The organism is Enterobacter cloacae complex sp. R_G8, assembly GCF_024599795.1.
Taxonomy (GTDB): domain Bacteria; phylum Pseudomonadota; class Gammaproteobacteria; order Enterobacterales; family Enterobacteriaceae; genus Enterobacter; species Enterobacter dissolvens.
The window spans coordinates 4,418,327-4,474,013 of sequence record NZ_CP102246.1 but is presented as its reverse complement, the minus strand read 5'-3'; the positions used below and the strand labels follow the sequence as shown (position 1 = coordinate 4,474,013).

Here is a 55,687-nt window from a genome sequence, read left to right as displayed (position 1 = left end):
TTTATAGGGATGAATCAGGCGGGTTTTGCCTTTATAAACGATCTGACAAACATTACAGTTTTTAATCGATTTTTCGATGTTCGATAAATGGCGACGAATATCACGTTCCACCGTGTGTTCCGCCTCGTTGGCCAGAATAAGAATATGATTATCGTCAACGCGGGTTTCGAGTTTCTCCCAAAATTCCGCATTTCTTTCAGGGAAAAAGCTATCAGCATTCAGGAAGTTAGCAAGGGTATGGTGTAATCCTTGTCCGCCGGGAGATTGTGCGGAATGGATCAGACGATATAACCCGTTTCCGGTGTGTTCAACAATCGGGGAGAGGGCATTTAAATCCCGGTAGACGGTACGCTCGGTAATATTAAATTTCTCCATTAGCGCACTGCGGTTTATCACACCGTTTAAATGTAGCTCAAGGAGAATATCGACCAGACGTTCAGCCGAGCGGCTCCGCGTCGTTTTAGCCATAAGGTCTTCCTGTATATTAGGGTATGCGCTGAATGATGCGGATAGCACTGACACAAAATGTCAGTATTCAGGCACAGAAAATTTCTCTTATGGTTATATAACGGCGTGATTTAGCGGAAACCTTAGGAATTTTTGCAGAAAGCCGCGCTGGCCGAAGCATAGCCAGCGCGAGGAGGGATCAGACAGCCGCTTCCGGCTCCATCATGACCGGGTGGAAACGGCGTTTGAAATAGATCAGGCCGTGCCCCTCTTCACTGAGAATGATGTTTTTAATTTCAACAAGATAAACCAGATGCGTGCCGATGGTTTGCACCTGGCTTATCTCGCCTTCCAGACTTGCCAGTGCCCCTTTCAGTACCGGTTGCGCCAGCGGACCTTTCTGCCAGCAGGAGAGGGAAAAGCGCTCCTCCATGGCCATACCGGTCATCCCGGCGAAGTGGCGGGCCATGATCTCCTGCTCGTGGTTGAGCACGTTCACGCACAGTCTGCCGTTGCCCTGGAACACCGGGTTCATGGCACTGTTGGCGTTGATACAGACCATGACCGACGGCGGGGAATCGGTAACCGAGCAGACGGCGGTGGCGGTGATCCCACAGCGTCCGGCATCGCCCTCGGTGGTGATGACATTCACCGCGGCCGACAGGCTGGCCATGGCGTCGCGAAAACGCAGGCGTTGTTCATCTGAATGCATTGAAAACCTCCCGCTGCGTTATTTCAGCAGCTTGTCCAGCATGTTGATATCGCTGTTGTTGTGCAGGTGTGGCACCGTCCAGCCGTGTTGGTCGTACTCGGACATACAGCGGTCGACCATCGCCATCATTTTGTCCATGTTGCCGGAGCTCTGCGCCTGACGCAGACACTGCAGGCGAATTTCATCCTGGCTGCCGGAGTAGTTGATCTCATACAGCTCGTGACGGCCGCCAAACTCGCTGCCGATGGCATCCCACATCAGCTTCAAAATCTTGATGCGTTCAACGTGATCCATCCCGTTGGAGCCGCGCACATATTTCGCCAGATACTGGTCGATCTGCGGATTATTCAGATCCCGCGCGCTGGACGGCAGATAGATCAGCCCGCTGGTGACGTTACGTTCAATGATGTTCTTAATCTTCGCGTAGGCCATTGGCGCCATTACGCGGTAGGTTTGCAGCGCCGCGTGATCCGGCAGGTACGCGCCATTCACCCACGGCGTGGCTTCGGAGCACATGGAGTCGCTCAGCGCCCAGAACATATTACGCCAGGCCACCACTTCCCCGAGATCCGCCTGCACACCGCGGAACTCCAGGGTGCCGGTGCACTCCAGCGATTTTTTCAGCAGGGCGGTGATGAAGTCGAGCTTCACCGCCAGACGCACGCAGGCCTGCAGCGGGTACATGCGGGCAAAACCGCCTTCCATGGTCCAGCGACGGCAGCGGTCGAAATCGCGGTAGATCAGCACGTTTTCCCATGGGATCAGCACATTATCCATCACCAGGATCGCGTCGTTCTCGTCAAAACGGCTGGAGAGTGGGTAGTCGTACGGCGAGCCGGTGGCACCAGCCACCATCTCGTAGGAGGCGCGGGAGATCAGCTTCACCCCTTCGGCATCCATCGGCGCGACGAACATCAGCGCGAAGTCCGGGTTTTCGCCCATCACCTGCGCGGAGCCGAAGCCGATCATGTTGTAGTGGGTCAGCGCCGAGTTGGTTGCCACCACTTTCGCGCCGCTGACGATGATCCCGGCGTCGGTCTCTTTTTCCAGCTTGATATAGACGTCTTTCACCTCGTCAGCCGGTTTGTGGCGGTCGATGGGCGGGTTGACGATAGCGTGGTTAAAGTACAGACCGGTCTCCTGAATGCGGGTGTACCAGTTACGGGCATTCTGCTCGAACTGGCCGTAGAAGGCCGGGTTTGCGCCAAGCGCGCAGCCGAACGCGGCTTTGTAGTCCGGCGTGCGGCCCATCCAGCCGTAGCTCAGGCGAGACCACCCGGCGATGGCGTCGCGCTGCTGACGCAGGTCGTCGGCGCTTTTCGCCACGCGGAAGAACTTGTGGGTGTAACCGCCGCTGCCGGTGTCGGTGCCCCAGCACAGCGTGTCCTGCATGTCCGGTTTGTGCAGCGCGTCGTACATCTGCGCGATGGAGGCCGCCGCATTGCGAAACGCCGGATGGGTGGTGACGTCTTTAACGCGCTCGCCGTAGATATAAATCTCGCGGCCATCCTGCAGGCTTTTTAAATACTCTTCACCGGTTAACGGACGTTTGGCATCAGCGCGGAAATCTTCAGGCTTCATAGGGACCTCGTATCGGAATTGGTTTGTTAAATTTATGTTTTGTTTTTGTTGTTTAATTGAAGCGTTAGAGGGGCGGAACGTGAAGGGACGATTGGGACAACGGCAGGTACTTTTCGCGAGAGATCGCAGAGTGTGATTTCCCTCACCCTAACCCTCTCCCAACGGGAGAGGGGACGGTTACTCCCTCTCCCGTTGGGAGAGGGCAGGGGTGAGGGGAACAGGGGAAACCGGTACTTTTTGCGCCCGATAGGCGCTGGGCGAGCAGCCCGTCAGGCGGTTGAAAAAGCGGGCGAAATAGGCCGGATCTTTAAAGCCCAGCTGCCACGCAATCTCGCTGACCGTACTGTCGGAGAAGAGCAACAGCCGTCTGGCTTCGCGCAGCTGGCGGTCGAAGATCAGCCGCTTCGGCGGGCGGTTGGCGAAGCGGCGGCAGATATCGGTCAGGCGGGATTCGGTCAGGTGTAGCTCGCAGGCGTAGTCCGGCACCGTCCAGTGCTGGTGATAGTGGGTGTCAATCAACTGGGTAAAGCGCTGGAACAGTTTTAGTTCGCCGCGCATGCCGCTGGCGGCGTGGTCGTCGAGCCTGGCGTTACGCAGCAGCAGGGTAAAGACCGCCTGCGCGAGCAGAGCCAGAGTATGCTCGCGCCCGGGAAGTTGCGCTGTGGATTCCCGGGCAATCAGCTGCCAGTAGTGCCTGAGCGCCGCCAGCTCGTCGGGCTTATCGGCAAGCGACAGGCAGATCCCCGGCAGACCAAACGCTTCCCGCGTGCCGGGGTAGAGCACCTCCAGCAGCGGCCAGATCAGATCCTCGCGCACCGTCAGAACGTGACCATCGCTGTCGGATTCGGTGATAAACGCGTGCGGCACCGAGGGCGGCGTGATGACAAACAGCGGTGCCTGCACCGAATAGCGATGATCGTCGAGCTGCAGCTCTATCTGTCCGGTATCAAGAAAGTGCATCTGAAAATACTGGTCGTGACGATGCGCCTGCATGTCGCGGCCAAAAAAGGCCGCCATGCGGGCGAACGACTGATAGTGCACATCGTCGGTGCCCAGACTTTCGTCATACTCTTTGCTGATGTCGATATTGGCGACGGGGCTCTGGCACATAGCGGTTCCTCAGTGGATCTTCTGTGCCGCCATACCCGGATCGCGCCCGAGGCTCTCCTGCCGGGTCATCGGGATCCGCGTCAGCACCAGCGCACCTACCACCAGCAGCCCGGCGACGAACCACAGCCCGGAGCTGAAGCTGCCAGTGGCATCACGCAGAATGCCGATCAGCAGCGGGCTGACGGCGGATCCGACGTTGCCGATAGCGTTGATCACCGCCAGCGCCACCGCACGGGACCGCAGGCTAATAACCTGATCCGGCGTGGTCCAGAATATCGCCATGGCGGTAAACGATCCGGTTGAGGCCATGATGATGCCAAGCAGCTGGATCAGGCTGTGATCGGTGGCCGAGGCCAGCATCCATCCCGCCGCCGCGAAGAGATACGGCAGGATGGTGTGCTTTTTTCGCTCTTTCAGCCTGTCAGAGCGACGGCTCCACCAGATCATGCCGAGGATGGTGCAAAACTGCGGGATTGCCGCCAGCAGGCCGATCACAATGTTGCTGCTGCCGGTGTTGAAGCTTTGCAGGATCTGCGGCGTCCAGATGTTGATCGCACTCAGCGTGTTCGTCAGGCAGAAATAGGCCAGCGTATAGAGCAGTACCGCCGGGGTTAAGACTTCACGTAGCGTTGAACGCGGCGTGGCGGCATGCGCCACCGCCAGCTCTTGCTCACGGGCGATCATGGTTTTCAGCGTTTGCTTTTCTTCATCATCCAGCCAGCTGGCCTGATCCGGGGTGTCGTTAAGATAGAACCAGGTCACCACGCCGAGCACCACCGACGGCAGCCCTTCCAGCAGGAACAACCACTGCCAGCCTTTCAGGTTCCACAGCCCGTCCATCGCCAGGATGTAGCCGGAAAGAATAGAGCCGAGCATCATGGTTACCGGCATGGCAATCATAAACAGCGCGTTGGCGCGGGCGCGGTGATAGGCCGGGAACCACCAGGTGAGATAGACCAAAATCCCCGGCAGGAAGCCGGCTTCGGCAATGCCCACCAGCATGCGCAGCACATAGAGCGTTTCCGGGCTGGTGGCGAACATGGTGCAGGTGGAGGCGATCCCCCACACCACCATGATCCCGGCGATCCAGCGCCGGGCGCCGATCTTCGCCAGCATGATGTTGCTTGGGATCCCGCACAGCACGTAGGTGACGTAAAACAGCGTCGCGGCCAGGCCAAACATGGTGGAGGTGAGGCCCAGATCTTTGCCCATCGTCAGCCCGGCAAAGCCAATGTTAATGCGATCGAGAAACGAGAAGACAAACAGGATAAAGAGAAACACGATCAAACGACGGAACAGCTTATTTATAACGCGATGTTCAACAGCTTTATTATCTTGCAGGGTAGAGGTCGTCATGGTGCGCTCCAGATCTTACGTTTAGTAGACGGATTTATTGTTATTAACTGACGTAACCGGGTGATCGATAAAACGTGCCGCCAGTGCTTCGGCGCTGCGGGCGAGCAGGGTCGTGTCGACGCCGACGGCGACAAACAACGCGCCGAGTTCGAGATAACGTTTTGCCAGCGGCTCGTTGGCCATCAGGATGCCGGGTGCTTTGCCTGCGCTCAGGATCTGCGCGATCGCCTGTTCAATGGCCGCCTGCACGTCCGGGTGCTGCGGATTACCGGCAAAGCCCATGTCGGCGCTCAGATCCGCCGGGCCGATAAACACCCCGTCGACGCCGTCCACATCCAGGATCTGCGGCAGGTTTTTCAGCGCCTCCCGGGTTTCGATTTGCACCAGCACGCACATGGCGTCGTTGGCCTGGTGCAGATAATCCGGGATGCGGTTCCAGCGCGAGGCCCGCGCCAGGGCGCTGCCCACGCCGCGGATCCCGGCAGGCGGATAGCGCGTGGAACGGACCGCCAGACGGGCTTCTTCGGCGTTTTGTACCATCGGTACCAGCAGGGTTTGCGCGCCCACGTCGAGCAGCTGTTTGATCTGCACCGGATCGTTCCACGACGGGCGGACGACCGGCTGGCTGGCATACGGGGCGATGGCCTGCAGCTGGGTTAAGACGGTCTGCACGGTGTTCGGCGCGTGTTCGGCGTCGATCAGCAGCCAGTCAAAGCCTGCCCCCGCCAGCAGTTCGGCGCTGTAGCTGCTGGTCAGCCCCAGCCATAAACCAATCTGCGGCTTCCCGGTTTTCAGCGCCGTTTTGAATGCGTTTTGCATGGTTCTCTCCTAGACAAAGCGGCAGCTGATGGAGCCCATGCTGCCGTAGTCCACGTGGAAGGTATCGCCTTTACTGGCCGCGACCGGGCGGGTAAACGAACCGCCGAGAATAATCTGGCCCGGCTCAAGCTGAACGTCGTAGGGCGCCAGCTTGTTGGCCAGCCACGCCACGCCGTTCGCCGGGTGGTTGAGCACGCCAGCGGCCACACCTGTCTCTTCAATCACGCCGTTGCGATAGAGCAGGGCAGAGATCCAGCGCAGGTCCAGCGCGTCGGGCTTAATCGGACGGCCACCGAGGATCACGCCCGCGTTGGCGGCGTTATCGGAGATGGTGTCGAACACCTTGCGCGGGCGCTGGGTCTCCGGGTCGATGTTATGGCAGCGGGCGTCGATCAACTCCAGCGCGGGGATCACGTAATCCGTGGCGTTGTAGACGTCAAAGATCGTGCAATTCGGGCCGCGCAGCGGTTTTGCCAGCACGAACGCCAGCTCCACTTCAATGCGCGGGACGATAAAGCGATCGACGGGGATGTCGCTGCCGTCATGGAAGAACATATCGTCCAGCAGCGCACCGTAGTCCGGCTCGCTGATCTGCGAGCTGGCCTGCATCGCTTTTGAGGTGAGGCCGATCTTGTGGCCTTTCAGCACGCGGCCTTCGGCGATTTTCAGATTCACCCATTCGCGCTGTACGGCGTAGGCGTCTTCAATCGTGATCGCCGGGTACTCCAGCGAGATCGCGCGGATCTGCTCCCGGGACTGCTCCGCCTGATGCAGACGATGAGCGATCAGGGTATGGGTGTGTTTGTCGAGCATGGCGATATCCTGTTTTATGTTTTTATCTCCCTCTCCCAGTGGGAGAGGGGACAGACCGTGCCGGTACTACGTAAACAACGCGTGTACGTTGTTTTGTTTGTAATTGAGCGTCGGGTGCAGCTCGTCGAGCTCAAACGACAGCGCCAGATAGCGGGCGGCCATGAGGTCGGCAAAATGCGCTTTGATCAGCGCAAACAGCATCTCCCCCACGGCCTCGCGGCTCTCCAGGCTTCGTCCGGCGCCAATCTTCAGCGTCATATGTACAAAGGCGTAATCCTGCTTGCCGTCGGCCATCTGCCAGGTATCCAGCCAGTGGGCGCGGCTGCGGATGCCGCCGAGGGGGAAAATGCCCGTGGCGGCCAGCGCCTCGTTCACTTTGGCGAACAGCCCCGGCAGGTCGGCCTGCTCGCGGATGTTGTCGGTACATTCAGCAATAAAATGCGGCATGGTGGCTCCTTATGCGGGTAGCGGGAAAACGGCGTTCACCTGGCCGGTGCCGGAGCTGGCGAACAGCTCGGTGAGAAACTCCACCTTGCCGTCGTATTTGTCCCAGCCGAGCATCCCCAGCAGCATCACCGTGTCGTGCATGTTGCCCTCGCCGTAGCAGTAGTCGGCGTACTCCGGCAGCATGCTGCAGAATTCTTTGAACTGGCCTTCGCGCCACAACTTCACCACCCGCTCGTCCATCTGGCGGTCGAATTCGCGGGTGTAGCTGTTCATCCCTTCTTCCGCGCGCTGGTCGTCGATAAAGCGGTGCGACAGCGAGCCGCTGGCCAGCACCGCCACGGTGCCGTCATACTTTTCGATGGCGCTGACGATGGCCTCGCCCAGCCGGCGGCTGTCGGCGAAGTCATGAACCGTGCAGAACGCCGAGATGGAGACCACTTTGAAGTGCTTATCCGCGTTCATATAGCGCATCGGCACCAGCGTGCCGTACTCCAGCTTCAGGCTCGGGATGTTGTGCGCTTTGGCGCGCACGCCGAGCTTCACCGCTTCGTCGGCGATCAGTTGCCCGAGTTCCGGGTTGCCGTCGTAGTCGTAGGTCATGTCGCGGATAAAGTGCGGCAGCTCGTTGCTGGTGTAGACGCCCGAAAAATGGTCCGCACAGTTGATGTGATACGCGCTGTTCACCAGCCAGTGGGTGTCGAAAACGATGATGGTGTCGACGCCCAGCTCACGGCAGCGCTTGCTAATCTCTTTATGTCCGTCGATGGCACCCTGACGGCAGCCGTGGTTTTTGCCCGGCAGCTCAGAGAGATACATCGACGGCACGTGGGTGATTTTTGCCGCTAACGCCAGTTTACCCATGATCAGATCCCCCATTTTGGAATCGGGTGGTCGCCCATCGAGATGCAGACGTTCTTCATCTCCGCAAACACCTCGAAGCTGTACTCGCCGCCTTCGCGCCCGGTACCGGAGGCCTTCACGCCGCCAAACGGCTGGCGCAGGTCGCGCACGTTCTGGGTATTCACGAACACCATGCCTGCTTCGATATTGCGCGCCAGACGCAGCACTTTGCTGACGTCCTGGGTCCAGATGTACGACGCCAGGCCGTACTCCACATCGTTGGCCAGACGCAGGCCCTCCGCTTCGTCCTTAAACGGCAGCAGGCAGGCTACCGGGCCGAAGATCTCCTCCTGCGCCACGCGCATGCGGTTGTCGACATCCGCCAGCACGGTCGGGCGCAGGAAGTTACCGCCTTTCAGGTGGGCGGGCAGATCGGTCGGTTTGTCCGGGCCGCCTGCCAGCAGGGTTGCGCCCTCCTCAATGCCCAGGCGGATATAGCCGGAGACTTTCTCCCAGTGCTGTTGGCTAATCAGCGCGCCAATCTGGGTGTTCGGATCGGTCGGGTCGCCCACGCGCAGACGGTTGGCGCGCTCGGCGAAGCGTTTGACGAATTCCGGGTAGATACTCTGCTGGATGAAAATGCGCGAGCCCGCGGTGCAGCGCTCGCCGTTGATGGAGAAGATGGTGAACAGGGCGGCGTCCAGCGCACGCTCGATGTCGGCATCGTCAAAAATCAGCACCGGGGATTTGCCGCCCAGCTCCATGGAGTACTTCTTGAGTCCGGCGTTTTTCATGATATTGCGCCCGGTGGCGGTGCCGCCGGTGAAGGAGACGGCCCGCACGTCGTGATGGCGCACCAGCGCGTCGCCCGCCGTGGCGCCGTAGCCCTGCACCACGTTCAGCACGCCCGCCGGAATACCCGCCTCCAGCGCCAGTTCGCCCAGACGGTCGGCGGTCAGCGGCGAGAGTTCAGACATCTTCAGCACGGCGGTATTCCCCAGCGCCAGGCACGGCGCGACCTTCCAGGTGGCGGTCATAAACGGCACGTTCCACGGCGACACCAGCGCGCAGACGCCCACCGGCTGCACAAGGGTGTAGTTCAGCATCTTGTCGTCAACCGGGTAGGTTTTGCCGTTCATCTGCTGGCACACTTCGGCGAAGAATTCGAAGTTGTGCGAGGCGCGCGGGATAAGCACGTTTTTGGTCTGGTGGATGGGCAGGCCGGTGTCGGCGGTCTCCATGGCGGCAATGTCCGGCACGTTCTGGTCAATCAGATCCCCCAGGCGACGCATCAGGCGCGCACGCTCTTTCATCGGCAGGTTGGCCCACTTTGGAAATGCCTCTTTTGCTGCCGCCACGGCCTGATGGATTTCCGCTTCCCCGCCGGAGGCGACTTCTGCCAGCACCTCGCCGGAAGCCGGGTTGGTGGTGTGGAAGTAGTCGCTTCCCGCCACATTCTTGCCGTTGATCCAGTGGTTAATCTTTTTCATTTTGCCGTCTCCTCACTCACAATCCGGTTTACCAGGCGACCCACGCCTTCCACTTCCACCACCACTTCATCCCCCGGCACCACGTCGGATAACCCTTTCGGCGTGCCGGTGGCGATCATGTCGCCCGGCTGCAGGGTCATGAAATCGCTCAGGTATGCAATCAGGTACGGGATGCTGAAGATCAGATCCGCCGTGGTCCCTTCCTGACGTAATTCACCGTTGACGAAGGTGCGCAGGGTTAAGTTGTGCGGATCAGGAATGGCCGCTTTCGGCACGATGTTGGGGCTGATGGGGGTTAACCCGTCGCGGCTTTTGACCCGCAGATTCGGGCGGTAGTAGTTTTCGAGATAGTCACGAATGGCGTAGTCGTTGCAGACCGTGTAGCCCGCAACAAAATCCATCGCCTCGGCTTCACTGACCTTATGCGCGGTTTTGCCGATGACCACCACCAGCTCCGCCTCGTAGTGCATGTACTCAACGTTGTTCGGGCGCTCCGAGGTCTGGTTGTCGCCATTAAAGGTGTTAGGTGCTTTGATAAACACCAGCGGCTCGGTCGGAGGCGTGAATGCCAGCTCGCTGGCGTGATCGGCGTAGTTCAGGCCGAGGGCGAACAGCGTGGGGTGAGGATGTGCACCGTGTGCGATGGCTACGTCGCGCTCATCCACCACCGGGTTTTCCAGTGCCGGGAACCCTTTCGCCAGGATGCGTACCCGATCGCCCGGGCGGATCTCGACGCGGCTTTGCGGCGTACCGAGCAATATCGCATCCCCCGGATTCAGGGTAGCGAACTCGCTCAGGGCACTCAGCAGTTCGGCGGCGCTGCGCTGCAGCCCGGCGGTGTTCCAGTGGTCCGCTTCGCGACCGTTAATTTCAGTGATGATGGTCAGGTTGTCCACGTTGTCGACGGCGACCAGCTCCCCCAGCGGACAAAACCCGTCCCGGCATTTGGCTTTTATCGCCGGGCGATAAAAGCTCTCTTCCGGCAGGCTTACCTCGTTGGCCAGCGCGTACCCGGCGATGTAGGCCGCTGCCTCTTCCACACGGACTTTGCTGGCCGTTTTGCCCACCACCAGCGCGACCGTTGCGCCACTCAGCACTGTTTCGCCCTGCGGGAACGGGATCGGTTCACCTGCACGGATCACCGTGTTGTGCGGCTTGATAAACCACACCGCGGTTTTCGGCGGGGTGTTGTAGGGGGCTTTTTCAAACGCCTCCGCCCAGGCATCGCGCTGGCTTTGGTGGTTCAGCGCCACGGCAAAAACAGTACCTTTCATTGACATACTCCTCAGACCGGAAAGCCGGTTTTTGATTTCGTTAATATGTTAATGATCTGGTTTTATGCTTTTGCTGTTTATTTCGCAATCAGAAGTGAAGAATTTGTGATATGAATAACAATAAATTTACACTTTATTTTGAAATGATATATTTATCATTGTGTTAAAAAAATGGTGTTGTTTCTGTTAGACTTTTCGAAGCTAAAATGGCTGTTGATAAAAACATCAATTTACAATTGTTTATTTGTTAACAATGAGCGGGAGTGGCTATGCATGATTCATTAACTATCGCCCTGTTGCAGGCGCGGGAAGCGGCGATGTCCTACTTCCGCCCGATTGTGAAGCGGCATAACCTGACCGAGCAGCAATGGCGCATTGTGCGTGTGCTGGCTGAACATCCCTCGATGGATTTCCACGATCTGGCGTTTCGGACCTGCATATTGCGCCCGAGCCTGACGGGCATTCTGACGCGCATGGAGCGCGACGGTCTGGTGTTGCGCCTGAAGCCGGTCAATGACCAGCGCAAGCTGTACGTGTCGCTGACCAAAGAGGGCAACGCGCTGTATGCGCATGCCCAGGCGCAGGTGGAAGAGGCGTATCAGCAAATTGAGGCAGAGTACACGCCGGAGAAGATGAAACAGCTCACGGCGCTGCTTGAGGAGTTTATTGAGCTGGGAAATCGCCATATCGCAGCGCGTGACGAAGAGTAAAAACCACAAATTAAAGGATGATTTTCGTAAAGTTTTCCCTTTCCAGGCCGAAAATTCTGTATCTGTCTGAAGGAAGAGAAAACATGTTAAATCGTATCAAGATTGTCACCAGCTTAATGCTGGTTTTAGCGATATTTGGCCTTTTACAACTGACCTCCGGTGGCCTTTTCTTCAATGCCCTGAAGCATGACAAAGAGAATTTCACCGTCCTGCAAACCATTCGCCAGCAACAATCCACGCTGAACGCCAGCTGGGTGGCGTTGCTGCAAACCCGTAACACCCTGAACCGTGCGGGCATCCGCTACATGATGGATCAGAACAATATCGGCAGCGGCGCGACCGTGAACGATCTGATGCAAATTGCCTCTGTGTCTCTGAAACAGGCGGAAAAAAACTGGGCTGCCTACGAGACCCTGCCGCGCGATCCACGTCAGAGTGACGCTGAAGCGATGGAAATTAAGCGTAACTACGACATTTATCACGGTGCGCTGGCGGAGCTGATTCAGCTGCTGGGCGCTGGCAAAATCAACGCTTTCTTTGATCAACCGACCCAGAGCTATCAGGATGGTTTTGAGAAGCAGTACGTGAACTACCTGCTGCAGAACGACAAGCTGTATCAGATGGCGGTAGAAAACAGTAACAGCTCTTACAGCCAGGCGATCTGGGTGCTGATTAGCGTGCTGATTGTGGTGCTGGTGGTTATCGTGGCCGTGTGGCTGGGTATCAAGCAGGCGTTAATCTCTCCGCTGACCCGTCTGATCGACAATATCCGCCATATCGCCAGCGGCGATCTGGTAAAGCGCATTGAAGTGGAAGGCGCTAACGAGATGGGGGAGCTGGCCGACTCGCTGCGCCATATGCAGGGCGAGCTGGTGCGTACCGTCGGTGACGTGCGTAACGGCGCAAACGCCATCTACAGCGGCGCGAGCGAAATCGCGATGGGCAATAACGACCTGTCTTCCCGTACCGAACAGCAGGCCGCTTCCCTGGAAGAGACTGCAGCCAGCATGGAGCAGCTGACGGCGACCGTGAAGCAGAACGCCGAGAATGCCCGTCAGGCGAGCAACCTGGCGCTGAGCGCGTCTGAAACCGCACAGAAGGGCGGGAAAGTGGTGGATAACGTGGTGCAAACCATGCGTGACATCGCCGGCAGTTCGCAGAAAATCGCCGATATTATCAGCGTGATTGACGGCATTGCCTTCCAGACCAATATTCTGGCACTGAACGCCGCGGTTGAAGCGGCACGTGCCGGTGAGCAGGGGCGCGGATTTGCCGTCGTGGCAGGCGAAGTGCGTAACCTGGCGCAGCGCAGCGCCCAGGCGGCCCGTGAGATCAAGAGCCTGATTGAAGACTCGGTGGGTCGCGTGGAAGTGGGCTCAACGCTGGTGGAAAGCGCCGGTGAAACGATGGGTGAAATCGTTAATGCGGTGACCCGCGTGACTGACATCATGGGTGAAATCGCCTCTGCGTCTGACGAGCAGAGCCGCGGTATCGATCAGGTCGGCCTGGCGGTGGCGGAGATGGATCGCGTGACCCAGCAGAACGCCTCGCTGGTGGAAGAGTCTGCTGCTGCCGCTGCGGCGCTGGAAGAGCAGGCGAGCCGTCTGACGCAGGCCGTCGCGGTATTCCGCATTCAGCAGGAGCAGATGAAAGCACGTGAGTTCGCTTCCGCAAAAACCATGTCCGCGCCGGTGATGACGCGTAAAACCGCGACTGCCGATGCCGGTGATAACTGGGAAACCTTCTGACGCCGTGTGTGGTGCCGGGTGGCGGCTTCGCCTTACCCGGCTTACGGAATGACGGTGCATGGTTTTTGTAGACCCGGTGATACTACAGAGGCAGGCGCATGGCGCAGCGCGATTTATACGCTAAACCGTGCGTTGCCTCTTCTTCCCTTTTCTGACGCAGCTCATGCGTGAGGTCTGTGACGTATTCAAACCCCAGCCGCGCATAGAAGGGCGCATTCCACGGCACGTCCCGGAATGTCGTCAACGTCAGCGATGTCAGCCCCCTTTTGCGGGCATGGTCAGCCACACAGGCGATGAGCCGCCGACCGATCCCTTTTCCCTGCCAGTCCAGATGAACCGAGAGCTCTACAATAAACAGCGACGAAGCGTGCGTCTCTGCGAGGATAAAACCGACCGGCTGGTCGTTGGCCAGCGCCAGCCAGCTCAAGCCACGACCGGCGTAGTCGAGATGCTGCTCAGCGGAAATGACATCGCCCTCTGCAAGCCAGGCGAGTTCCGGGTAATCCCGAAAACGCTGGCCCGCCGCGCGTTCAAGTGCGGGCAGAGTGGCGATGTCGTCGCAGGTGGTGGGGCGAATGTAAATGTTCATGGCGGGAAGTATAGCCTGACCTCCCGACATTATTCCGAGCAGACCAGCACCGGCGAGTAAAAGTTGCTAATTACCAGCGCATCATGCGGCGTGCGCTCTATCGTCAGGAGCCTTTTTTTCCCCAGCGTCAGGCCGGCCACGTATTTTTCAAACACGCCGGGCGGCATCGCGTCGTGGCTAAAACGCTCCACTTTTTGAATGATGATTTCATAGAGTTCCCCCTCCACGTGCCGCCATTTAAACATCTCCTGCCGGGACACTTCCCAATTTTGCGGGGCGTTCTCGACGTTGCCGTTTAGGGTGATGTACCCGGTTTTGTCGGGGTGGAACCGCATGATGATCTCCCCATCAAACGTGAAATCGTGATTGTCGCGTCTGTCGGAGAAGGTCAGGTTACCGTCGCAGGCCACCGACAGCGGAGGCGTGTAGAAATACCACGCCAGCGCGGCGCCGGTTAGCATCAGGTTAAAGATCAGAATGAGCCAAATTTTGATATGTCGCATATCACCACTCGTAATAGTAAAGCGTACGGCAGGTGCTCGCTTTATCCTGCGTGAGGGAACACTGGGAAAGCACCAGCCTCCCTTCGTGGCCGTAAAAAAGCGTTCTCTGGATGTGCATATAGAAAATGGAATTTTTCAGACACGGCAGATGGCCGTCCTGCTGCAGGGTTTGCGCCAGGGCAATCGCCTTCTCGTGAAACACATCCGCCAGCGGCGTAAAGGTGTAGACCGGACAGGTGCCGATATGGGTCAGCAGATGGATCTCCCTCTGCGGGTTTGCTGGCTTGATCGCCGTTATCCAGAGGCACAGCGTCACGATCGCCAGGGTAAGCGCGCCGCAGAACAGCCATTCCGGCCGAACGCGCCATGCCGGTTTCGCCGTTTTGGCGGCCGGGGGCGCTTCCTCCTGGGCCGTTACCGTGACGTCGGCGCTGAGCATAAAGCCCGTCTTAGGGACTGTGACGATAAACAGCGCGTCGGGAAGCAGGCTTGCCAGCATTTTGCGCAAAATACTGATGTACTGGTTTAACGAGTTGTTCGATCCCTGGAGCCCACGTCGATCCCAGACCTCATGGAGAAAGGTGTCCCGTTCAACCACGTTCCCATGATGCTGGACCAGCAACTTCAGGATGGTATTGGCCGTGCAGGTGAGGATCTGCGCATCCTCATCCGGCGCATTGATAAGAGAAACAGAACCGTCCTCGTCGTTGTAGACGATGGCGTCAGCAAGCAGGTATTTCATAATTTGTTGTAAAACAGACAGAGATAATGAAAAAAAAGAGAAGGTGTTTACATCTTCTAAGCAGAGCTGCTGGCTATTTTAGCGTCATTGTTACCGATAACATTGATCCAGACGGTTTTTTGAGGCGTTTAATAAGTCAGCGTAATTATCACGTCGTCAATAAACTCCCCCGTACCGCTCAGAGGCTGGGCCGGGACTTCTCCATAAACGGTGAAGCTCTGGGTGCCGCCTGTGGGATGGGCGACGACCAGCGCATCCCCGCTGCGCCAATCGCCCCAGCGTTGCGTGGCCGCGGCATCCTGCCAGAGCCCATAGCGCAGGCACTGGCCTTCGTCGTTGCAAAGCTGCCGCTGATTGCCGCTGGCATGGTTGCCGTTGCCCATAGCAAGGGTAAACGCCGTGCCGGCCGGGCAGCGCGTGGTGAGTGTTGCCGTGGAACGCGTTGGGCGCAGCGTGGCGGTGCTGCTCAGCGTGCCGAAGTTAAGCGGGGTGACGCGTTCTATGTAGCACCCCTGGCTGATTTCGGCCTGCGCGTTGGTGCCGCCCTGCACCTGCTCGCCCTCCGCGGAACCGTCCAAGCAATTTTGCAGCGCATCCTGACGGGTGGCGCTGTGCCAGGCGATGCGCAGATTCATGTTGTAGTTGTAATAGTGGTACGCCGGCAGTTGGTTTTGTCCCGGCAGGAGGGTGGCGATAAGCGGAAAGCTACCGCTGATGCTGGTATTGCTTTGTGCAGTCAGGGTCTGCTGAATGAGATCCCCGCCGCTGGCGGGGCCCAGCTCCTGAGAACGCGCGACGCCGTTAAACAGGCGGAAGAGCAGGGAGTACTGTTTCCCCTCCTGGTCCCCGGTCGAGAGCATCTGAAAGGGCGGAGCATCCATGCTGCTCAGGCAGACGTTGATATATTCCAGCGTGCCGTTATTGTCGGCCTGACAGCTAAATTTCACCTCGGTGTTGGTCGAGGCGGCATTGCCCGCCACGACGCTGCCAAAGTTAATGGCGGCGGGTGAGGTTATCCAGCATGCTGCCGCCATCGCTTTCATGGACAGCACGAGCAGCAGCAATAACGGTGCTTTTAATGACACAGTTGTTCTCCAATATTCTGTATTGCTGACGCGGCGCGCGGGGCCGGAAGCGTGACCCGACACTCCCCCTCGCCGGTTTTCACCACCAGTTCACCCGGCAGGGGCGGATCTTCAAGCCAGATGAAACCGTCACGTCCGACGATGGTCGCGCCGCGTGGCGTTGAAACGATGCTGCCCAGCGGGAGCGGCTTATGGCGGCTGTCGACCAGCCGGGCCTGAACCGTCACGGCGTGATGGACGTTAAAATCGACCTTTACCGCGCTGCCGTTGCCCGGTCGGGCATCTATGTCGGTGACGGGGGCCATCACATCGGCGGGGAGATCCAGCGGATTGATACTGACTTTGCTGCTGTGGTATTGCGGCAGGTCGGTCAGCAGCAGATAACCGTTTTCATCGGTTTCGCCTGCCGGGCGGTTTTCCAGCATGACCGGCACGTGTCCAACGCCGTGGGTGGAGACCAGCGCCAGGCTCTGTTGGCTGTAGCGCAGGGCATGAGGACTGCCATCCAGCAGCGTCAGGCTGCCTTCGGCTGAGGCGTACTGGTTGCCCAGCTTCGCGCCTTGCTCCAGCCCGACGTGCCACTCACCGGCATGACCCAGATAGCCCACGTCCGCATAGGTATCCCGGCGCTCACCAACGCTTTGTCCCAGCTGCCATGACCAGCCGCCGAGCCGATCGTCCGGCTGGTGGCGATAATCCATGCGCGACGTCTCGCGGCTGGTCTGAACGGAGAGGGTATCCGCACGGCCTAACGGGACCGAGAGCATAAGCTGAACGTTACTCGACGCATCCGTAAACGAACGGGTATAGCTCAGCGTGGTGGATAGGTGGGCAGGCAGCGAGACGGACCAGGAGGCGTTGAGGTAGCGCTGTTTGTTGCCCTGAATGTTTTGCTGTACCCAGCCTGCGCCTACGGTACCAAAATGGGGCACGGAGTGGCTTAGCCAGACGCTATCGCTGCGTCTGACCGGCAGGGCACCGATCGTGCGGGCGTTATCGGCAAAATCGGCATCAGTACGGACGGTGCTGGCAGATAAGCCCGTCCCGCTGCCGTTCCATTGCCAGCCAAGGCCCCACTGTTTTCCCAGACCGTAGGGGCTGTCGCTCAGGGCAACATGCTGGCTGACAATCCCTATGTTGGGTGAGATCAGCCAGTCGACGCCTGTCCCGACATTGCGCAGTTTGCTCTGCTGTTCGGTGTGCAGCGCCAGCGTCAGCTGGTTACTTACCCCATAGCGCCAGCCCGCGTCGAGCACAGGAGTGGGGGCATAGTCATTGGATCGCAGGGCGTAGTTCTGCCGCATCCAGCCGATATCCAGCGAGCCGCTGCTGAGTCCTTCCGCCAGCATCCCAGGCGCACCGTAGAGATCGAGTTGTACGGTGCGACGCTGACCGTTGATATCGGTAATGACCACCTGCGCCTGTCCGCTTCCGGTGAAGGAGGGCAGGGTATCCAGCAGAAAATCCCCCGGCGTCACGCGCTGGCTGCTCTGCTTAAGCCCGTCGATGTAAAGATCGACCGTTGAAGGCAGGACGGCAGTGTCGCTGTAGCGGCTGCGCGGTTCGGTGTTGAGCTGCGGATCAAGCTCAAAATTCCGCGCCCAGTGCAGACCGCCAAAACGTACCTGCCGGCTCCAGCGGGTGCCCGTGGTGATGCTGTCACCCAGCGCCAGGCTGGTCAGCGAGTCTGCGTTGTCCCACTGCCAGCGGGTTTCAAGACGCGTGTGGCTGGGTCGGCCCGCGCTGTTTTCCTCCCCCGCATGGCTTGAAAAGCTGCTGCTGAAGGTGCCGGGAAGCGCCCCGGATGCGGTCAGCGAGGTCTGCGCGTTAAGCTGGCGGTTCCCCTGGGAATCACTGGCATAAAGGGCATACCCGAGCGTAAACGCGCTGATGGGCTGCGCCTCGGGATAGCGATACTGCGCGGTCGGCCTCTCGATAGTCAGGCGCTGCTGGCCGTCGAGCGCCTTTGCGTCGGCGGTAAGGGAGACCTGCTGAGCATGTAAATCAAGACTGACCTTCAGGCCCGGCAGGGACGTCAGTTCAACCCACTCGCTGTGGTCATCCGGGACGCGAAGCCCCAGCTTTTTGAGGTCGCCGCGGTCAATCCACAGCGCTTCACCCACTACCCGGCAGGCCCACAGCTCCCCTCGAGGAGCGTGATTCACCGTGATGGCCAGCCATTGTACGGTGTCGGCGGCGGGTTCAGCCTGGGCTGTCAGCATGAGCGTTAGCCAAAGCAGGAGCGCGAGTAGCGAGCGGGCGCAGGGGGATCTGGCTGGCATGGTGTTCATCATTGAGATAGGCGCGCAGTGCGCTGAGCGTGTGGTGTGAAGCCTGCTTAAGTGTCACAAGCGCGGTCTGTCCCGGCAGCACATAGCCCGCCAGCCCTTTCACCGATCCCACAACCTGCCCGCTGGCCGTCAGGGCCTGCAGGTGGCTCAGGCGAATATGGCTGTTTCCGGCGTTATAGCAGCGGATCGTTCCCGGGGACTCCGCCTGTTCGCAGCTCAGGGCATCGCGGCTGACGGGCATATTCTGGTTTCCGGCAATAAAGACGGGAATCGAGTAGCGCAGCAGAAAGTGCACCGCGTTGGGATTGGCCGCACGGGACGTTGCATCCGGCAGTTCATCAATGACCAGGCGGTAACTTTGCTCCTGTTCACGGATGCCGGGCTCCATAATGATGATGCGCACCAGCTGCTGCTGGCCCGGCGCCAGGGAGGTCATCGCGGGGCTGCTGACCACCTTGTCGGTGGCCGTTAACACATCTTTGCCGTTTTGCTGGGTCCATTCGTAAACCCGTATCTGAGCATGGATGGCCGCTTTGCCGCTGTTCGTGAGGTAGACCGCGGATGCTCTTTGACCGCTCTGGAGATCGAGCGTCACGGGGGCCACCTGAAGTGTGGCGGCTAGCGCGTAGCGCGACAGCAGCGTAAGCATCAGTAACCACAGAATGAAGCAGGGAAGACAGCGTCGCATGATCAATACACCAGATTTAAGGTGACATCGTCGCTGTAGGCGCCCGCTTGCGCGGTCGTCAGCGCCCCTGCGTCAATAACGCCATACAGCGTCTCTTCCTGCGCCATGCCGTTGCCGGTATCGGTCAGCCCATCGGTGCTGGTGATTTGCGTCTGTTTGCTCTCATCGGCAAAGAGTTTCCACGCTATCTTCTGTGCGCCCGTTTCACCGTTTTCCGGCTTCAGCCAGAAGGTGCCGTTTTCGCTGCTATCGTTGCTGGTGGCGGAAAGCGTGAACGGCGTACCGTTGGTACAGACAATATCGACCTGCGTTTTGGCCTGAATTTCGTTTGATTCATCCGACCCGTGGCGTGAGAAATTGAGGTCGTTGGCTTTGAGGGTGCAGGATTTTACTACCTCAAGTGAAACGTGCATCGTCGCGCTTGCGGTACTGTCTGCGGCGATCGCAGCGGCAGGAAGCAGGAGAGCGGAGCAACATACAGCAGTGGAGATAATTTTCATGATCTTATTTCCTGACGTGAATAACAGTGCAATTACAAAGAAGTGGCCAGAGCGTCCAGCAGGCAGAGTTTTCGATAGAATTCCGCCAGGTTCTGACAGCAAAATTTTTTCATCGCGTTACGCTTGTGGGTGTAGATCGTTTTCGGTGATTTATTAAGGATTTGTGCGATACGCACCGGGCTGAACCCTTTTTGAATCAGCATGCAAACCCGCATTTCCTGGTACGTGAGCGTGGCGGTATTTTCTAAAGAGAAGGCCATGTCGCTAAAGCAGTGGCTTAGTTGGGCAAGGGACACATTTCCCGGGACCACTCTGATCCGCTCATTGCCTGGCAGGGTGTTAATATCGTTGACCCTGGCCGTATCCGTAAATAACAGCCAGCTCTGCCCGACGTGCGTGCTGAACAGTTCCTGCAAACGCTGAAGCCCTTCTGGAGTAACGTTATTGATCCAGTACGCTTCAGGACGGGGAGACACGGCCGTCGATACTATCGAATGGAGGCCGAGCCACAAAAACGCGTTGCTGCTCAGAACGATGACCTGATAGCCGGCATTCGGGATGAAAGGCGTCATTTCATGCCCCACAGATAACCCTGGCCGTAGTCGGCCACGCTGGCGCGGGCCAGCGCGAAATCGCCCGCGGTTTCGATGCCTTCTATGAGTACCTTACTGGCGACACGCTTGTACTGGCGGGTGAGGTGCAGGAACTTAGCCTGCTCGGTACGTCCGCTCCAGAAGGTATGTTTGTCAATTTTGACGCCGCAGAAGCGGATCTGGCTGGCAAGCAGCTCGGGAAGAATGTCTTCGCCGACGTCGTCCGCCCACACTTCAACGCCCCACAGATGGAGCATTGCGATACCTGTTCGCAGGGAGCGGCTTTGCATATCGTCGAGTTGTACCATCGTATGGAGATCGGTAACTTCGATAGCCAGCCTCTCCGGGCAGGCGGTTTCTTCTTTCAGCCTGTCGAGGAAGTCCGGTTCCAGCAGTAAATCCGATGTCGCGTTGAGGTAATACTTGTCGCCTTCTTCGCAAGACATGATATGGCGAAGCTGCGCAAAGAAGTGCTCTTTACGCTGTGTAGAAGGCATTGAGCTAAAGTAGTCTTCAAGATTGACGTGGGGCTTTGCCGTGGACAGTACCTCCCAGGCAATCACATTTTCACTGCGCAGTGCCCGGATGGACTCGAACTTATAGCCGGTTAGCATGATAAAAGTGTATACCGCTCCGTAGTGATTTCAGGAGTGGTATATTTTATTAAATGTGATTTTTGCGGGATATTTATAAATAAAAATCGCTCATATAAAGCGTTTTTATCTAATTTATAAGCTTTATATAGGATTTTTTATTTACATAACCGCCCGGCAGGATGCCGGGCGGGGTATGCGTTAGCCTTGCTTGCTGACAATTTTAATGTCGACCATACCAATCCCGAGCTGGCGCGGGGAGTGGCCGAGAATATTCCCTTCATTAGTGGACTGCGGGTCTGGTGGCACAATCACTAAAGTATTGCTGCGCGATGGATTGGTGAAATGCAGCGTGTGAGTGCTTACGTCGTTACCAAGCGTCAGCGTCTGCTCCTCTCCGCCCACGCGCACCGGCACGGGCTTATTCGCGTTGGGTCCGTACGCTCTGGCTGTAATCACCAGGTCGAACTGCGCCGGCAGCGGATGGGCATACTCAATTTTTACCTCATTGCCCAGCTGTGCGTTGGACCAGCGACCCCAGGATTCCGGACGAGAGATACCGCTGAACTGTTTAACCTCTTCCGGCGCACCGGCAACGTTGAAGATAAAGCTGTCGGCTTTATAGCGAATATCGTTGTCGACGATTTTCAGCATGTCGACGTTGTGCTGATAGCGGGCGGTATCGATAACCGTATCCCTGAACGCGGTTTTCCCCTTCCACACCGCTTTGTCCACGTGCTGCACGGTTTGCTCCCCGCCAAGCTGCCCCTGAGAGACGCACCAGTCGGTAGACAGCGCCAGCGGCTGTGACCAGAGCTGGCCCATTTTGTAACAGGTGTCGACCCAGACAAAGTTATCGCGCGGGGCAAAATCAGCCAGCTGGAAGCGCAACGGTGCCGAGTATTCGCTTTCGGGCAGCGGCTCAACGCGGTTATCCGACACGCGCAGTAGCAACGGCAGGCGGAAGTTGCTACCGGAGAAGGCGATCGTTTTTTTATCCTGATCGATGGTGAAGTCTTTCATCTCTTTCGGGAAATTCCACAGGCGGATGATATCCGGCTTCCAGGCGAGGATTTTTTCCTTCATGTTGAGGAACACTTCGGACAGCGATTGTCCTGACAGCGTGCTGCGGCCCAGACCAATAAAATTGTCTCCGCCGAGGATATCCAGCACGGTGGCGCCGTTATCCATGGAGTTACGTTTGGTGGCGATCACCTCCTGCTGCGGTTTGTCGCCGCGCAGAACGAAGAACAGATTGCTGCGATCCTGTTTGTTTAGCTGATCCCACGCGCTGTTTTTCATCGCCAGATGGTCAGAAGAGACGACGATCACCGTGTTTTTGAAATACGGCGAGGCTTTGATTTTGTGAACCAATGCGGCGATATGCTCCTGACTACAGGTGACGGCGCTGAAGGATTTATTGCTTTTGCCGTCAATGTCGTAACGTTTGCGCTTGCAGGTGCGTGAGACGAAACCGTCAGGATGGTGGGTATCCACCGTCAGGGCAAAGAGGGAGAAGCGTTTCCCGGCGCGGGAAAGTTCTTCGAATTTTTTCCAGGTCTCATCCAGCACGGTATCGTCGTAGAAGCCCCAGTCGTTGCGGTAGGTGGGGTCGGCGACCGTCGCTTTTAACTCTTCTGAACCGTACAGATGGTCAAAGCCGTGGGATTTGAGGAACACATCTTTTCCGGCAAAGCGCAGATTGGCTCCCTGCACAAAATAGTTCTCATAGCCGGAGTTTTTCAGGATGTCGCCCAGGCAGATATTTTGCGGGAAGAAGCTCGACATAGAGGCCGAGGCGTTGCCTTCAAAGGGGGCAAACAGAGGGATGCCGCACTGGGAGGCGACCATCCCGGCGATGGTGTAATCGGTGCCGGGGAGTTGCATGGTGTGGCTGAAGTCGAGACCTTCGTTTTTCAGGGCGCCCAGATCCGGCGTCAGGTTCGGGAAGGCATCGTTATCGAAATAGGTTCTCTCCAGGCTCTCGCCGTAGATATACACCAGATTAAGCTTCGGGTTAGCGATCGTTTTCGATGGCTCTTTATAGTACGCCACGAAATCCGGATCGCCGTCGCGCGACTGGGATTTCACCAGCTCGGTGATCTGGTGAAACGCCGGGCTGGCATCCACGGAGGCCAGCGCAAGGAAAAGCGCCAGCAGGCTGTAGCCATGGTGGTGCGGAAGATGACGGCGGCGGCGCAGGACCCAGGCGAGCGTACCAAAAATCACCACCAAAGCCATCACCAGCCCCAGACCGGGGAGAATGTATTTACCTACGCCCGCGCCCGTCAGGCTATTGGTCAGCGTGTAGAGCACTGCATCGTTGATACCGTCGCCGGTAAAGTAGTCGCTGGCGTAGAGCGTAATGTTTAAAACAATAAAAATGCCGAGCACCACCAGCGTGGCGACAAACCACCACGTGTTACGGCCTGCTTTCCAGGCGTAAACGCCGATGGAGGCAAGAAAAAGGGCAAGGGACATTAACTCTGACAACAGCATATCCTCATGACGCCAGGTGCTTCGCTGGCTAATTGATTATTTTTTGGGTAATACAATGTAATGGCGATGTCGCTAAGCTGCAATTTTAGTGTCACGAAAGTGTGCCGTTGTTAGGAATTGGTTTAGAAAATCGTTTTTTTGAAGGCGGTCGCATCCTGTTGTACGGATGCTGAGACGAGGGCAGAAGGGGAAAATGCCGGTTTCACGCCGCGTTGCAAGACTAACGTATTAAACGCGGCGTGTTGTGGCAGGAAATGGGGCCGATCAGGAGATGAAATTAACACCCTGTTTCAGCACCAGATCGCAGGCTTTGGTTTTCACCTGTTTCGCCAGAGATGAGTTGCCCAGGGTGCTCAGATTCAGCTGCTGGCCATTTTGCGCGTTCAGCAGACCCTGAATGCCGTCCATGTAGTTGGTGTCGGCTTTCTGCTCCTGGGTATCCAGACCCAGCTTACCCAGCACCTGGTTTTTCACGTTTTGCGCATCGGTGACGGACGCCAGCTTTTGCTTCGCACAGTATTCCAGAATACCCGCCGCGTTGTTCATGGTGCCCGCGCTCAGGCTCTGGGAGCTGTTGCCCAGCAGGCTGGTGAGGGAAGAGGCTGACAGCCCGCCCTGCGTGCTGCCGCTCTCTTTGGTGAGTTCGCTGGCGGCGCTGGAGAGGGACTCCTGCCAGGATGCGGCGTGCGCCATGCCGGTGACCAGCAGGGCGCCTAAAAGTGTGCTGAAAAGAATCTGTTTTTTCATAATGGCTTTCTCAAAAAGGTCCGTTTTGGGCCGGAAGGGGTCCAGTATATACCTCCGGGCCACCGGCGATTCCTGGAACTGTCTTAATACTCTTTACCGGTGACGCGGCTGCGATAGCTTTCCCAGTCAAAGATGACGTACAGACTGTTGCCCAGCTTCATGCGATCCATCACGCGTTCGCCCAGTAAGCGGGTCATCTCGTCGATATTGTGGTTGGTTAGCATGCCGGTGGGACGTTTGGAAGAAGAGCGGCGATCGACAATCTGATTAATGATCACTTTTTCGTAGCGGGATTCGGTCTGAACGCCAATTTCATCGATAACCAGCAAGTCAACGTTGCTCAGATCGTTAAGCAGCTGCTCTTCGCTGGTTTCGCGGTTGCTAAAGGTGTCTTTCATGGCAGACATGATATCGGCCACGGTAATAATTAATACCGATTTCCCGCGCAGAAGCAGTTCGTTACAGATGGCGGCGGCCAGGTGATTTTTGCCGGTGCCGGGCTTACCGCTGAAGATAAAGCTGGCGATGTTGCCGTCGAATTCATCCACATACTGACGCGCGGCGGCAAGGGCGTTCATTTGCCCGTTGGTCTCAATTTTATAGTTATCGAACGAGCAGTTCTGATGCAGGGGACGAATACCGGAGCGGTTAAAGGTACGCTGCATTTTCATCGCCCGGTTTTCGCGGGCGAGGGCGGCGGCGCGGATCTCACCCTGTTCTTTTTGCCACGCCAGAAGTTCTTCACCCGTAGTGAACGCGGGCTTCACATTGGCTGGCATCATCTTTTGCAGTCGTTTCATCAGGTCGCCGACGTTTTTCATTTCGCACCTCGGAATCCATTAGGGATCTGTTTATCCGGTTCTGAAAAAGCGTTGATATCGCGTTTGGGCTGGCCGTTATTGCTGGCGCGGTTAATCTGCAGATGGCGGGCAAGCTTTTGCTGCCACTGAATGTGGGTAAAGACTTTACCTTCTGCCTGCCACCAGGCAATAAAGGCGGCAAGCTCTTCAGGGGTTGCCGGTTGCGTGAGCGCAATGCCCCACAGCGCCGCCTGCCGCTGAAAATCAACATCCGGGTGCCAGCCCGCGTACAGGGCAAATTTTCCCATCGGAACCGTCACGGGGGCGTTACCTGGCTCTTCAAAGAACTGGTTATCCAGTGTGACATCGCTCGCCGGGCGCGACAACCGCGCTTCAATCTCCAGAAGCTGTGCCAGACGCTCTGGTGTGAGGGCGTAAAACGCCGGGGCGTTGTCGGCCAACACCGCAAGCGTGCCGCCTTCGGCGTGCGTCAACACACCACGGGGATCGCGCATAAAGGCATCAATACCAGCAATGCTGGTGGTCAGAATTCTGGAGGACATAACGCTTTCTCAACTGATTACTACGGGCGTGATATGGGCTTATGGTAGCACAGAGAGGATGAGGGGATGGAGGGGATTTCCCCGGTGGCGCTGCGCTTACCGGGGCTACAGTCGTAGGCCTGATAAGCGCAGCGCCATCAGGCATTTATCACGCGATGATATTCAGGGTCACGTCGATGTTACCGCGGGTCGCGTTAGAGTATGGACAAACAATGTGCGCCGCATCGACCAGTTTTTTGGCTTCTGCAGGATCCATACCTTCAACGTGGATGTTCAGTTTAGCTTCAATACCAAAACCGGTTGGCAGTGGGCCAATCCCGACTTCACCTTCAATATAGGCCTCTTTTGGCAGCGTAAATTTGTCGCGCGCAGCCACAAACTTCATTGCGCCCAGGAAGCAGGCGGAGTAGCCGGCAGCAAACAGCTGTTCAGGGTTGGTCACTTCACCCCCCATGCCGCCCATCTCTTTTGGCACACCCAGTTTGACGTCCAGGACGCCATCGGAAGAGGTTGCACGGCCGTCACGGCCCCCGGTTGCTTTTGCTTTGGCAGTGTAGACAACTTTTTCTAAAGACATGGCAGGTTCCTCATCTTACGTTTATGTGTGCTATTAAATAGCGTGCGATATATATAGGTAAATAAATACGCGTAAAGTATAGCCTTACGCGTGATGTAACTGATGTCGTAAAAGTTCAAGCTGCTGCTTAAGTGCCAGCATCGTGTCAGTATCACATTGTGCTGCGCATCCCACCGCGTGGGGGATCCCGGATGCCTGCTGCTGCAGCTCACGCCCTGCGTCGCTCAGCGTAACGGCGACCTGACGTTCATCTTTACGCGAACGCTGACGGTTGATCAGCCCGGCGCTTTCCAGACGCTTCAGCAGCGGCGTCAGGGTGGCAGAGTCAAGGAACAGCCGCTCGCCAATGTCCGACACCGTAATGTCATCCTGCTCCCACAGTACCAGCATTACCAGGTATTGCGGGTAGGTCAGGTTCAGCGGTGCCAGCAGTTGCCGGTACAGCTTGTTAAGCGCCAGGTTTGCCGAATAGAGGGCAAAACAGAGCTGGTTATCCAGCAGAAGCGCGTTGGTGGTGTCGTTCGTTTTTGCGTTCATGGAATGAATATAGATAGTGCGCGATATAATTGCAAGCAATTTTATGGGCACGTATAACGAAGTGCCACCTGAACGGCCATTTTCCGGTAGTGCTGGCGCTGAGCCATTTCGTCCGCCCCCTCTTCAAACAGCAACGTAAAGGTGTAGCTGTTGGCGACGTAGTGGAAGCTGAAGCTGCTGATCAGGCGGTGGAGATCGCGGGCTTCAACCGTCTGGTTGAACAGCTGCTTTTCCTTTCCACGATGCAGGATATCTTCGATCAGGTCGAGCGCGCTGCGGTTGACCTGGCGCAGGTAGCTGGATTGCTGCATGAAGCGACCACGCTGCATGTTTTCCATGCAGATAATACGAATGTAATCCGGATGGTCTGCGTGGTAGTCAAAGGTGGCTTCAACCAGATGAACCAGCGCTTCTACCGGCGGCATGGCGGCCAGGCTGAGCGCTTTTTCACTGTTTCGTATCTGGGTGTAAACGTACTCCAGTACGAGAAGATAAAGATTTTCTTTGTTCTTAAAGTGGTAAACCACCATCCGTTTAGTGGTGCCTGCTTTCTCTGCGATTTGCTCCATGCGGGCACCGTTCAACCCATATTCGGCAAAAAGCGCGATAGCGCTCTGGAAAATTTTCTCCTTCAGGCTGGATTCTTCATGCTGCTCCGGGAGTTCGCTGCCAGGGTTTGCCACATCCTTTCCTTATCGTCACTAAACGGAATAGAGAGATTATCCCCATGGCAGCGAAATAACACAAACATCAAACGCGCGGGCGTTTGCGGTAAAGCCACAGTCCTGGGATCGACAACCCAATCGAGAGCGCGCCAACGATAGAAGAGGCCTTAAGAAAGTTGCTCAGGAGCAGGATCATTTGTGGCTCGGTATAGCCAAAGTGGCTGATTTTTACCGCTGAGATCATGGCCGTGTAAGCGGAAATGCCCGGGAACATTGGGATGACGGCCGCGACGGTAAACACCTTGGGATGGGCCAGATACCAGCGCGACCACTGAATACCAATGCTGCCGACCAGCATGGAGGCCATAAAGGTCGACCACTCGATATTAAAACCGGCGGTCATCATGATCATTCGCGAGCCATGGCCGATTGCGCCCAGGAGCGCGCACCACGGCAGGGCGCGCTGCGGGACGTTGAACACCATTGCAAAGCCGACGGCCGGAATGGCGGCCAGAAACATGTCCTGCGCCAGTGCCAGCAGAAACGTTATCACGCCCATCCGCGTAACCCCCACAGTGTCATGGCCATTACCACGCCGATGCAGGTCGCCAGCGTGAGCAGGCTGGCAATCGCCCAGCGTGCCAGGCCGGTATTGATATGCCCTTTAAACATGTCGGCAACAGCGTTAATTAACGGGAAGCCCGGCACCAGAAGGAGCACGCTGGCGGCCATGGCGATGGTGGGCGTGTTGGCAAACTGCGGCAGGCGCAGCAGCAGCCCGGAAACCGTCGTGGCGACAAAAGCGGTGATGCAGAAGTTAATTTGTGGGTGCAGTTGCCGGTGCGTCAGCACCTGGCGAACATACATGGCAATGCTGCTGGCGCAAAAGGTCACGAACGCGCCGTCCCAGCCCCCTTTATTGAGCTTACAAAAACAGGCGCACGACAGTCCCACCATTAACACCACCAACCAGCGCGGATAACGTAATGGCTTGATTTGATTAAATCGTTTTTCTATCTCTTTGAGGTCGAGAAGCTTATGTTCAGCCAGAATGACGATATGCTGTACTTCGGTCACAACGTGCATGTTAATGCCGCGGTCGTGGTTTTTACGGGTAGAGGTGAGGCACTGACCGTCTTTGATGGTGGTCAGCACGATGGCGTTTGATGAAATCGCGCTTTCGACGCTATCCATCCCCAATGCCAGCCCCAGACGCGTCGAAAGCTCCTCGACCAGGGCACTCTCTGCCCCGTGCTGGAGCAGGAAAAGCCCGCACTGAATACATAGCCGCGTGATGGCACGCTGCATTGATATTTCTGCCTGCATGTAGTGTCCCGAAGAGTTGATGAATCGCTTGCCTGTTGGCCCTCAATGCTTACTTTTAGCACAAAGTGCGGTATCCCTTGCTCTGGGTTAGATCAAGATTCTTGCAAACAGTTCACGTCCGGTTCGCGAAAGCGGATGCGATAATATATAAATGCGATGAATTTAAATATTCTAAAATATAAAGTATTTATATTAAGTTATTCTTATTTTATATTTTCGTTCTTTTAATGTCTTTGCAATTAAATTTAATTGTGCTTTGTGAGATATTACCGTTGTTTTAGGCATTTCTTAACCTAAGAACATATCTCATCTTCTGCTTGTATTAATCAGTCTTACACTCAGGGACGAAAATACGTAAATCTTGATGCGTGTAAACGTTACTCATCAAATGAAAAATGGACACGGAGGGTCTATGTTGTCATTGAATGGTAAGCATGGCGTAGTAATTAGCAGGGTACCCGTGATGCAAAGCGGGCTAGGCAGCGTTATGTCAAACCATTTCCCTGAATTTGAATTGACATATTGCCGCTCGTTGCAGGAGTTAACGCTGCTCCAGCTTCGCCGGGCCGACGTCATTATTGCCGATATTTCAGGCGAATACAGGAAACCCCGGGGGACGCTTGAAGGGTATTACAGCTTACTGAATCAATATCGGGATATTCACTGGATTTTTCTGGTCTCTCGTCCCCTTTATCCCGTCGCAGTGGAACTGCTTATGCGGCCGGAAAGTACGCTGCTTTCTGAAATGGAACCGATTGAAGGCGTGATTAATGCTATTCGTGCAGGGAGCGAGCGGGCGGAGCGGATAAGCCAGACGTTATTGTCTCCTGAAGTGGTTGCTGCTGAAGACGACGAGCCATTTGTGGCGCTCACCCACTCCGAACGCAAAGTGCTGCGTCTGTTAGGCAAGGGCTGGGGCATTAATCAGATTGCGACTTTGCTTAAGAAGAGCAACAAAACGATCAGCGCGCAGAAAAACAGCGCGATGCGACGATTGTCGCTGCGTAGCAATGCCGATATGTACGCCTGGATTAACAGTGCACAGGGAATGAGAGAGCTGAGTTTACTATCAGCCTATGGAGAGTACGAGGAATGGAAAAAACCGACACCACACGACATATCGCTGTCATCGAAAATTGCACAATGAGTGCCGTTGGGCTGCAGCATCTTTTTGCTATGCCCATGCTCAGCCAGTATCAACTGCACCTCTTCAGCCAATTCGAAAGCTTTAAACAGGCGCTTCCCGGCGTCTCTTTTTTCTCGGTGATCTATTCACTCTCTGACGCGCGTGAGGAGCGTCGTAACTGTCTGGCATCCCTGCGTGATCTCGCGTTCACGCACGGTAATATCCAGCGCATTGTGCTGGCATCTGATGATGTGGAAGCGCGGTTGATCAGCCATTTGTCGCCTTCTCGTCTGCACGGCATTATTAGTAAATCGGTACCGCTTAGCCACCTGCAGGAGGAGCTGGTGGTGTTATTGAGTGAAACGCATCATATCAATGACAATATGTTGAACCACTGGTATGTGAATCAAAACAGAATGTTAAGCCCAACAGAGCGAGCAATATTACGTTATATGTCTTTCGGATTTTCCATCCCTGAAATTGCGGCACAACTGGAACGCAATATTAAGACTATCCGGGCACATAAGTTTAATGCGATGGTTAAATTGGGAGTGAATTCTGACGTAGGGCTACTGGATGCGGCGGATATTCTTACTCACCTTCCGGCAAGAGACATGCGCTATGCGGTGTCAGGCTCGCCGGCATTTTTATAATCAGGAATTGAATGATGCGCCAGATAGACACTGGCACATCAATCAAATGCACACATCGACCCACTTTGCGGATGTCAGCTCTGCCATCCGGTCTGGTGAAATACGTACGGCACTGTGAATTGCGCCCGCAGCGGGTAGTACTTCAGCGTACTGTTTTAATGAAACATCGCAGTACACAGAGAGTGGGTTTTCCAGCCCGAACGGGCATACTCCTCCAACGGGATGACCCGTGATGGTTACCACTTCATCACTACTGAGCATGCGCGCTTTCGCACCAAAGGTATCTTTCAGTTTTTTGTTATCCAGACGCGCATCGCCTTTAGCTACCACCAGGATCACTTCATTTTTAACTTTCAGCGATAGCGTCTTGGCGATTTGTCCCGGCTCAACGCGATGAGCGGCAGCAGCCAGCGCAACGGTCGCGGTACTCTCACCCAGTTCTATGACTTCTATATCCGGAGCGTTGTCGGCAAAAAACTGCTGTACAGACTGCAAACTCATTGTTTCCTCCTGACTAATATCCTGCGTAATCTGTCACAAGAATTTATAGGCTGTAAATATCTCTTAAGTAACAAATATCCCTCATGGCCGATTTCTGGATCGCCTTCACATTCACAGAAACCGGTTACAGTAACCGGTTGCAGAGCGTCATTGAGAGATTAATACTGAAGGCGTAACGTCCCCTGTATCCAATAATAAGAGCACATTATGAAACCATTCCGTCTGAGCAGTACCGCTGGTACACGAGCCAGCAAGGTTGTGAAGCTGATTTATGGAACAACGTGTGGTGTGAAAGCGCCCGTACCGAACGTCTGACAGGAGATCTGCTATGTCTGCCAACCATGCTGCGTTTAATCTGATATTTCGTTTCGTTGAAAATTACGTTAGTCCTATTGCCGGGCGGATCTCTTCCCAGCGTCATGTCATGGCTATCCGTGACGGGTTTATCTCCGCAATGCCATTCATGATTGTCGGTTCATTTTTGTTGGTCTTTGCTTACCCACCGTTTTCGCCAGACACTACCTGGGGCTTCGCGCAGGCCTGGCTGGATATGGCAAAGCAATTTGAAGGCCAAATCCTGACCCCGTTCGATATGACGATGGGCATTATGTCCATTTATATTTGTGCGGCTATTGCCTATAACCTTGGCAAACACTATGTGAAATCACATCAGTTAGACCCGTTCATGTGCGCCATGCTGTCGCTGATGGCGTTTCTGCTGGTGGCTGCGCCGAAAACCAAAGGCGCGCTGCCCGTAGACAGTCTGGGCGGTACGGGGATCTTCACCGCGATTCTGGTGGCAATCTATTGCGTCGAGATGATGCGTTTCCTGAAAGCACACAATATTGGTATCCGTCTGCCCGACCAGGTACCACCGATGATCAAAAACTCCTTTGACCTACTGATCCCGGTGCTGGTGGTCGTGCTGACGCTTTATCCGCTGAGTTTGTTGATTCAGTCTCAGTTTGGCATGCTGATCCCCCAGGCCATTATGTCTCTCTTCAAACCGCTGGTTTCTGCCGCAGACTCTCTGCCTGCGATCCTGCTGGCGGTGTTGATCGGCCATTTGCTGTGGTTTGCGGGGATCCACGGAGCGGCAATTGTTTCCGGAATGCTGCAGATGTTCTGGCTGACCAATCTCGGGGCTAACCAGACTGCGCTGGCGGCAAGCCAGCCTCTGCCACATATCTTTATGGAGGCGTTCTGGACGTTCTTTATCGTGATTGGGGGATCGGGCGCGACAATGGGACTGGTGTTCTGCTACCTGCGCAGTCGTTCAGCGCATCTGCGCTCAATCGGGCGTCTGAGCGTGGTGCCAAGCATCTTTAACATTAACGAACCTGTCATTTTTGGTACGCCGATTGTTATGAACCCGGTGTTCTTTATTCCGTTCCTGCTGGCGCCAATGGTTAACGCTGTGCTGGCCTGGGCGGCAATGAAGTTTGATCTGATTAGTCGCGTGATCTCTGTTGTGCCGTGGACGGCACCGGCGCCTGTGGGCGCAGCATGGGCCCTGGGCTGGGATTTCCGTGCGGCCATTCTGGTGGTGGTACTTGCGTGTGTCTCCGCCATCATCTACTTCCCGTTCTTCAAAGTGTACGAGAAGCAGCTGCTGGAGCAGGAAGCGGAAGAAGCGCAGCGTAATGCGGAAGCGGAAAATCAGCAGATGGCCTAGGTAAAAGCAAAACGGCAACATGAGTTGCCGTTTTTAGTGTTTGAGAGGGGCAGGGTGAGGGCATCAGGCCGGTCCTGACTACTTCAGCGTACAATCCCCGCACTGCTGAACGTCCGGCAGGCGATAGCGCTGGCAGCAGGTGCGACGCACCAGAAGGCCGTCACGAGGTACCACGGTACGGAATAACGGGTTATCGCGGCCATCCGCAAGCTGTTTCGTAAAGAATAAGGACTGACGCAGGGCATCCACCTTCTCATCACCGAGCAGAGGCTTCATTTCCGTCAAATACCAGTGGATTAAATAGCCAGTATTACTCCAGATAAGCTTCCCGTTGATCTCTCCCGTCTCTTCCAGAGCATTAACCACCGGCATCAGGGCGCGGGTCACGAGTTGCTCCATCCGCTGCGTAGCAGAGAGATGCATTGCCGTTGGATCTTCGTGAAGATCGATCCAGAAACAGGCCGCACGTCCTGTCTCGTGGAACTCAACGTGAAAATAGTCCGGGGAGAGATCCAGCATGGTCTCCTGGGTGAGCAACGCCAGCATCAGCGGAGGTGCCATCAGGCCGATATACCATTGTGCCCAGAGGGAGAGCAGGGGCTTATATTCCCGCGTAAGGGTGGGTTGATTGCGATAGATATGGTCGGAATATGTCGCCAGCAGTGACTGGCGTTTTGCCGGCTGACGCCACTGTGCCAGGGTCATGGCGTGGTGCGGATGCGGCTCATCCAGTTTGATAAAGTCCAGCAGATGGGCGCGGGTTTCCGTTATCTTTTCGCGTATGGCTTCCGCAAGCGAAGAATTCCCCGAGGTGAGACGGGCTCGCCAGATGAGTGGTTCAACAGTATGTGCGGTATGCGTGGCCATAATATAGATAGAAATCTAAATGATAATGATTGCCAATCCTAACTATTGCTCATACCGATGGCAAGACTTTTGTCCTGCACAGAGAACGTTGCGCTTAAACCGCCTGTAATTCTTCGCTGAGGAGAATGTTATTGCGCCCGAGATGCTTCGCTTCGTAGAGGGCTTTATCTGCTTTTTCCAGCGCGCCTTCTACGTCTTCATCCTCAAAAATAGCAATACCAATGCTGATAGTGACGTTGGTCGCCACGCTTTCATTGAACATATGCGGGATTTTCAAATCATAGACTTTCTGGCGAATACGCTCTGCCGTCTGGCGGGCATGATCCAGTGAAATGTTCGTCAGCAGCACCATAAATTCTTCGCCGCCGAAACGCGCCACAATATCCCGCGAGCGCACGGCATCCCGGATTGCCGCAGAGACGCGGATCAACGCCTGGTCGCCCATCATATGGCCGTAGTGGTCGTTATAGGCCTTGAAGTGGTCGATATCCATCAGCAGGACAAAGTGTTCGCCATTTTCCACCGCAGGCAGATTTCCCAGCCGACTTTGCAGGCCGCGACGGTTATACAGGCCGGTAAGCGGATCCATCATGCTGAGATCGGTCAGGGTTTCCCGTTCTTCCAGTAACCGGGAAAGTAACTCCTGAGCGAAGCGATCGTTACGCCTTTGCAAAACGTTGTGAACACCTATAGCCACAACCGGCAGAACGAAAGAGTAGGTCATTCTCAGCCAGTGCTCAGGGGTGCTTAACCACAGGCAGACAATAAATGCGGGTAATGAATGAAGAGTAAACGCTTTGATATTAATCGCGAATGCAAGAGACCCGATAAAAAGCACCGTTAATAGCGCTATGATCAAATACGTCTCGCGATCGTGCGTAATTAACGAAAATTTCGAGACAATTTGCCAGGCCCATAAAATACCGAAGATCGCTGAAACCACAGGAATATTTACTCTGCGGGTACGCTTTTTCCAGTGCCAGAGCAACAATCCCGTACTGAGTGTAAAAATAGCCAGCAGGGGGAAGGATAACAGGCGTACAGAATAGAGCGGATTTGTTACCGAGAACACCGCGGAGGTTGCGTTCAGAAATAAAAATAAACGTAACGATAACTGATATTTGCTGTTGACTAAAGACCGCCAGGATTGTGATGTCATAGTAGTGCGTTTTTTATTAAAATTTAATTAAAACAGATAAATAGGTGTTGTTTCGCAATAATGGAAGCAAAAAAATCAAAAGAGTAATTATCAGAGAAACTTTATGAGTAGTTAACAGGTGGGCAATTTATCACCTTAGGCAATTCCTGTCATTACGGGAAAGGTAAACGGCCATGGTTTTTAATTATAGGTACTGACAAATGATAATGTCTATCATATGATATTGGTTATCATTATCGATATGAGAGGGCAAATCATGTTGAGCCGGGTGTTAGGAAGTGGTTGGGGGGTATTACTGCCGGGCGCCATTCTCGGCGGTCTGATGTATGCCGATCTCTCCATTGAACTCTGGAAAGCCATCATTGTGTCAGGGCTGCTGGTGACATCAGCAATGATCTGGCATAAGCAATTACGGCACTTTGTTTTGTTGCCATCATGCGTCGCGCTGGTCAGTGGAATTCTGGTGATACTGATGAGTTTGAAATAACTGGGAATAACAAGAAGGACTGCAGAGAGGATGCAAGATAATTGGTGCGAGGGGGGGGACTTGAACCCCCACGTCCGTAAGGACACTAACACCTGAAGCTAGCGCGTCTACCAATTCCGCCACCTTCGCACAGTTATCTTACTTTTTGATATCGCCTCGTTGGTGCGAGGGGGGGGACTTGAACCCCCACGTCCGTAAGAACACTAACACCTGAAGCTAGCGCGTCTACCAATTCCGCCACCTTCGCCCAGTGCGAGCAATATCAACGTGATTTATGGTGCGAGGGGGGGGACTTGAACCCCCACGTCCGTAAGGACACTAACACCTGAAGCTAGCGCGTCTACCAATTCCGCCACCTTCGCATACCATCGATACTGTAAAAGTATCGTAACCACGGAGGCGCATTCTAGATGTTTTGAGCTTTACGTCAACAGAAAATTGCGCACGTTGTTTTGATTGCTGCAAAAATGGTCGGAACGGGGGCCCTGTCTGCCGGATGGCGCTGGCGCTTAACCGGCAGACAGGCAGGGTAGATTATTTTTTAGCCTGACGCGTCATCACGGTACGGTAGACCTTAAAGCGGCCCGTTTGCGCGATAACTTCATGGAAGCCGAAGGTCTCATCCAGCACTTTCGGGTACGGCAGGAAGGCGTTAGCGACGATCCTCAGTTCACCCCCGCTGTTCAGGTGACGCACTGCGCCACGGATCAGCGTTTGCGCCGCTTCAAGGCTGGTTTCGATGCCATCGTGGAACGGCGGGTTGGAGATGATCATGTCGAACCGACCGGTAACGTCTGAGAAGACGTTGCTGGCAAAGACTTCGCCTTCAAATCCGTTGGCGGCGAGCGTCGCACGGCTGGCTTCGACCGCTGGCGCACTGACGTCACAGAGCGTCAGGCGGACTTTTGGTGAGTGGCTTGCCAGCACCGTTGCCAGCACCCCTGCGCCACAGCCAACGTCCAGTACTTTGCCTTTGGTGTGCGGCGTCAGCGTGGAGAGCAGCAGTTTGCTGCCCACGTCCAGTCCGTCACGGCTGAAAACGCCCGGCAGGGTTTTTATGGTGAGGCCATCAAGCTGATACGCGTCCCAGAATGTCCCGGCATCGAAGGATGGCTGTTTTTCCAGACGACCGTGGTACAGACCACAGCGACGGGCACTGTCGACTTTGTTCAGCGGGGCGTACGCTTCCAGCATCTGCTCTGCGCTTCGCACACCGCTGCGGTTCTCACCAACCACAAAAATATCGCAGCCGACCGGCAGCAGGGAGAGCAGATTCATCAGCTGGAACTGCGCTTCCGGTTTGTTCTTCGGCCAGTAGTAGATCAGCGTGTCGCAGTCAGCGACATCACTCTGTTCCGCCACCAGGCTAAAGCGTGCGCGCTCGCCCATCTGGCGGCTCAGCACCTGCCAGTGGTGGTAGTATTGGGTATGGGCACGGCTTTCTGCACAGTCGAAACGCGCGGGCAGGTCATCCTGCATATCTCCGGCAAACAGAATACGGCTTTGTTCGAAATCATCACTGTGACGCAGCAAGACTTCACTTGCCGGGGTAAATGCAGACATGAATTGTTCCTCAATAAACTCAGGCGGGGATTATAGTAGGTAGATGGCGCACTTTCGACACATTTGCTATATTTGCGCGCCTGAGAGACAGGAGTTTTCCCTATGACATCCCGACGAGACTGGCAGTTGCAGCAACTGGGCATCACCCAGTGGGCTTTGCGTCGCCCGACGGCGTTGCAGGGCGAAATCGCTATCGCCATCCCTGCGCATGTTCGCCTGGTGATGGTGGCGGAAGAACTGCCTGCCCTGAATGATGCTCTGATCGGTGATGTCCTTCGCAGCCTGAAGCTGACGGCCGACCAGGTTTTACAGCTGACACCGGACAGGGTCGCCATGCTTCCTCCTGATAGCCACTGCAACAGCTGGCGCATGGGCGAAACAAACGAGATATCCCTTCCGGGGAGTCAGATCAGCTCACCCGTGCTGGAAGAGCTGAAAGCCAATCCAAAAGCGCGAAGCGCGCTATGGCAACAAATCTGCGACTATGAACACGATTTCTTCCCTCACGACGCCTGATCTGCGTGCGGCGTACGCGATTGAAACACGCGCCCATGCGTTTCCGTGGAGCGAAAAGACACTCGCCAGCAACCAGGGCGAACGGTATTTGAATTACCGCCTGGACGTTGACGGCACCCTGGCCGCGTTTGCGATAACCCAGGTCGTTCTGGATGAGGCCACGCTGTTTAATATCGCGGTGGATCCCGCGTTTCAGCGCCGTGGACTGGGAAGGGAACTGCTTACGCATCTCATTCGTGAGCTCGAAACCCGTGACGTTTTCACCCTGTGGCTGGAGGTGCGCGCGTCAAATGTCGCCGCCATCGCGCTCTATGAAAGCTTAGGCTTTAACGAGGCGACAATCCGCCGTAACTACTACCCGACCGCAGAGGGACGTGAAGACGCCATCATTATGGCTCTGCCGATTGGATAACGAAAAATAAGGTTGTAACGATGAAATGGGACTGGATTTTCTTTGACGCCGACGAAACGCTGTTTACGTTTGATTCGTTCGGTGGTCTACAGCGGATGTTTCTGGATTATAGCGTGACCTTCACCGCTGAAGATTTTCAGGACTATCAGGCGGTGAATAAACCGCTTTGGGTGGATTACCAGAACGGTGCCATCACTGCGTTACAACTTCAGCACCAGCGTTTTGATGCCTGGGCTGAACGGTTAAACGTGAGTCCAGGTGCGTTGAACGAGGCATTCCTTAATGCAATGGCCGATATCTGCGCGCCGCTGCCGGGGGCGGTTTCCCTGCTCGATTCGCTGAAAGGCAAGGTCAAACTGGGGATCATCACCAACGGTTTTACCGCGCTGCAGCAGATCCGCCTTGAGCGCACGGGACTGCGCGATCATTTCGACGCGCTGGTGATCTCAGAAGAGGTGGGCGTGCCGAAGCCGGATCCGCGTATTTTTGATTATGCGCTGGCGCAAGCCGGCAAACCCGATCGTGACCGTGTGTTGATGGTAGGCGATACCGCCGAGTCGGATATTCTGGGTGGCATCAATTCTGGTCTGTCGACCGTCTGGTTAAATGCGCATGGCCGCGTGAAGCCTGAAGGTATCGAGCCGACCTGGACCGTGACGTCGTTGAACGAACTGGAGCAGCTCCTGTGTAAACAATGATTGCCTGCCCCCCATTGATGGGTAAAATAGCCGCATTTTTCGTATTCCATGATGCGCGGCCTGCTGTCGCGCTTATATAAGAAGATTTGATTATGACGTTGTCTCCTTATCTGCAAGAGGTGGCCAAGCGCCGCACTTTTGCCATTATCTCGCACCCGGATGCCGGTAAAACCACCATCACCGAGAAGGTGCTGCTGTTCGGACAGGCGATTCAGACCGCCGGTACCGTAAAAGGCCGTGGCTCCAGCCAACATGCAAAATCTGACTGGATGGAGATGGAAAAGCAGCGTGGTATTTCGATTACCACCTCCGTGATGCAGTTCCCGTATCACGATTGTCTGGTGAACCTGCTGGATACCCCGGGGCACGAAGACTTCTCCGAGGATACCTACCGTACGCTGACGGCAGTGGACTGCTGTCTGATGGTCATCGACGCCGCGAAAGGTGTAGAAGATCGTACCCGTAAGCTGATGGAAGTGACCCGTCTGCGCGACACGCCGATCCTCACCTTCATGAACAAACTCGACCGTGACATCCGTGACCCGATGGAGCTGATGGATGAAGTGGAAAACGAGCTGAAGATCGCCTGTGCGCCAATCACCTGGCCAATTGGCTGCGGTAAGTTGTTCAAAGGTGTTTACCACCTTTATAAAGACGAAACGTATCTGTACCAGACCGGTAAAGGCCATACCATTCAGGACGTGCGCATTGTGAAAGGTCTGGATAACCCGGACCTGGACGCCGCGGTGGGTGAAGAGCTGGCCGCGCAGCTGCGTGACGAGCTGGAACTGGTAAAAGGCGCGTCTCACGAATTCGACAAAGAGTTGTTCCTGAGCGGCGAAATCACCCCGGTCTTCTTTGGTACCGCACTGGGTAACTTTGGCGTCGACCACATGCTCGACGGTCTGGTGGAGTGGGCTCCGCAGCCGATGCCGCGTAAAACCGATACCCGTGAAGTGGAAGCGAAGGAAGAGAAGTTCACCGGCTTTGTCTTTAAAATTCAGGCCAATATGGACCCGAAACACCGTGACCGTGTGGCCTTTATGCGCGTGGTGTCCGGCAAGTATGAAAAGGGCATGAAGCTGCGCCAGGTGCGTATCGGTAAAGATGTAGTGATTTCCGACGCGCTGACCTTCATGGCGGGCGACCGCTCGCACGTGGAAGAAGCGTATCCGGGTGACATCATCGGTCTGCATAACCATGGCACCATCCAGATCGGCGATACCTTCACCCAGGGCGAAATGATGAAGTTCACCGGTATTCCGAACTTCGCGCCAGAACTGTTCCGCCGCATTCGCCTGAAAGATCCGCTGAAGCAGAAACAGCTGCTGAAAGGGCTGGTACAGCTTTCCGAAGAGGGGGCAGTGCAGGTCTTCCGCCCAATCGCGAATAACGATCTGATCGTGGGTGCGGTGGGTGTGCTGCAGTTCGACGTAGTGGTTGCGCGTCTGAAGAGTGAGTACAACGTGGAAGCGATTTACGAATCGGTCAACGTGGCGACCGCGCGCTGGGTTGAATGTGCTGACGTGAAGAAATTCGAAGAGTTCAAGCGTAAGAACGAAGTTCAGCTGGCGCTGGATGGCGGTGATAATCTGACCTATATCGCCCCAACCATGGTTAACCTGAACCTGACGCAGGAACGTTATCCTGACGTACAGTTCCGCAAAACACGCGAACACTAATCCCCTCTCAGAGCACGGCAGCCGCCGTGCTCTTCTTTATTTCCTGTCTTATTAGTCTCTTGCGGAATGTTCTTAATTCATCGCAATTTCACGCTTTTTGCTCGTTTTTTGCCCAAATCTGAAAGCGTCACTGTGAGAGTGATCTATATTTAACTCAGTGTTTAGCACCGGGCGTGGATGAATAAACTGTTCAATGCATGACTTTAGGTTCTCCATTTTGCTCGTGTGTTTATTCGCGATATATAAAACTACTAAGGAAGTATGTAGCCCGAATAACGGGCAAAACACAGGAATACATCGATGAATATGACAAGACTGAAGATTTCTAAAACTCTGCTGGCTGTGACATTGGGTAGCGTTCTGGTAAGCGGCTCCGCCCTGGCGGAAACCAGCACCATGGATAAAGCTCAGTCCACTGCAAATAGCGCAGGGGAAAAAATCGATAGCTCTATGAATAAAGTCGGTAATTTCATGGACGACAGCTCAATCACAGCAAAAGTGAAAGCCGCGCTGGTGGATGATGAAGCGATTAAGAGCACCGATATTTCCGTCAAAACCGAGCAAAAAGTTGTCACCCTGAGTGGCTTTGTTGAAAGCCAGGCCCAGGCCGAACAGGCTGTAAAAGTGGCGAAAGGTGTTGAGGGCGTGGCGTCTGTAAGCGACAAACTGCACGTCCGTGACAGCAAAACCAGCTCAGTGAAAGGCTATGCCGGAGATGCCGCTACGACCAGCGAAATCAAAGCTAAACTTTTAGCAGATGACATCGTGCCGTCTCGTAAGGTGAAAGTGGAAACCACCGACGGTGTGGTCCAGCTTTCCGGTACGGTAGATTCCCAGGCGCAGATTGACCGCGCCGAATCCATCGCGAAAGCGATTGATGGTGTGAAAAGCGTCAAAAACGATCTTAAAGCGAAGTAAACCTGCACGACTCGCCCGTCAGGCTGAAGCCTGCGGGCGAAATAAGAATGACTCTGGAAAAACGCCGATGAGTGACCTGAGCGCTCATATATAGCGGCCGACATTAACTATGGTAAAGGAGAGGCTTATGTTTCGTTGGGGCATTATATTTCTGGTTATCGCGTTAATTGCCGCCGCTTTGGGCTTTGGCGGACTGGCGGGTACAGCGGCCTGGGCAGCTAAAATTGTCTTTGTGGTCGGTATCATTCTGTTCCTGGTCAGCCTGTTCACGGGACGTCGACGTCCGTAGCAAACGCAATATTCTGTCAACAAAGAAAAGCCAGTCACTGCGACTGGCTTTTTCTTATTTGCGTTGCAGGTCGGGTGCGTTACTGTGGTGTAACAGAATAATCAAAACAGGAAAGCAGAGGTGGGGCAACGAATTCCCGTTACGCTCGGCAATATTGCGCCGCTGACGTTAGAACCGTTTCGCGCAGGGCAACTCGCACTCGTGTGTGAGGGCGGCGGACAGCGCGGTATTTTCACCGCTGGCGTGCTGGATGAATTTATGCGCGCGCAGTTTAACCCGTTTGACCTTTACTTCGGCACGTCTGCCGGGGCGCAGAACCTGTCTGCCTATGTCTGTAACCAGCCTGGCTACGCGCGAAAAGTCATTATGCGCTACACCACGGCGAAAGAATTTTTTAACCCGGTGCGCTTCGTGCGCGGCGGCAACCTGATCGATCTCGACTGGCTGCTTGAATCCACCTCCAGCCAGATGCCGCTGGCGATGGACACCGCCGCCCGTCTGTTTGACAGCGGCAAAGAGTTCTGGATGTGCGCCAGCCGTGGCGATGATTATTCCCCGGGCTACTTCTCTCCGCAAAAGGAGAACTGGCTGGACATCATTCGCGCCTCCAGCGCCATTCCCGGTTTTTATCGTACCGGTGCGCTGCTGGATGGCATCAGCTATCTGGACGGCGGGATCAGTGACGCGGTGCCGGTGCAGGAAGCGGCCCGGCGGGGGGCGAAAACCATCGTGGTGATCCGGACTGTGCCGTCGCAAATGTACTACACCCCGCAGTGGTTTAAACGCATGGAGCGCTGGTTAGGCGACAGCAGCCTGCAACACCTGGTGAATATTGCAAAGCAGCATGAAACGACCTACGGCGCCATGCAGCGCTTTATCGAAAAACCGCCAGGTAAGCTGCGGATTTTTGAAATTTATCCGCCGAAACCGCTGATCAGTATGGCGCTTGGCAGTCGTGTCCCTGCGTTGCGTGCAGATTATAAAACGGGACGGCTGTGCGGGCGCTACTTCCTGGCGACGGTCGGAAAAATGCTGGCGGAGCAACCACCCCTGCATCGGCATAAGCACATTATTACGCCGCCTGCGATTGTGGCTAACGATCCGCTGGCGGTGCCGCTGGTGGATGTCCCGCAGGCAAATGACGCTTTACTGGATAACGAGGATCTGGCGTGACGCACCGCTTTGTCGATACCCACTGCCATTTTGATTTTCCGCCGTTTACGGGAGATGAGACGGCCAGTATTCAGCGTGCCGCTCAGGCGGGGGTAGAGGCGATCGTTGTGCCTGCGATCGAAGCGGCATATTTCGATCGCGTACTCGACCTCGCCCGCCGCCATGATGCCCTTTATGCCGCGCTCGGTCTGCACCCGATCGTGATTGAGCATCATCTGGACGAACATCTCGACGTACTGGATGCGGCGCTGCAAACCCGCGAAAATAAACTGGTCGCTATTGGTGAGATCGGCCTCGATCTTTATCGAGACAATCCCCGGTTTGAACGCCAGCAGACGATACTGGATGCCCAGCTCAGACTGGCAAAGCGGCACGATCTGCCGGTAATCCTCCACTCCCGACGTACGCACGACAAACTGGCGATGCACCTGAAACGCATCGATCTGCCGCGAAAAGGGGTCGTGCATGGCTTCTCTGGTAGCCTGCAGCAGGCGCTGCGTTTTATTGAACTGGGCTATAAGATAGGCGTAGGTGGCACCATTACCTATCCGCGAGCCAGTAAAACGCGCGACGTGATGGCGCAACTGCCGCTGTCCGCCTTGTTACTGGAAACGGATGCTCCGGATATGCCGTTAAACGGTTTTCAGGGGCAGCCGAACCGCCCGGAACAGGCGGCACGTGTGTTTACCACGCTGTGTGAATTGCGTGATGAGCCAGAAGCGGTGATCGCGAATGCGCTGCTGGAAAATACCCGCGCGCTGTTTGGCATTACGCTATAGGTAAAGTGCGGGGCGGATCACCGCGATGTGCTGTTTTTCCAGTGCCAGCGCCAGCGGCTCGATATCCTCCGGCGTGGCGCTGCGCCATGACGCCGCCTCGCCGTAAACGCCGTGCGCGTGAAAGGCATTAATGCGCACCGGGACGTTCCCAAGCCCGAGGATAAACGTCGTCAGGGACCTGAGATGTTGCAGATAATCGCACTGCTCAGGGATCACCAGTAAACGCAGTTCCGTCAGCCGCTGTTGCTGCGCCAGCCAGCGAATGCTCTGCTTAATCTGCGGGTTTTCGCGCCCGGTCAGCACGCGATGATGTTCGTTTCCCCAGGCCTTCAGATCCACCATCGCACCATCCAGTACCGGCAGCAGTCTTTGCCAGCCGGTTTCCCCCAGCAGACCGTTGCTGTCCACCAGACACGTTAAGTGGCGCAGGGCGGGATCGGCTTTGATCGCCGCGAACAGGGCCACCAGGAACGGTAGCTGGGTGGTGGCCTCGCCGCCGCTCACGGTGACCCCTTCAATAAAGGGGGCGGCTTTGTGGATCTGCGTGAGGATCTCCTCCACGCTCAGGCGATGCGCCATTGGCGTGGCCTGTTGCTGGCACAGATGCAGGCAGGTATCGCACTGCTGACAGTGACTCTCCTGCCACCAGACGCGTCCGGCCTGAATGGTCAGCGCAGCGTGCGGGCAGTGGGGCACGCAGTCGCCGCAGTCGTTGCAGCGCCCAATGGTCCACGGGTTGTGGCAGGTTTTACAGCGCAGGTTACAACCCTGCAGGAAGAGGGCCAGGCGGCTGCCCGGCCCGTCCACGCAGGAGAAGGGGATAACCTGACTAACTAAAGCGCATCTGCTGTTCATGGCTGACCACGCGCGGCTGACGTTCCAGAATGCGGGTATTGCGTGCGGCTTCTTCGCCAAGCCAGGTGGTATTGGTGCGCGAACCGGCTTCGCGGTACTGTTCCAGATCCGACAGACGCACCATATACCCGGTCACACGCACCAGATCGTTACCGGCTACGTTGGCGGTAAATTCCCGCATACCGGCCTTGAATGCGCCCAGACACAGCTGAACGATCGCCTGCGGATTGCGTTTTATTGTCTCATCCAGCGTCAGAATGTCGCTGATCCCGGCGGGGTAGTGCGGGTGATGTGGCGCCACGGCCAGCAGATGACTGATCGGATCCGGCTCATCGCCGTACGGCAGACGCGCGCCCGGCGTCGTACCGGTATCGGAACTTATTCCTGACTGCGCATGGAGCATCGCACGCTGTTTCCAGCCGTATTTCACCGGCGTGTTTTCCACAAACGCCGCCAGCTGTTCGCTGATGCGATAGCCCAGCGCGTTGGCCTTCTCGCTTTTACCGTAACGGCCTTCAATGCCCGCCTTCTCGCAGAGCGTATTCACCGCTTCTGCCAGACCGTACATGCCAAACATCGGGACAAAGCGATCGGCATCAATCAGCCCCTCTTTCACCAGAAAGCTATTCTCAAAGAAGCCGGATTGTTGATAGAGAAACGCGCAGCGGGCATCAATGATGGCGATTTGTTGCTGGCAGTAGTGCGGCAACATGCGGGTGAAGAAATCATCGGGTGACGTGCTGTGTTCAGCAATCGCCCGCAGATTGAGGCGGACCAGCGTGCTGCCACCGCCCGCCAGCGGCAGCGAGTTGTAACAGCTCACGATGCCATAGCGTCCTTTTGTGAAAATTTTATCATTCGCCGGTCCATGGGAAATATGCGGTTTGCTGCACTCACAGATGTTTTTTGCCACCTCGAGCAGCAGATCGTCCGGCGTCACGTCCGGGTCATAAATAAACGTCAGATTCGGTGAGACCTGCTTCAGTTCTGCCTCGGCACGCAGAATGGCACGGGTGACAGGCGTATCTGCCGGACCGATGTTGACGTGCGTGAAGGCATCCGGCAACGTTCTGTCGAGATAGCGCCAGAAACGTTTTATTCGGCTATCAATCTCTTCTTGTGTTAGAATTCTAACATAAGGTTGCAGTAAGGCATCAAGATGACCGAGATAGACCGGCATCGATGTGACGGACGGAACATGATGGTAGAGAATGGTTAACAGCGAGAGGGCATCATCCAGATCTTTCGCCCCCTCCAGCTCCAGCCATTCTGAACCCTTAGCCAGAAACGTTGCGTAATCCGGCAGAACATAACGGGGTTTGTAAGGTGCATGGCCTTCGAACATGTCGCAGATGAATCCCTTGTCCAGCGCGGCACGTGCGGCATCAGGAAGTGCCGGATAAGGCAGAGTGTTTTCCGCTTCCAGCGCCAGGAAATGACGTTTTTGTTCCGGGCTTAACACCGGGCTTGTCACAATGTGCTGGCAACGTTGTTGCAGGGTGTCGGGGCTGGCGTGGGGCATGTTCGCTTCCTTGAGTGTTCTGCGGATGATGAACGGATTGTAGGAAGCCATCCCGTCAGGGCTTTTGATCTGACAAGGGGAATCGCTGCATTCGTCAGCAGTTTACGCATTAAAGTTTGAAGCAGATCTCATTACAGTAATGCAAATTTGTACGTAGTTTTCATTAACTGTGATGAATGTCGAAGTGTGAATGCGGGTGGATGTTAGAATACTCACAGACCCGCAAGGTAAAATTGATACGGCACCGCCGTTGGAGAATGTTATGACCGATTTAACTGCAAGCAGCCTGCGCGCGTTGAAACTGATGGACCTGACCACCCTGAACGATGACGACACTAATGAAAAAGTCATCGCCCTGTGCCATCAGGCGAAAACGCCAGTGGGCAACACTGCCGCTGTCTGCATCTATCCGCGCTTTATCCCGATTGCCCGCAAAACGTTGAAAGAGCAGGGTACCCCGGACGTGCGCATTGCAACCGTCACTAACTTCCCGCACGGCAATGACGATATCGATATTGCGCTGGCCGAAACCCGCGCGGCGATTGCTTACGGCGCAGACGAAGTGGACGTGGTATTCCCGTACCGTGCGCTGATTGCGGGCAACGAGCAGGTGGGCTTTGACCTGGTGAAAGCCTGTAAAGAGGCGTGTGCCGCGGCAAATGTGCTGCTGAAAGTGATCATCGAAACTGGCGAACTGAAAGAAGAAGCGCTGATTCGTAAAGCGTCCGAAATCTCCATCAAAGCCGGTGCCGATTTCATTAAAACCTCAACCGGTAAAGTGCCGGTGAACGCGACCCCGGAAAGCGCGCGCATCATGATGGAAGTGATCCGCGATATGGGCGTGTCCAAAACAGTGGGCTTTAAACCGGCGGGCGGCGTGCGTACTGCGGAAGACGCGCAGCAGTTCCTGGCGATTGCCGACGAGCTGTTCGGCTCCGACTGGGCCGATTCCCGTCACTACCGCTTCGGCGCGTCCAGCCTGCTGGCAAGCCTGCTGAAAGCGCTGGGTCACGGCGACGGTAAGAGCGCAAGCAGCTACTAAGTTTGAATTGCCGGGTGGCGCTACGCTTACCCGGCCTACCCGATCGTGGTTGGGCAAACCTTGCCCGCCACCGTTCACCCGATTCCTCATGGGGGTTACCGTGTTTCTCGCACAAGAAATTATTCGTAAAAAACGTGATGGTCATGCATTAAGCGACGAAGAGATCCGCTTCTTTATCAATGGCATTCGGGATAACACCATCTCTGAAGGGCAAATTGCTGCCCTGGCGATGACCATCTTCTTCCACGATATGTCGATGCCTGAGCGTGTCTCGTTGACCATGGCGATGCGAGATTCAGGAACCGTACTGGACTGGAAGAGCCTCAACCTCAACGGTCCGATTGTTGATAAACACTCCACCGGCGGCGTAGGTGATGTCACGTCTCTGATGCTCGGCCCGATGGTAGCGGCCTGCGGTGGTTACATCCCGATGATCTCCGGGCGCGGCCTGGGGCATACCGGCGGTACGCTCGACAAACTGGAAGCCATTCCGGGCTTTGATATCTTCCCGGATGACAACCGCTTCCGCGACATTATTAAAGACGTTGGCGTGGCGATTATCGGCCAGACCAGCTCTCTTGCGCCGGCAGACAAGCGTTTCTACGCGACCCGCGATATCACCGCAACCGTTGACTCTATCCCGCTGATCACCGCCTCTATTCTGGCGAAGAAGCTGGCGGAAGGGCTGGACGCGCTGGTGATGGACGTGAAGGTGGGCAGCGGCGCGTTTATGCCAACCTATGAACTCTCTGAAGCGCTGGCCGAAGCGATCGTTGGCGTCTCCAACGGCGCGGGCGTGCGCACCACCGCGCTGCTGACCGACATGAACCAGGTGCTGGCATCCAGCGCCGGTAACGCGGTTGAAGTGCGTGAAGCCGTGCAGTTCCTGACAGGCGTTTACCGCAACCCGCGCCTGTTCGACGTCACTATGGCGCTGTGCGTGGAGATGCTGATTTCCGGCAAGCTGGCCAAAGACGATGCTGACGCGCGTGCGAAGTTGCAGGCGGTGCTGGATAACGGCAAAGCGGCAGAGATCTTCGGCCGCATGGTGGCGGCGCAGAAAGGCCCGACCGATTTCGTGGAAAACTACGCGAAGTACCTGCCGACCGCGACGCTCAGCAAAGCGGTGTATGCCGATAGCGAAGGTTTCGTCTCCGCTATGGACACCCGTGCGCTCGGCATGGCGGTGGTCTCGATGGGCGGCGGCCGTCGTCAGGCATCTGACACTATTGATTACAGCGTCGGCTTTACCGATATGGCCCGTCTGGGCGACAGCGTTGACGGTCAACGTCCGCTGGCGGTGATCCACGCCAAAGACGAAGCCAGCTGGCAGGAAGCGGCGAAAGCGGTGAAAGCGGCCATTACGCTTGCTGATAAAGCGCCAGAAACCACACCGACTGTCTATCGCCGTATCACCGAATAGCGGTATACTGATCTGATCGATAATTTTTGAAGCACTACGTACGGAGAACAATTATGAAACGTGCATTTATTATGGTGCTGGACTCATTCGGCATCGGCGCAACCGAAGATGCAGAACGTTTTGGTGACGTGGGTTCCGATACCATGGGTCACATCGCGGAAGCCTGTGCGAAAGGCGAAGCGGACAACGGTCGTAAAGGCCCTCTGACTCTGCCCAACCTGACCCGCCTCGGTCTGGTGAAAGCGCATGAAGGTTCTACCGGTAAAATCGCTGCCGGTATGGACGGCAACGCGGAAGTGGTGGGCGCTTACGCCTGGGCGCATGAGCTCTCTTCCGGTAAAGATACCCCGTCCGGTCACTGGGAAATTGCCGGTGTGCCAGTTCTGTTTGACTGGGGCTATTTCTCCGATCACGAGAACAGCTTCCCACAGGAGCTGCTGGATAAACTGGTGAAGCGTGCCAACCTGCCGGGCTACCTCGGTAACTGCCACTCTTCCGGTACCGTAATTCTGGATCAGCTCGGCGAAGAGCACATGAAAACCGGCAAGCCGATTTTCTACACCTCTGCTGACTCCGTGTTCCAGATTGCCTGCCACGAAGAGACGTTTGGCCTGGATAAACTGTACGAGCTGTGTGAAATCGCCCGTGAAGAGCTGACCGAAGGCGGCTACAACATCGGTCGCGTTATTGCGCGTCCGTTTATCGGCGACAAAGCGGGTAACTTCCAGCGTACCGGTAACCGTCACGATCTGGCCGTTGAGCCACCGGCACCGACCGTACTGCAGAAACTGGTTGATGAGAAAGGCGGCCACGTGGTTTCTGTAGGTAAAATCGCGGATATCTACGCCAACTGCGGTATCACCAAGAAAGTGAAAGCCACCGGTCTGGATGCGCTGTTTGACGCCACCATCAAAGAGATGAAAGAAGCGGGTGATAAGACTATTGTCTTCACCAACTTCGTCGACTTCGACTCCTCCTGGGGCCACCGTCGCGACGTGGCTGGTTATGCGGCCGGTCTGGAGCTGTTCGACCGTCGTCTGCCAGAGCTGATGGAGCTGGTGGGTGAAGATGACATTCTGATCCTGACTGCCGACCACGGCTGTGACCCGACCTGGACCGGTACTGACCACACCCGTGAGCACATTCCGGTGCTGGTGTACGGCCCGAAAGTGAAACCGGGCTCGCTCGGTCACCGTGAAACCTTCGCGGACATCGGCCAGACGATTGCGAAATATTTTGGCACGTCTGACATGGAATATGGCAAGGCGATGTTCTGAGTTATGTTGGGTGCGGCCTGATGCCCTCACCCCAACCCTCTCCCACGGGGAGAGGGCGAATTTACAATGAAAAGGAACTGAAGATGGCAACTCCTCACATTAACGCAGAAATGGGTGACTTCGCTGACGTCGTATTGATGCCGGGCGACCCGCTGCGCGCGAAACACATTGCAGAAACTTTCCTGGAAGACGTGCGTGAAGTGAACAACGTTCGCGGCATGCTGGGCTTCACCGGCACTTACAAAGGCCGCAAAATCTCCGTGATGGGCCACGGTATGGGTATCCCATCCTGCTCCATCTACACCAAAGAGCTGATCACCGATTTCGGCGTGAAGAAAATCATCCGTGTTGGCTCCTGCGGCGCGGTGCGCATGGACGTTAAACTGCGTGACGTGGTGATCGGTATGGGTGCCTGCACCGATTCCAAAGTTAACCGCATGCGTTTTAAAGATCATGACTTCGCGGCGATTGCTGACTTCGGCATGGTGCGTAACGCGGTTGACGCGGCGAAAGCGCTGGGCGTTGATGCCCGCGTGGGTAACCTGTTCTCCGCGGATCTGTTCTATGCGCCGGACGGCGGCGAGATGTTCGACGTGATGGAAAAGTACGGCATCCTGGGCGTGGAAATGGAAGCGGCGGGCATCTACGGCGTCGCGGCTGAGTTCGGTGCGAAGGCACTGACCATCTGCACCGTATCTGACCATATCCGTACCCACGAGCAGACCACGGCTGCTGAGCGTCAGACTACCTTCAACGACATGATCAAAATCGCGCTGGAATCCGTTCTGCTGGGCGATAAAGAGTAATTCTGTCTCTTCCCTCCCTCTCCCTGTGGGAGAGGGCTGGGGTGAGGGCACCAAACTGCACTTAGCGTACGGCCTGTGCAATCCACCCCGACAGCTCCCGCAGCTCATTTTCCTGCTCCGGAAAATCCCCAATCAACGCGTCGCATTCCTGCTGCAGCATATCCGCCCGGTACAAACAGCCCTGTAAACGTGCCGCAAGTGCTTCCAGCGGTGCCGGGTTCAGGCTATCGGTAAACACCTGTGTGCGGGTGATATGGCCCTTCTCCACGTCAAAATGCAGCTCCACGCCGCCCCAGGTAAAGCGTTCGTCCAGCAGGTGTGAAAAGGCTGGCGCCTGACCGAAGTTCCACTCCCAGCTACTCTGCCGGGCAAAGGTTTCGGCGAAATTGGGCAGATCCGGGGTTTTATCCGGGGAGATCACCTCTGCCTCCACGCGCTCACCGTAATGGGCAAAGAAGGCTTCCTGGATCGCCTCGCAGATTTGCGCGTGAGTGATGCCCGGCAGCAGCTCAATCAGGTTGGCCACGCGCCCCCGCACGGAGGTGATCCCTTTGGCCTGCAGTTTTTTCTTGTCGGGATTCAGGTAGTTCGCCAGACGGCTGAGATCGGCGTTAAGAAGAAGGGTGCCGTGGTGAAATCCGCGATCCAGTGTTTCGCGATAGGCAGAGCCTGACACTTTGCGATCGCCGTCGGGTGTTTTGACCACCAGGTCGTTACGCCCGGAGGCTTCAGCCGACACGCCGAGTGAATTAAGTGCGTTGAGGACAATGGACGTTGAGATGGTCTTGTCGTATTCCGGCTTACCCGCCATAAAGGTAAAGCAGGTGTTGCCCAGATCGTGGAATACCGCACCACCGCCGCTGCTGCGGCGCGCCAGACGGACGTTGTCCTCTTCCATACGACGGGTGTTACACTCTTTCCACGGATTCTGTGCGCGGCCAATGACCACCGTGTCGGCGTTGCGCCAGAGGAATAGCACCCGTTGGGTGGCGGGCATCTGGCGGAAGATGCACTCTTCCACCGCGAGATTAAACCACGGATCGTAAGAGTCAGAGAGCAGCAGGCGTAACGTCGTCATGGCAGAGTTCCTTTTCCAAATCATCCGCCTACTTTATCACTAATCTTTCTTCTCGCTCTCTTCGTCTTCAGGAACGGATTTGCTGGCGGTCAGCAGGAAAGGCGACTGCTGCCAGCGGGTGCGTTTGCCCTGCAGCAACGTGCGCGCCAGCACCACGCCGATGGCGAGGGAGAGCAGGAGCATCAGACGAAGTATATTGGTGGTGTTATCCACCTGTTTGGCCTCTGTGGGCAGGGTGTGGGTATCGAGCGTCAGGCGCAGATAGCCTAGCGGACCATTTTTTCCCTGAATGGGTTCGACGATCTGCTGGTTAAAGTAGCCCCCGGCTTTTTTACCGTCCAGCGCCAGCCTGTCGCGCACGTCGACATGCTCGCCAGCGCGGGCAATCAGATCGCCTTTTTCATCGTAGACACCGGCATCCAGGATACGGCTGTTCTCGGTTAACTGGCGCAAAACCTGGCTGATGCGTTTGTCATCCGGCGTTTCGGTGCGCATTGCGGGCGCGACGTTAAGCGTAACCTGACGCGCCAGCGTGCGGGCCAGCTCCTCAAACTGCGGATTCCGTTGCCGTTGGTGATTCTGGCTAAACCATGACGCCCCTTGCATCAGCACCACTAACAGTGCGAGACAGAAAAGGACGATCACGGCGCGATGAAGCCGGAATTTCAGTTTTGCGCGAGCCATATTCCACCTGCTGAAAATTTACGGCTTAATGTTGCCAGAAGTGATGGTTACAGGGTAGCCTCATGCGTTATTTTCCCTCTGGAACCTTCCGGCGCGAACGAAATTACAGGAGCTTCAATGCCGAACATTACCTGGTGCGACCTGCCAACGGATGTCTCTTTATGGCCAGGATTGCCGCTCTCTTTAAGTGGCGATGAGGTGATGCCTCTGGATTACCATGCTGGCCGTAGCGGCTGGCTGCTGTACGGACGCGGCCTGGATAAGCAACGCCTTACCCAGTATCAAACTAAACTGGGGGCGGCGATGGTGATTGTCGCCGCCTGGTGTGTGGAAGATTATCAGGTGATTCGCCTGGCCGGTTCCCTTACGCAGCGCGCGACGCGTCTGGCGCATGATGCCGGGCTGGACGTTGCCCCGCTGGGTAAAATCCCCCATCTGAAAACGCCGGGTCTGCTGGTGATGGATATGGACTCTACCGCCATCCAGATTGAGTGTATCGACGAGATCGCCAAACTGGCGGGCAGCGGCGAGCTGGTGGCAGAAGTGACCGAGCGCGCAATGCGCGGCGAGCTGGATTTCACTGCCAGCCTGAGACAGCGTGTTGCGACCCTGAAAGGGGCTGATGCCCACATCCTGCGTCAGGTTCGTGATGAGCTGCCCCTGATGCCCGGCCTGACGCAGCTGGTGCTCAAGCTCCAGTCGCTGGGCTGGAAAGTGGCGATCGCCTCCGGTGGCTTCACCTTTTTCGCGGATTACCTGCGGGAAAAATTGCATCTGACCACCGTGGTGGCCAACGAGCTGGAGATCATGGACGGTAAGCTGACCGGGCAGGTGATCGGCGATATCGTGGATGCGCAGTACAAAGCCAATACGCTGAGCCGCCTGGCAGAGAAATATGAAATCCCGGTTGCCCAGACCGTTGCCATCGGCGATGGCGCAAACGATCTGCCGATGATCAAAGTTGCCGGCCTTGGCATTGCCTACCATGCCAAGCCAAAAGTGAATGAAAAGACGGAAGTCACTATCCGTCACGCTGACCTGATGGGGGTGTTCTGCATCCTCTCCGGCAGCCTGAATCAGAAATAACGGTATGCGATTCCAGGCCGGGCAAGCGTTAGCGCCACCCGGCGCGCAGGCCGCACTGAAATAACGAGGTAAACCGTGGCTAAAGCCCCAAAACGCGCATTTGTCTGTAATGAATGTGGTGCGGATTATCCGCGCTGGCAGGGGCAATGCAGCGCCTGTCATGCCTGGAACACCATCACCGAAGTGCGTGGTGTGGCGGCTTCGCCGAGTGTGGCCCGCAATGAACGCCTGAGCGGCTATGCGGGTAATGCCGGTGTGGCAAAAGTCCAAAAACTGTCAGACATCAGTCTGGAAGCGTTACCGCGCTTCTCCACCGGCTTCAAAGAGTTTGACCGCGTGCTTGGCGGCGGCGTGGTACCGGGCAGTGCGATCCTGATCGGTGGTAACCCGGGGGCGGGTAAATCGACCCTGCTGCTGCAAACGCTTTGCAAGCTCGCGGAACAGATGAAAACCCTGTACGTCACCGGCGAAGAGTCCCTGCAGCAGGTGGCAATGCGCGCGCACCGTCTGGGGCTGCCTACCGGCAATCTGAATATGCTGTCGGAAACCAGCATTGAGCAGATCTGCATGATTGCCGAAGAAGAGCAGCCGAAGCTGATGGTGATCGACTCCATCCAGGTGATGCACATGGCGGATATCCAGTCCTCGCCGGGCAGCGTGGCGCAGGTGCGTGAGACCGCCGCGTATCTGACGCGCTTTGCCAAAACCCGCGGCGTGGCGATCGTGATGGTCGGCCACGTCACCAAAGACGGCTCGCTGGCGGGGCCAAAAGTGCTTGAGCACTGTATCGACTGCTCCGTCATGCTCGACGGCGACGCAGACTCCCGCTTCCGTACCCTGCGCAGCCACAAAAACCGCTTTGGTGCGGTGAATGAACTGGGCGTATTTGCCATGACCGAGCAGGGGCTGCGCGAAGTCAGCAACCCGTCGGCCATCTTCCTGAGCCGGGGGGATGAAGTCACCTCCGGCAGTTCGGTGATGGTGCTGTGGGAGGGAACGCGTCCGCTGCTCGTCGAAATTCAGGCGCTGGTGGATCACTCCATGATGGGCAACCCGCGGCGCGTGGCGGTCGGTCTGGAACAGAACCGCCTGGCAATCCTGCTGGCGGTGCTGCATCGTCATGGCGGCCTGCAGATGGCGGATCAGGACGTCTTCGTCAACGTGGTGGGGGGCGTGAAAGTTTCAGAGACCAGTGCCGATCTGGCGCTGCTGCTGGCGATGGTTTCCAGTCTTCGCGACAGGCCGCTGCCGCAGGATCTGGTGGTCTTCGGCGAAGTGGGGCTGGCCGGGGAGATCCGCCCGGTGCCCAGCGGCCAGGAGCGCATCTCCGAGGCGGCGAAACATGGCTTCCGCCGGGCGATTGTACCGGCGGCCAACGTGCCAAAGAAGATCCCCGAAGGGATGCAGGTATTTGGCGTTAAAAAACTCGCAGATGCGTTAAATGTCTTTGACGACTTATAATTACGTATTCGATTTTGCAGGAGGCACCGTAATTTATGTCATCATTTGACTACATCAAGACCGCAATCCGTCAGAAAGGCTGCACGCTACAGCAGGTGGCTGACGCCAGCGGCATGACGAAAGGCTATCTTAGCCAGTTGCTGAACGCCAAAATCAAAAGCCCCAGCGCGCAAAAGCTGGAAGCGTTACATCGCTTTCTGGGGCTTGAATTCCCGCGTATGCAAAAGAATATCGGCGTGGTGTTTGGTAAGTTTTATCCGCTGCATACCGGCCATATCTACCTGATCCAGCGTGCCTGTAGCCAGGTCGACGAGCTGCACATCATCATGGGGTACGACGAAACCCGTGACCGCCAGCTGTTTGAAGACAGCGCCATGTCGCAGCAGCCGACGGTGCCCGATCGCCTGCGCTGGCTGCTTCAGACCTTCAAATATCAGAAAAATATTCGCATTCATGCCTTTAATGAAGAGGGCATGGAGCCGTATCCACACGGCTGGGACGTGTGGAGCAACGGCATTAAAGCGTTTATGGAAGAGAAGGGCATTGCGCCCAACTGGATCTACACCTCTGAAGAGTCCGACGCGCCGCAGTTCCGCGAGCATCTGGGCATTGAAACCGTGCTGATCGATCCGAAGCGTACGTTTATGAACATCAGCGGGGCGCAGATCCGCGAAAACCCGTTCCGCTACTGGGATTACATCCCGACCGAAGTGAAGCCGTTCTTTGTGCGCACAGTTGCGATTCTGGGTGGCGAATCAAGCGGGAAATCGACGCTGGTCAACAAGCTGGCGAATATCTTCAATACCACCAGCGCGTGGGAATACGGACGTGATTATGTCTTTTCCCATCTGGGGGGAGACGAGATGGCGCTTCAGTATTCTGATTACGATAAAATCGCGCTCGGTCATGCGCAGTACATTGATTTCGCGGTGAAATATGCCAATAAAGTGGCCTTCATCGACACCGATTTTGTCACCACACAAGCTTTCTGTAAGAAGTATGAAGGGCGCGAACACCCGTTCGTACAGGCGCTGATCGATGAATATCGCTTCGACCTGGTGATCCTGCTGGAAAACAACACCCCGTGGGTAGCCGATGGGATGCGCAGTCTTGGCAGCTCTGTGGACAGAAAAGAGTTCCAGACGATGCTGGTGGAGATGCTTCACGAGAACAACGTGGAGTTTGTCCACGTTGAAGCGTCAGATTACGACACCCGTTTCCTGCGCTGCGTCGAGCTGGTGAAGGAGATGATGGGGGAGCAGGGGTAAATTCGCAGGCTTGCCCCTCACCCTAACCCTCTCCCTTTGGGA

The 55,687-nt window shown here is 56.0% G+C and carries 58 protein-coding genes and 3 tRNA genes (1 of these 61 only partly in view); 21 read left to right on the top strand and 40 right to left on the bottom strand.

What is annotated here, in order from left to right:
• The 11 genes from NQ842_RS21130 to hpaG all read right to left on the bottom strand — a co-directional run.
• Positions 1-468, bottom strand: partial view of a YafY family protein gene (locus NQ842_RS21130; protein WP_014830530.1) — the 5' portion only. 435 nt of this gene lie to the left of the window's left edge; 468 of the gene's 903 nt are visible here — the first part of the coding sequence; it begins with the start codon at positions 466-468; its stop codon lies beyond the left edge, outside the window.
• Between the two features lie 178 nt (positions 469-646).
• Positions 647-1,159, bottom strand: a complete 513-nt coding sequence (locus NQ842_RS21125) for a 4-hydroxyphenylacetate 3-monooxygenase reductase subunit (RefSeq protein ID WP_014830531.1) — start codon at positions 1,157-1,159, stop codon at positions 647-649.
• Between the two features lie 18 nt (positions 1,160-1,177).
• The gene (hpaB, locus tag NQ842_RS21120) at positions 1,178-2,740 is read right to left on the bottom strand and encodes a 4-hydroxyphenylacetate 3-monooxygenase, oxygenase component (RefSeq protein WP_063412181.1); all 1,563 of its coding nucleotides are present in this window, start codon (positions 2,738-2,740) and stop codon (positions 1,178-1,180) included.
• A 177-nt stretch (positions 2,741-2,917) separates the two neighbouring features.
• Positions 2,918-3,850: a 4-hydroxyphenylacetate catabolism regulatory protein HpaA gene (hpaA, locus tag NQ842_RS21115; protein ID WP_047360264.1), complete on the bottom strand. Its 933-nt coding sequence runs from the start codon at positions 3,848-3,850 to the stop codon at positions 2,918-2,920.
• Positions 3,851-3,859: 9 nt separating this feature from the next.
• Positions 3,860-5,206: a 4-hydroxyphenylacetate permease gene (gene hpaX / locus NQ842_RS21110; RefSeq protein WP_163281805.1), complete on the bottom strand. Its 1,347-nt coding sequence runs from the start codon at positions 5,204-5,206 to the stop codon at positions 3,860-3,862.
• A 21-nt stretch (positions 5,207-5,227) separates the two neighbouring features.
• Entirely contained in the window at positions 5,228-6,025 is a 798-nt protein-coding gene (gene hpaI, locus NQ842_RS21105) for a 4-hydroxy-2-oxoheptanedioate aldolase (RefSeq protein WP_257256280.1), read from the bottom strand.
• 9 nt (positions 6,026-6,034) lie between these two features.
• Positions 6,035-6,838 (bottom strand): 2-oxo-hept-4-ene-1,7-dioate hydratase, encoded by an 804-nt coding sequence (gene hpaH, locus NQ842_RS21100; protein ID WP_014830536.1) that lies wholly within the window; start codon positions 6,836-6,838, stop codon positions 6,035-6,037.
• A 66-nt stretch (positions 6,839-6,904) separates the two neighbouring features.
• Positions 6,905-7,285 carry a 5-carboxymethyl-2-hydroxymuconate Delta-isomerase gene (locus tag NQ842_RS21095; protein ID WP_014830537.1) on the bottom strand — a complete coding sequence of 127 codons (381 nt, stop codon included), beginning with the start codon at positions 7,283-7,285 and terminating at the stop codon, positions 6,905-6,907.
• 9 nt (positions 7,286-7,294) lie between these two features.
• Entirely contained in the window at positions 7,295-8,146 is an 852-nt protein-coding gene (gene hpaD / locus NQ842_RS21090; RefSeq protein WP_014830538.1) for a 3,4-dihydroxyphenylacetate 2,3-dioxygenase, read from the bottom strand.
• Between the two features lie 2 nt (positions 8,147-8,148).
• Positions 8,149-9,615 (bottom strand): 5-carboxymethyl-2-hydroxymuconate semialdehyde dehydrogenase, encoded by a 1,467-nt coding sequence (hpaE, locus tag NQ842_RS21085; RefSeq protein ID WP_047360265.1) that lies wholly within the window; start codon positions 9,613-9,615, stop codon positions 8,149-8,151.
• Positions 9,612-10,889: a 4-hydroxyphenylacetate degradation bifunctional isomerase/decarboxylase gene (gene hpaG / locus NQ842_RS21080; protein ID WP_257256279.1), complete on the bottom strand. Its 1,278-nt coding sequence runs from the start codon at positions 10,887-10,889 to the stop codon at positions 9,612-9,614. Before hpaG ends, hpaE begins: the two co-directional genes overlap by 4 nt.
• Before the next feature lie 269 nt (positions 10,890-11,158).
• Between hpaG and hpaR the strand changes: the two genes are divergently transcribed.
• Both hpaR and tsr read left to right on the top strand, forming a co-directional pair.
• Positions 11,159-11,599 carry a homoprotocatechuate degradation operon regulator HpaR gene (hpaR, locus tag NQ842_RS21075; protein ID WP_014830541.1) on the top strand — a complete coding sequence of 147 codons (441 nt, stop codon included), beginning with the start codon at positions 11,159-11,161 and terminating at the stop codon, positions 11,597-11,599.
• 83 nt (positions 11,600-11,682) lie between these two features.
• The gene (gene tsr, locus NQ842_RS21070) at positions 11,683-13,347 is read left to right on the top strand and encodes a methyl-accepting chemotaxis protein (RefSeq protein WP_063412185.1); all 1,665 of its coding nucleotides are present in this window, start codon (positions 11,683-11,685) and stop codon (positions 13,345-13,347) included.
• Positions 13,348-13,429: 82 nt separating this feature from the next.
• Here tsr and NQ842_RS21065 read toward each other — a convergent pair whose 3' ends face one another.
• The 18 genes from NQ842_RS21065 to NQ842_RS20980 all read right to left on the bottom strand — a co-directional run bounded on the left by NQ842_RS21065 (position 13,430) and on the right by NQ842_RS20980 (position 28,645).
• Positions 13,430-13,936, bottom strand: a complete 507-nt coding sequence (locus tag NQ842_RS21065; RefSeq protein ID WP_083021554.1) for a GNAT family N-acetyltransferase — start codon at positions 13,934-13,936, stop codon at positions 13,430-13,432.
• A gap of 29 nt (positions 13,937-13,965) precedes the next feature.
• Entirely contained in the window at positions 13,966-14,439 is a 474-nt protein-coding gene (locus tag NQ842_RS21060; RefSeq protein ID WP_014830544.1) for a hypothetical protein, read from the bottom strand.
• A gap of 1 nt (position 14,440) precedes the next feature.
• On the bottom strand, positions 14,441-15,181 hold the full coding sequence (locus NQ842_RS21055; protein ID WP_047360268.1) for a winged helix-turn-helix domain-containing protein: 741 nt from the start codon (positions 15,179-15,181) through the stop codon (positions 14,441-14,443).
• 128 nt (positions 15,182-15,309) lie between these two features.
• Positions 15,310-16,266 (bottom strand): spore coat U domain-containing protein, encoded by a 957-nt coding sequence (locus NQ842_RS21050; protein WP_063412188.1) that lies wholly within the window; start codon positions 16,264-16,266, stop codon positions 15,310-15,312.
• Positions 16,257-18,548, bottom strand: coding sequence for a fimbria/pilus outer membrane usher protein (locus NQ842_RS21045; RefSeq protein WP_257256278.1), 2,292 nt, complete (start codon positions 18,546-18,548; stop codon positions 16,257-16,259). The genes NQ842_RS21050 and NQ842_RS21045 overlap by 10 nt, the downstream gene beginning before the upstream one ends.
• Complete coding sequence (locus NQ842_RS21040) at positions 18,469-19,245, bottom strand: molecular chaperone (protein ID WP_118283629.1); 777 nt, start codon at positions 19,243-19,245, stop codon at positions 18,469-18,471. Before NQ842_RS21040 ends, NQ842_RS21045 begins: the two co-directional genes overlap by 80 nt.
• A gap of 2 nt (positions 19,246-19,247) precedes the next feature.
• On the bottom strand, positions 19,248-19,745 hold the full coding sequence (locus tag NQ842_RS21035; RefSeq protein ID WP_014830549.1) for a spore coat protein U domain-containing protein: 498 nt from the start codon (positions 19,743-19,745) through the stop codon (positions 19,248-19,250).
• Between the two features lie 32 nt (positions 19,746-19,777).
• Positions 19,778-20,329, bottom strand: a complete 552-nt coding sequence (locus NQ842_RS21030; protein WP_306672636.1) for a helix-turn-helix transcriptional regulator — start codon at positions 20,327-20,329, stop codon at positions 19,778-19,780.
• A complete protein-coding gene (locus tag NQ842_RS21025) occupies positions 20,314-20,952 on the bottom strand; it encodes an EAL domain-containing protein (RefSeq protein ID WP_014830551.1) in 639 nt (212 codons plus the stop codon). Before NQ842_RS21025 ends, NQ842_RS21030 begins: the two co-directional genes overlap by 16 nt.
• A 180-nt stretch (positions 20,953-21,132) precedes the next feature.
• Positions 21,133-23,424, bottom strand: a complete 2,292-nt coding sequence (opgB, locus tag NQ842_RS21020; protein WP_046889402.1) for a phosphatidylglycerol--membrane-oligosaccharide glycerophosphotransferase — start codon at positions 23,422-23,424, stop codon at positions 21,133-21,135.
• A gap of 270 nt (positions 23,425-23,694) precedes the next feature.
• Positions 23,695-24,177, bottom strand: coding sequence for a DUF2501 domain-containing protein (locus tag NQ842_RS21015; RefSeq protein ID WP_013095460.1), 483 nt, complete (start codon positions 24,175-24,177; stop codon positions 23,695-23,697).
• An 83-nt stretch (positions 24,178-24,260) separates the two neighbouring features.
• Positions 24,261-24,998, bottom strand: coding sequence for a DNA replication protein DnaC (dnaC, locus tag NQ842_RS21010; protein WP_013095461.1), 738 nt, complete (start codon positions 24,996-24,998; stop codon positions 24,261-24,263).
• Positions 24,995-25,540 carry a primosomal protein DnaT gene (dnaT, locus tag NQ842_RS21005; protein WP_014830554.1) on the bottom strand — a complete coding sequence of 182 codons (546 nt, stop codon included), beginning with the start codon at positions 25,538-25,540 and terminating at the stop codon, positions 24,995-24,997. Before dnaT ends, dnaC begins: the two co-directional genes overlap by 4 nt.
• A gap of 148 nt (positions 25,541-25,688) precedes the next feature.
• Complete coding sequence (locus NQ842_RS21000; RefSeq protein WP_014830555.1) at positions 25,689-26,117, bottom strand: organic hydroperoxide resistance protein; 429 nt, start codon at positions 26,115-26,117, stop codon at positions 25,689-25,691.
• An 84-nt stretch (positions 26,118-26,201) separates the two neighbouring features.
• Positions 26,202-26,654 carry a MarR family winged helix-turn-helix transcriptional regulator gene (locus tag NQ842_RS20995; RefSeq protein ID WP_013095464.1) on the bottom strand — a complete coding sequence of 151 codons (453 nt, stop codon included), beginning with the start codon at positions 26,652-26,654 and terminating at the stop codon, positions 26,202-26,204.
• 41 nt (positions 26,655-26,695) lie between these two features.
• Positions 26,696-27,337 (bottom strand): TetR family transcriptional regulator, encoded by a 642-nt coding sequence (locus tag NQ842_RS20990; protein ID WP_014830557.1) that lies wholly within the window; start codon positions 27,335-27,337, stop codon positions 26,696-26,698.
• A gap of 67 nt (positions 27,338-27,404) precedes the next feature.
• A complete protein-coding gene (locus NQ842_RS20985) occupies positions 27,405-27,878 on the bottom strand; it encodes a threonine/serine exporter (protein WP_014830558.1) in 474 nt (157 codons plus the stop codon).
• The gene (locus NQ842_RS20980; protein WP_043951563.1) at positions 27,869-28,645 is read right to left on the bottom strand and encodes a threonine/serine exporter ThrE family protein; all 777 of its coding nucleotides are present in this window, start codon (positions 28,643-28,645) and stop codon (positions 27,869-27,871) included. The genes NQ842_RS20985 and NQ842_RS20980 overlap by 10 nt, the downstream gene beginning before the upstream one ends.
• 412 nt (positions 28,646-29,057) lie before the next feature.
• Between NQ842_RS20980 and NQ842_RS20975 the strand changes: the two genes are divergently transcribed.
• Both NQ842_RS20975 and bglJ read left to right on the top strand, forming a co-directional pair.
• Positions 29,058-29,792 (top strand): LuxR C-terminal-related transcriptional regulator, encoded by a 735-nt coding sequence (locus NQ842_RS20975; protein WP_063412193.1) that lies wholly within the window; start codon positions 29,058-29,060, stop codon positions 29,790-29,792.
• Positions 29,789-30,424, top strand: coding sequence for a DNA-binding transcriptional activator BglJ (bglJ, locus tag NQ842_RS20970; RefSeq protein WP_014830561.1), 636 nt, complete (start codon positions 29,789-29,791; stop codon positions 30,422-30,424). The genes NQ842_RS20975 and bglJ overlap by 4 nt, the downstream gene beginning before the upstream one ends.
• Before the next feature lie 42 nt (positions 30,425-30,466).
• On the opposite strand, the gene NQ842_RS20965 is transcribed toward bglJ, so the two are convergent.
• On the bottom strand, positions 30,467-30,925 hold the full coding sequence (locus NQ842_RS20965) for a YbaK/EbsC family protein (RefSeq protein WP_014830562.1): 459 nt from the start codon (positions 30,923-30,925) through the stop codon (positions 30,467-30,469).
• Between the two features lie 328 nt (positions 30,926-31,253).
• Here NQ842_RS20965 and NQ842_RS20960 point away from each other — a divergent pair, with 328 nt between their 5' ends.
• Positions 31,254-32,600, top strand: coding sequence for a PTS sugar transporter subunit IIC (locus tag NQ842_RS20960; protein ID WP_257256277.1), 1,347 nt, complete (start codon positions 31,254-31,256; stop codon positions 32,598-32,600).
• 78 nt (positions 32,601-32,678) lie between these two features.
• Here NQ842_RS20960 and fhuF read toward each other — a convergent pair whose 3' ends face one another.
• Positions 32,679-33,467, bottom strand: coding sequence for a siderophore-iron reductase FhuF (gene fhuF, locus NQ842_RS20955; RefSeq protein WP_257256276.1), 789 nt, complete (start codon positions 33,465-33,467; stop codon positions 32,679-32,681).
• Between the two features lie 94 nt (positions 33,468-33,561).
• Positions 33,562-34,626 carry a diguanylate cyclase gene (locus tag NQ842_RS20950; protein ID WP_047360276.1) on the bottom strand — a complete coding sequence of 355 codons (1,065 nt, stop codon included), beginning with the start codon at positions 34,624-34,626 and terminating at the stop codon, positions 33,562-33,564.
• Between the two features lie 217 nt (positions 34,627-34,843).
• On the opposite strand from NQ842_RS20950, the gene NQ842_RS20945 reads away from it, so the two are divergent.
• Entirely contained in the window at positions 34,844-35,113 is a 270-nt protein-coding gene (locus NQ842_RS20945; RefSeq protein WP_072094890.1) for a DUF1435 domain-containing protein, read from the top strand.
• Positions 35,114-35,155: 42 nt separating this feature from the next.
• Here the strand turns inward: NQ842_RS20945 and NQ842_RS20940 are convergent.
• The 4 genes from NQ842_RS20940 to rsmC all read right to left on the bottom strand — a co-directional run bounded on the left by NQ842_RS20940 (position 35,156) and on the right by rsmC (position 36,676).
• Positions 35,156-35,242: transfer RNA gene (locus NQ842_RS20940), tRNA-Leu, on the bottom strand.
• 31 nt (positions 35,243-35,273) lie between these two features.
• Positions 35,274-35,360 (bottom strand) — tRNA-Leu (locus NQ842_RS20935).
• Positions 35,361-35,388: 28 nt separating this feature from the next.
• Positions 35,389-35,475: transfer RNA gene (locus NQ842_RS20930), tRNA-Leu, on the bottom strand.
• 172 nt (positions 35,476-35,647) lie between these two features.
• On the bottom strand, positions 35,648-36,676 hold the full coding sequence (gene rsmC, locus NQ842_RS20925; RefSeq protein ID WP_014830567.1) for a 16S rRNA (guanine(1207)-N(2))-methyltransferase RsmC: 1,029 nt from the start codon (positions 36,674-36,676) through the stop codon (positions 35,648-35,650).
• 102 nt (positions 36,677-36,778) lie between these two features.
• On the opposite strand from rsmC, the gene NQ842_RS20920 reads away from it, so the two are divergent.
• From NQ842_RS20920 to NQ842_RS20885, 8 genes are all read left to right on the top strand, one after another.
• The gene (locus NQ842_RS20920; protein WP_046889370.1) at positions 36,779-37,192 is read left to right on the top strand and encodes a DNA polymerase III subunit psi; all 414 of its coding nucleotides are present in this window, start codon (positions 36,779-36,781) and stop codon (positions 37,190-37,192) included.
• Complete coding sequence (rimI, locus tag NQ842_RS20915; RefSeq protein WP_014830569.1) at positions 37,161-37,604, top strand: ribosomal protein S18-alanine N-acetyltransferase; 444 nt, start codon at positions 37,161-37,163, stop codon at positions 37,602-37,604. Before NQ842_RS20920 ends, rimI begins: the two co-directional genes overlap by 32 nt.
• Positions 37,605-37,624: 20 nt before the next feature.
• Positions 37,625-38,302: a pyrimidine 5'-nucleotidase gene (gene yjjG, locus NQ842_RS20910; RefSeq protein ID WP_257256275.1), complete on the top strand. Its 678-nt coding sequence runs from the start codon at positions 37,625-37,627 to the stop codon at positions 38,300-38,302.
• Between the two features lie 92 nt (positions 38,303-38,394).
• Positions 38,395-39,984 (top strand): peptide chain release factor 3, encoded by a 1,590-nt coding sequence (prfC, locus tag NQ842_RS20905; protein WP_014830571.1) that lies wholly within the window; start codon positions 38,395-38,397, stop codon positions 39,982-39,984.
• Between the two features lie 300 nt (positions 39,985-40,284).
• Entirely contained in the window at positions 40,285-40,902 is a 618-nt protein-coding gene (gene osmY / locus NQ842_RS20900) for a molecular chaperone OsmY (RefSeq protein WP_014830572.1), read from the top strand.
• 127 nt (positions 40,903-41,029) lie between these two features.
• The gene (locus NQ842_RS20895; RefSeq protein ID WP_003856556.1) at positions 41,030-41,191 is read left to right on the top strand and encodes a DUF1328 domain-containing protein; all 162 of its coding nucleotides are present in this window, start codon (positions 41,030-41,032) and stop codon (positions 41,189-41,191) included.
• Positions 41,192-41,311: 120 nt separating this feature from the next.
• On the top strand, positions 41,312-42,364 hold the full coding sequence (locus NQ842_RS20890) for a patatin family protein (protein ID WP_014830573.1): 1,053 nt from the start codon (positions 41,312-41,314) through the stop codon (positions 42,362-42,364).
• Positions 42,361-43,143 (top strand): TatD family hydrolase, encoded by a 783-nt coding sequence (locus NQ842_RS20885; RefSeq protein ID WP_163281504.1) that lies wholly within the window; start codon positions 42,361-42,363, stop codon positions 43,141-43,143. The genes NQ842_RS20890 and NQ842_RS20885 overlap by 4 nt, the downstream gene beginning before the upstream one ends.
• Here NQ842_RS20885 and NQ842_RS20880 read toward each other — a convergent pair.
• Both NQ842_RS20880 and NQ842_RS20875 read right to left on the bottom strand, forming a co-directional pair.
• Positions 43,138-43,998 (bottom strand): YjjW family glycine radical enzyme activase, encoded by an 861-nt coding sequence (locus NQ842_RS20880; RefSeq protein WP_257256273.1) that lies wholly within the window; start codon positions 43,996-43,998, stop codon positions 43,138-43,140. The two genes, NQ842_RS20885 and NQ842_RS20880, sit on opposite strands and share 6 nt — an antisense overlap.
• Positions 43,973-45,520 (bottom strand): YjjI family glycine radical enzyme, encoded by a 1,548-nt coding sequence (locus NQ842_RS20875; RefSeq protein ID WP_257256272.1) that lies wholly within the window; start codon positions 45,518-45,520, stop codon positions 43,973-43,975. Before NQ842_RS20875 ends, NQ842_RS20880 begins: the two co-directional genes overlap by 26 nt.
• A gap of 262 nt (positions 45,521-45,782) precedes the next feature.
• Between NQ842_RS20875 and deoC the strand changes: the two genes are divergently transcribed.
• The 4 genes from deoC (at position 45,783) to deoD (ending at position 50,068) form a co-directional block, all read left to right on the top strand.
• Positions 45,783-46,562 carry a deoxyribose-phosphate aldolase gene (gene deoC / locus NQ842_RS20870; RefSeq protein WP_050859406.1) on the top strand — a complete coding sequence of 260 codons (780 nt, stop codon included), beginning with the start codon at positions 45,783-45,785 and terminating at the stop codon, positions 46,560-46,562.
• A 100-nt stretch (positions 46,563-46,662) separates the two neighbouring features.
• Complete coding sequence (gene deoA, locus NQ842_RS20865; RefSeq protein WP_014830578.1) at positions 46,663-47,985, top strand: thymidine phosphorylase; 1,323 nt, start codon at positions 46,663-46,665, stop codon at positions 47,983-47,985.
• Positions 47,986-48,038: 53 nt separating this feature from the next.
• The gene (gene deoB / locus NQ842_RS20860; protein WP_028015441.1) at positions 48,039-49,262 is read left to right on the top strand and encodes a phosphopentomutase; all 1,224 of its coding nucleotides are present in this window, start codon (positions 48,039-48,041) and stop codon (positions 49,260-49,262) included.
• An 83-nt stretch (positions 49,263-49,345) separates the two neighbouring features.
• On the top strand, positions 49,346-50,068 hold the full coding sequence (gene deoD, locus NQ842_RS20855) for a purine-nucleoside phosphorylase (RefSeq protein WP_013095492.1): 723 nt from the start codon (positions 49,346-49,348) through the stop codon (positions 50,066-50,068).
• A gap of 61 nt (positions 50,069-50,129) precedes the next feature.
• Here the strand turns inward: deoD and lplA are convergent, their stop codons facing one another.
• Both lplA and NQ842_RS20845 read right to left on the bottom strand, forming a co-directional pair.
• A complete protein-coding gene (gene lplA / locus NQ842_RS20850; protein ID WP_063426326.1) occupies positions 50,130-51,146 on the bottom strand; it encodes a lipoate--protein ligase LplA in 1,017 nt (338 codons plus the stop codon).
• Positions 51,147-51,185: 39 nt separating this feature from the next.
• Positions 51,186-51,830: a YtjB family periplasmic protein gene (locus NQ842_RS20845; RefSeq protein WP_013095494.1), complete on the bottom strand. Its 645-nt coding sequence runs from the start codon at positions 51,828-51,830 to the stop codon at positions 51,186-51,188.
• Positions 51,831-51,947: 117 nt separating this feature from the next.
• On the opposite strand from NQ842_RS20845, the gene serB reads away from it, so the two are divergent.
• From serB to nadR, 3 genes are all read left to right on the top strand, one after another.
• Positions 51,948-52,916 (top strand): phosphoserine phosphatase, encoded by a 969-nt coding sequence (serB, locus tag NQ842_RS20840; RefSeq protein ID WP_014830581.1) that lies wholly within the window; start codon positions 51,948-51,950, stop codon positions 52,914-52,916.
• Between the two features lie 75 nt (positions 52,917-52,991).
• Entirely contained in the window at positions 52,992-54,377 is a 1,386-nt protein-coding gene (gene radA / locus NQ842_RS20835; RefSeq protein ID WP_046889362.1) for a DNA repair protein RadA, read from the top strand.
• A 35-nt stretch (positions 54,378-54,412) separates the two neighbouring features.
• A complete protein-coding gene (gene nadR / locus NQ842_RS20830) occupies positions 54,413-55,645 on the top strand; it encodes a multifunctional transcriptional regulator/nicotinamide-nucleotide adenylyltransferase/ribosylnicotinamide kinase NadR (protein WP_014830583.1) in 1,233 nt (410 codons plus the stop codon).
• Positions 55,646-55,687 lie beyond the last annotated feature (42 nt).

What these genes read in the sequence shown, in the direction of transcription:
- NQ842_RS21125 (WP_014830531.1), bottom strand. Translation starts at nt 1,159, where the DNA reads ATGCATTCAGATGAACAACGCCTGCGTTTTCGCGACGCCATGGCCAGC.
- hpaB (WP_063412181.1), bottom strand. Translation starts at nt 2,740, where the DNA reads ATGAAGCCTGAAGATTTCCGCGCTGATGCCAAACGTCCGTTAACCGGT.
- hpaA (WP_047360264.1), bottom strand. Translation starts at nt 3,850, where the DNA reads ATGTGCCAGAGCCCCGTCGCCAATATCGACATCAGCAAAGAGTATGAC.
- hpaX (WP_163281805.1), bottom strand. Translation starts at nt 5,206, where the DNA reads ATGACGACCTCTACCCTGCAAGATAATAAAGCTGTTGAACATCGCGTT.
- hpaI (WP_257256280.1), bottom strand. Translation starts at nt 6,025, where the DNA reads ATGCAAAACGCATTCAAAACGGCGCTGAAAACCGGGAAGCCGCAGATT.
- hpaH (WP_014830536.1), bottom strand. Translation starts at nt 6,838, where the DNA reads ATGCTCGACAAACACACCCATACCCTGATCGCTCATCGTCTGCATCAG.
- NQ842_RS21095 (WP_014830537.1), bottom strand. Translation starts at nt 7,285, where the DNA reads ATGCCGCATTTTATTGCTGAATGTACCGACAACATCCGCGAGCAGGCC.
- hpaD (WP_014830538.1), bottom strand. Translation starts at nt 8,146, where the DNA reads ATGGGTAAACTGGCGTTAGCGGCAAAAATCACCCACGTGCCGTCGATG.
- hpaE (WP_047360265.1), bottom strand. Translation starts at nt 9,615, where the DNA reads ATGAAAAAGATTAACCACTGGATCAACGGCAAGAATGTGGCGGGAAGC.
- hpaG (WP_257256279.1), bottom strand. Translation starts at nt 10,889, where the DNA reads ATGAAAGGTACTGTTTTTGCCGTGGCGCTGAACCACCAAAGCCAGCGC.
- hpaR (WP_014830541.1), top strand. Translation starts at nt 11,159, where the DNA reads ATGCATGATTCATTAACTATCGCCCTGTTGCAGGCGCGGGAAGCGGCG.
- tsr (WP_063412185.1), top strand. Translation starts at nt 11,683, where the DNA reads ATGTTAAATCGTATCAAGATTGTCACCAGCTTAATGCTGGTTTTAGCG.
- NQ842_RS21065 (WP_083021554.1), bottom strand. Translation starts at nt 13,936, where the DNA reads ATGAACATTTACATTCGCCCCACCACCTGCGACGACATCGCCACTCTG.
- NQ842_RS21060 (WP_014830544.1), bottom strand. Translation starts at nt 14,439, where the DNA reads ATGCGACATATCAAAATTTGGCTCATTCTGATCTTTAACCTGATGCTA.
- NQ842_RS21055 (WP_047360268.1), bottom strand. Translation starts at nt 15,181, where the DNA reads ATGAAATACCTGCTTGCTGACGCCATCGTCTACAACGACGAGGACGGT.
- NQ842_RS21045 (WP_257256278.1), bottom strand. Translation starts at nt 18,548, where the DNA reads ATGCCAGCCAGATCCCCCTGCGCCCGCTCGCTACTCGCGCTCCTGCTT.
- NQ842_RS21040 (WP_118283629.1), bottom strand. Translation starts at nt 19,245, where the DNA reads ATGCGACGCTGTCTTCCCTGCTTCATTCTGTGGTTACTGATGCTTACG.
- NQ842_RS21035 (WP_014830549.1), bottom strand. Translation starts at nt 19,745, where the DNA reads ATGAAAATTATCTCCACTGCTGTATGTTGCTCCGCTCTCCTGCTTCCT.
- NQ842_RS21025 (WP_014830551.1), bottom strand. Translation starts at nt 20,952, where the DNA reads ATGCTAACCGGCTATAAGTTCGAGTCCATCCGGGCACTGCGCAGTGAA.
- NQ842_RS21015 (WP_013095460.1), bottom strand. Translation starts at nt 24,177, where the DNA reads ATGAAAAAACAGATTCTTTTCAGCACACTTTTAGGCGCCCTGCTGGTC.
- dnaC (WP_013095461.1), bottom strand. Translation starts at nt 24,998, where the DNA reads ATGAAAAACGTCGGCGACCTGATGAAACGACTGCAAAAGATGATGCCA.
- dnaT (WP_014830554.1), bottom strand. Translation starts at nt 25,540, where the DNA reads ATGTCCTCCAGAATTCTGACCACCAGCATTGCTGGTATTGATGCCTTT.
- NQ842_RS21000 (WP_014830555.1), bottom strand. Translation starts at nt 26,117, where the DNA reads ATGTCTTTAGAAAAAGTTGTCTACACTGCCAAAGCAAAAGCAACCGGG.
- NQ842_RS20995 (WP_013095464.1), bottom strand. Translation starts at nt 26,654, where the DNA reads ATGAACGCAAAAACGAACGACACCACCAACGCGCTTCTGCTGGATAAC.
- NQ842_RS20985 (WP_014830558.1), bottom strand. Translation starts at nt 27,878, where the DNA reads ATGGGCGTGATAACGTTTCTGCTGGCACTGGCGCAGGACATGTTTCTG.
- NQ842_RS20980 (WP_043951563.1), bottom strand. Translation starts at nt 28,645, where the DNA reads ATGCAGGCAGAAATATCAATGCAGCGTGCCATCACGCGGCTATGTATT.
- NQ842_RS20975 (WP_063412193.1), top strand. Translation starts at nt 29,058, where the DNA reads ATGTTGTCATTGAATGGTAAGCATGGCGTAGTAATTAGCAGGGTACCC.
- bglJ (WP_014830561.1), top strand. Translation starts at nt 29,789, where the DNA reads ATGAGTGCCGTTGGGCTGCAGCATCTTTTTGCTATGCCCATGCTCAGC.
- NQ842_RS20965 (WP_014830562.1), bottom strand. Translation starts at nt 30,925, where the DNA reads ATGAGTTTGCAGTCTGTACAGCAGTTTTTTGCCGACAACGCTCCGGAT.
- NQ842_RS20960 (WP_257256277.1), top strand. Translation starts at nt 31,254, where the DNA reads ATGTCTGCCAACCATGCTGCGTTTAATCTGATATTTCGTTTCGTTGAA.
- fhuF (WP_257256276.1), bottom strand. Translation starts at nt 33,467, where the DNA reads ATGGCCACGCATACCGCACATACTGTTGAACCACTCATCTGGCGAGCC.
- NQ842_RS20950 (WP_047360276.1), bottom strand. Translation starts at nt 34,626, where the DNA reads ATGACATCACAATCCTGGCGGTCTTTAGTCAACAGCAAATATCAGTTA.
- NQ842_RS20945 (WP_072094890.1), top strand. Translation starts at nt 34,844, where the DNA reads ATGATATTGGTTATCATTATCGATATGAGAGGGCAAATCATGTTGAGC.
- rsmC (WP_014830567.1), bottom strand. Translation starts at nt 36,676, where the DNA reads ATGTCTGCATTTACCCCGGCAAGTGAAGTCTTGCTGCGTCACAGTGAT.
- NQ842_RS20920 (WP_046889370.1), top strand. Translation starts at nt 36,779, where the DNA reads ATGACATCCCGACGAGACTGGCAGTTGCAGCAACTGGGCATCACCCAG.
- rimI (WP_014830569.1), top strand. Translation starts at nt 37,161, where the DNA reads ATGAACACGATTTCTTCCCTCACGACGCCTGATCTGCGTGCGGCGTAC.
- yjjG (WP_257256275.1), top strand. Translation starts at nt 37,625, where the DNA reads ATGAAATGGGACTGGATTTTCTTTGACGCCGACGAAACGCTGTTTACG.
- prfC (WP_014830571.1), top strand. Translation starts at nt 38,395, where the DNA reads ATGACGTTGTCTCCTTATCTGCAAGAGGTGGCCAAGCGCCGCACTTTT.
- osmY (WP_014830572.1), top strand. Translation starts at nt 40,285, where the DNA reads ATGAATATGACAAGACTGAAGATTTCTAAAACTCTGCTGGCTGTGACA.
- NQ842_RS20895 (WP_003856556.1), top strand. Translation starts at nt 41,030, where the DNA reads ATGTTTCGTTGGGGCATTATATTTCTGGTTATCGCGTTAATTGCCGCC.
- NQ842_RS20880 (WP_257256273.1), bottom strand. Translation starts at nt 43,998, where the DNA reads ATGAACAGCAGATGCGCTTTAGTTAGTCAGGTTATCCCCTTCTCCTGC.
- NQ842_RS20875 (WP_257256272.1), bottom strand. Translation starts at nt 45,520, where the DNA reads ATGCCCCACGCCAGCCCCGACACCCTGCAACAACGTTGCCAGCACATT.
- deoC (WP_050859406.1), top strand. Translation starts at nt 45,783, where the DNA reads ATGACCGATTTAACTGCAAGCAGCCTGCGCGCGTTGAAACTGATGGAC.
- deoB (WP_028015441.1), top strand. Translation starts at nt 48,039, where the DNA reads ATGAAACGTGCATTTATTATGGTGCTGGACTCATTCGGCATCGGCGCA.
- deoD (WP_013095492.1), top strand. Translation starts at nt 49,346, where the DNA reads ATGGCAACTCCTCACATTAACGCAGAAATGGGTGACTTCGCTGACGTC.
- lplA (WP_063426326.1), bottom strand. Translation starts at nt 51,146, where the DNA reads ATGACGACGTTACGCCTGCTGCTCTCTGACTCTTACGATCCGTGGTTT.
- NQ842_RS20845 (WP_013095494.1), bottom strand. Translation starts at nt 51,830, where the DNA reads ATGGCTCGCGCAAAACTGAAATTCCGGCTTCATCGCGCCGTGATCGTC.
- serB (WP_014830581.1), top strand. Translation starts at nt 51,948, where the DNA reads ATGCCGAACATTACCTGGTGCGACCTGCCAACGGATGTCTCTTTATGG.
- nadR (WP_014830583.1), top strand. Translation starts at nt 54,413, where the DNA reads ATGTCATCATTTGACTACATCAAGACCGCAATCCGTCAGAAAGGCTGC.